Origin of the sequence: Halobaculum sp. EA56, from assembly GCF_051195075.1 — an archaeon.
Lineage (GTDB): Archaea > Halobacteriota > Halobacteria > Halobacteriales > Haloferacaceae > Halobaculum.
Genome location: NZ_JBNTJX010000003.1, coordinates 323,898 through 380,363 on the forward strand (window position 1 = coordinate 323,898; position 56,466 = coordinate 380,363).

Annotated in this window: 51 protein-coding genes (2 of these 51 running past the window's edge); 21 read left to right on the forward strand and 30 right to left on the reverse strand. The window is 68.3% G+C overall.

Translation table 11 applies throughout. The features are described 5' to 3' along the window. Positions 1-210: the 5' portion of a phosphatase PAP2 family protein gene (locus ACQUQ1_RS07420; RefSeq protein ID WP_435063633.1), read on the reverse strand. The gene continues 699 nt to the left of window position 1, outside the view; only the first 210 of its 909 coding nucleotides appear in the window; the start codon lies at positions 208-210; its stop codon lies beyond the left edge, outside the window. Further along, on the reverse strand, positions 207-2,168 hold the full coding sequence (locus tag ACQUQ1_RS07425) for an ABC transporter substrate-binding protein (protein WP_435063634.1): 1,962 nt from the start codon (positions 2,166-2,168) through the stop codon (positions 207-209). Before ACQUQ1_RS07425 ends, ACQUQ1_RS07420 begins: the two co-directional genes overlap by 4 nt. A gap of 141 nt (positions 2,169-2,309) precedes the next feature. Here ACQUQ1_RS07425 and ACQUQ1_RS07430 point away from each other — a divergent pair, with 141 nt between their 5' ends. After that, complete coding sequence (locus tag ACQUQ1_RS07430; protein ID WP_435063635.1) at positions 2,310-3,710, forward strand: aryl-sulfate sulfotransferase; 1,401 nt, start codon at positions 2,310-2,312, stop codon at positions 3,708-3,710. After that, a complete protein-coding gene (locus ACQUQ1_RS07435; protein ID WP_435063636.1) occupies positions 3,707-5,371 on the forward strand; it encodes a glycosyltransferase family 39 protein in 1,665 nt (554 codons plus the stop codon). Before ACQUQ1_RS07430 ends, ACQUQ1_RS07435 begins: the two co-directional genes overlap by 4 nt. Before the next feature lie 25 nt (positions 5,372-5,396). Here ACQUQ1_RS07435 and ACQUQ1_RS07440 read toward each other — a convergent pair whose 3' ends face one another. The 7 genes from ACQUQ1_RS07440 to ACQUQ1_RS07470 form a co-directional block, all read right to left on the reverse strand. Beyond that, positions 5,397-6,530, reverse strand: coding sequence for a hypothetical protein (locus ACQUQ1_RS07440; RefSeq protein WP_435063637.1), 1,134 nt, complete (start codon positions 6,528-6,530; stop codon positions 5,397-5,399). Positions 6,531-6,657: 127 nt separating this feature from the next. Further along, on the reverse strand, positions 6,658-7,059 hold the full coding sequence (locus tag ACQUQ1_RS07445) for a universal stress protein (RefSeq protein ID WP_435063638.1): 402 nt from the start codon (positions 7,057-7,059) through the stop codon (positions 6,658-6,660). 261 nt (positions 7,060-7,320) lie between these two features. Continuing rightward, positions 7,321-7,623 (reverse strand): DUF7520 family protein, encoded by a 303-nt coding sequence (locus tag ACQUQ1_RS07450; protein WP_435063639.1) that lies wholly within the window; start codon positions 7,621-7,623, stop codon positions 7,321-7,323. A gap of 361 nt (positions 7,624-7,984) precedes the next feature. Further along, positions 7,985-9,712 (reverse strand): cbb3-type cytochrome c oxidase subunit I, encoded by a 1,728-nt coding sequence (locus tag ACQUQ1_RS07455; RefSeq protein WP_435063722.1) that lies wholly within the window; start codon positions 9,710-9,712, stop codon positions 7,985-7,987. 127 nt (positions 9,713-9,839) lie between these two features. Continuing rightward, on the reverse strand, positions 9,840-10,244 hold the full coding sequence (locus ACQUQ1_RS07460; protein ID WP_435063640.1) for a DUF6684 family protein: 405 nt from the start codon (positions 10,242-10,244) through the stop codon (positions 9,840-9,842). A 128-nt stretch (positions 10,245-10,372) separates the two neighbouring features. After that, complete coding sequence (locus ACQUQ1_RS07465; RefSeq protein WP_435063641.1) at positions 10,373-10,750, reverse strand: DUF7541 family protein; 378 nt, start codon at positions 10,748-10,750, stop codon at positions 10,373-10,375. Between the two features lie 79 nt (positions 10,751-10,829). Next, on the reverse strand, positions 10,830-11,030 hold the full coding sequence (locus ACQUQ1_RS07470; protein ID WP_435063642.1) for a VNG_1110C family protein: 201 nt from the start codon (positions 11,028-11,030) through the stop codon (positions 10,830-10,832). Between the two features lie 203 nt (positions 11,031-11,233). Between ACQUQ1_RS07470 and ACQUQ1_RS07475 the strand changes: the two genes are divergently transcribed. The 3 genes from ACQUQ1_RS07475 to ACQUQ1_RS07485 all read left to right on the forward strand — a co-directional run bounded on the left by ACQUQ1_RS07475 (position 11,234) and on the right by ACQUQ1_RS07485 (position 13,825). Beyond that, the gene (locus ACQUQ1_RS07475; protein ID WP_435063643.1) at positions 11,234-12,343 is read left to right on the forward strand and encodes an OBG GTPase family GTP-binding protein; all 1,110 of its coding nucleotides are present in this window, start codon (positions 11,234-11,236) and stop codon (positions 12,341-12,343) included. Between the two features lie 148 nt (positions 12,344-12,491). After that, entirely contained in the window at positions 12,492-13,337 is an 846-nt protein-coding gene (locus ACQUQ1_RS07480; RefSeq protein WP_435063644.1) for a hypothetical protein, read from the forward strand. Positions 13,338-13,387: 50 nt separating this feature from the next. Further along, the gene (locus tag ACQUQ1_RS07485) at positions 13,388-13,825 is read left to right on the forward strand and encodes a TIGR04206 family protein (RefSeq protein ID WP_435063645.1); all 438 of its coding nucleotides are present in this window, start codon (positions 13,388-13,390) and stop codon (positions 13,823-13,825) included. 22 nt (positions 13,826-13,847) lie between these two features. On the opposite strand, the gene ACQUQ1_RS07490 is transcribed toward ACQUQ1_RS07485, so the two are convergent. Then, positions 13,848-14,762 (reverse strand): hypothetical protein, encoded by a 915-nt coding sequence (locus ACQUQ1_RS07490; protein ID WP_435063646.1) that lies wholly within the window; start codon positions 14,760-14,762, stop codon positions 13,848-13,850. 777 nt (positions 14,763-15,539) lie between these two features. Between ACQUQ1_RS07490 and ACQUQ1_RS07495 the strand changes: the two genes are divergently transcribed. From ACQUQ1_RS07495 to ACQUQ1_RS07505, 3 genes are all read left to right on the forward strand, one after another. Then, positions 15,540-16,634: a hypothetical protein gene (locus ACQUQ1_RS07495; protein WP_435063647.1), complete on the forward strand. Its 1,095-nt coding sequence runs from the start codon at positions 15,540-15,542 to the stop codon at positions 16,632-16,634. 69 nt (positions 16,635-16,703) lie between these two features. Then, on the forward strand, positions 16,704-18,083 hold the full coding sequence (locus tag ACQUQ1_RS07500) for an ATP-binding protein (protein WP_435063648.1): 1,380 nt from the start codon (positions 16,704-16,706) through the stop codon (positions 18,081-18,083). A 62-nt stretch (positions 18,084-18,145) separates the two neighbouring features. Further along, positions 18,146-18,898, forward strand: coding sequence for a VOC family protein (locus tag ACQUQ1_RS07505; protein ID WP_435063649.1), 753 nt, complete (start codon positions 18,146-18,148; stop codon positions 18,896-18,898). 146 nt (positions 18,899-19,044) lie between these two features. Here ACQUQ1_RS07505 and ACQUQ1_RS07510 read toward each other — a convergent pair whose 3' ends face one another. Further along, positions 19,045-20,541 (reverse strand): sulfatase family protein, encoded by a 1,497-nt coding sequence (locus ACQUQ1_RS07510; RefSeq protein ID WP_435063650.1) that lies wholly within the window; start codon positions 20,539-20,541, stop codon positions 19,045-19,047. A gap of 40 nt (positions 20,542-20,581) precedes the next feature. After that, positions 20,582-21,511 carry a glycosyltransferase family 2 protein gene (locus tag ACQUQ1_RS07515; protein ID WP_435063651.1) on the reverse strand — a complete coding sequence of 310 codons (930 nt, stop codon included), beginning with the start codon at positions 21,509-21,511 and terminating at the stop codon, positions 20,582-20,584. A 148-nt stretch (positions 21,512-21,659) separates the two neighbouring features. Here ACQUQ1_RS07515 and ACQUQ1_RS07520 point away from each other — a divergent pair, with 148 nt between their 5' ends. Beyond that, positions 21,660-22,721, forward strand: coding sequence for a glycosyltransferase family 4 protein (locus ACQUQ1_RS07520; protein WP_435063652.1), 1,062 nt, complete (start codon positions 21,660-21,662; stop codon positions 22,719-22,721). 94 nt (positions 22,722-22,815) lie between these two features. Here ACQUQ1_RS07520 and ACQUQ1_RS07525 read toward each other — a convergent pair whose 3' ends face one another. Continuing rightward, on the reverse strand, positions 22,816-24,237 hold the full coding sequence (locus tag ACQUQ1_RS07525; protein WP_435063653.1) for an oligosaccharide flippase family protein: 1,422 nt from the start codon (positions 24,235-24,237) through the stop codon (positions 22,816-22,818). 267 nt (positions 24,238-24,504) lie between these two features. Between ACQUQ1_RS07525 and ACQUQ1_RS07530 the strand changes: the two genes are divergently transcribed. Beyond that, complete coding sequence (locus ACQUQ1_RS07530; RefSeq protein ID WP_435063654.1) at positions 24,505-26,064, forward strand: alkaline phosphatase family protein; 1,560 nt, start codon at positions 24,505-24,507, stop codon at positions 26,062-26,064. On the opposite strand, the gene ACQUQ1_RS07535 is transcribed toward ACQUQ1_RS07530, so the two are convergent. From ACQUQ1_RS07535 to ACQUQ1_RS07545, 3 genes are all read right to left on the reverse strand, one after another. Beyond that, positions 26,052-26,900, reverse strand: coding sequence for a polysaccharide deacetylase family protein (locus ACQUQ1_RS07535; RefSeq protein WP_435063655.1), 849 nt, complete (start codon positions 26,898-26,900; stop codon positions 26,052-26,054). The genes ACQUQ1_RS07530 and ACQUQ1_RS07535 overlap by 13 nt on opposite strands. 30 nt (positions 26,901-26,930) lie before the next feature. Then, entirely contained in the window at positions 26,931-27,818 is an 888-nt protein-coding gene (locus ACQUQ1_RS07540) for an FkbM family methyltransferase (RefSeq protein ID WP_435063656.1), read from the reverse strand. A 73-nt stretch (positions 27,819-27,891) separates the two neighbouring features. Continuing rightward, positions 27,892-29,436 (reverse strand): sulfatase family protein, encoded by a 1,545-nt coding sequence (locus tag ACQUQ1_RS07545; RefSeq protein ID WP_435063657.1) that lies wholly within the window; start codon positions 29,434-29,436, stop codon positions 27,892-27,894. 120 nt (positions 29,437-29,556) lie between these two features. Here ACQUQ1_RS07545 and ACQUQ1_RS07550 point away from each other — a divergent pair, with 120 nt between their 5' ends. Next, a complete protein-coding gene (locus ACQUQ1_RS07550) occupies positions 29,557-30,669 on the forward strand; it encodes a glycosyltransferase family 4 protein (RefSeq protein ID WP_435063658.1) in 1,113 nt (370 codons plus the stop codon). A 114-nt stretch (positions 30,670-30,783) separates the two neighbouring features. On the opposite strand, the gene ACQUQ1_RS07555 is transcribed toward ACQUQ1_RS07550, so the two are convergent. The 3 genes from ACQUQ1_RS07555 to aglF form a co-directional block, all read right to left on the reverse strand. Beyond that, the gene (locus tag ACQUQ1_RS07555) at positions 30,784-31,770 is read right to left on the reverse strand and encodes a GDP-mannose 4,6-dehydratase (RefSeq protein ID WP_435063659.1); all 987 of its coding nucleotides are present in this window, start codon (positions 31,768-31,770) and stop codon (positions 30,784-30,786) included. 63 nt (positions 31,771-31,833) lie between these two features. Beyond that, complete coding sequence (locus tag ACQUQ1_RS07560) at positions 31,834-32,520, reverse strand: class I SAM-dependent methyltransferase (RefSeq protein ID WP_435063660.1); 687 nt, start codon at positions 32,518-32,520, stop codon at positions 31,834-31,836. A 150-nt stretch (positions 32,521-32,670) separates the two neighbouring features. Next, positions 32,671-33,420, reverse strand: coding sequence for a UTP--glucose-1-phosphate uridylyltransferase AglF (gene aglF, locus ACQUQ1_RS07565; protein ID WP_435063661.1), 750 nt, complete (start codon positions 33,418-33,420; stop codon positions 32,671-32,673). Between the two features lie 262 nt (positions 33,421-33,682). Here aglF and aglM point away from each other — a divergent pair, with 262 nt between their 5' ends. Then, positions 33,683-34,984 (forward strand): UDP-glucose 6-dehydrogenase AglM, encoded by a 1,302-nt coding sequence (gene aglM / locus ACQUQ1_RS07570; protein ID WP_435063662.1) that lies wholly within the window; start codon positions 33,683-33,685, stop codon positions 34,982-34,984. A gap of 91 nt (positions 34,985-35,075) precedes the next feature. On the opposite strand, the gene ACQUQ1_RS07575 is transcribed toward aglM, so the two are convergent. Next, the gene (locus ACQUQ1_RS07575; RefSeq protein WP_435063663.1) at positions 35,076-35,696 is read right to left on the reverse strand and encodes a DUF7509 family protein; all 621 of its coding nucleotides are present in this window, start codon (positions 35,694-35,696) and stop codon (positions 35,076-35,078) included. A 97-nt stretch (positions 35,697-35,793) separates the two neighbouring features. On the opposite strand from ACQUQ1_RS07575, the gene ACQUQ1_RS07580 reads away from it, so the two are divergent. From ACQUQ1_RS07580 to ACQUQ1_RS07590, 3 genes are all read left to right on the forward strand, one after another. Beyond that, positions 35,794-36,204 carry a helix-turn-helix domain-containing protein gene (locus ACQUQ1_RS07580; RefSeq protein ID WP_435063664.1) on the forward strand — a complete coding sequence of 137 codons (411 nt, stop codon included), beginning with the start codon at positions 35,794-35,796 and terminating at the stop codon, positions 36,202-36,204. Positions 36,205-36,305: 101 nt separating this feature from the next. Next, positions 36,306-37,118: an undecaprenyl-diphosphate phosphatase gene (locus tag ACQUQ1_RS07585; protein ID WP_435063665.1), complete on the forward strand. Its 813-nt coding sequence runs from the start codon at positions 36,306-36,308 to the stop codon at positions 37,116-37,118. A 141-nt stretch (positions 37,119-37,259) separates the two neighbouring features. Next, positions 37,260-37,853, forward strand: coding sequence for an archaellin/type IV pilin N-terminal domain-containing protein (locus ACQUQ1_RS07590; protein ID WP_435063666.1), 594 nt, complete (start codon positions 37,260-37,262; stop codon positions 37,851-37,853). A gap of 303 nt (positions 37,854-38,156) precedes the next feature. Here the strand turns inward: ACQUQ1_RS07590 and ACQUQ1_RS07595 are convergent, their stop codons facing one another. Further along, positions 38,157-38,576, reverse strand: a complete 420-nt coding sequence (locus ACQUQ1_RS07595; protein ID WP_435063667.1) for a VanZ family protein — start codon at positions 38,574-38,576, stop codon at positions 38,157-38,159. Continuing rightward, positions 38,573-40,909, reverse strand: coding sequence for an STT3 domain-containing protein (locus ACQUQ1_RS07600; RefSeq protein ID WP_435063668.1), 2,337 nt, complete (start codon positions 40,907-40,909; stop codon positions 38,573-38,575). The genes ACQUQ1_RS07595 and ACQUQ1_RS07600 overlap by 4 nt, the downstream gene beginning before the upstream one ends. 258 nt (positions 40,910-41,167) lie before the next feature. Here ACQUQ1_RS07600 and ACQUQ1_RS07605 point away from each other — a divergent pair, with 258 nt between their 5' ends. Continuing rightward, positions 41,168-41,578 carry a hypothetical protein gene (locus ACQUQ1_RS07605; RefSeq protein WP_435063669.1) on the forward strand — a complete coding sequence of 137 codons (411 nt, stop codon included), beginning with the start codon at positions 41,168-41,170 and terminating at the stop codon, positions 41,576-41,578. Between the two features lie 6 nt (positions 41,579-41,584). On the opposite strand, the gene ACQUQ1_RS07610 is transcribed toward ACQUQ1_RS07605, so the two are convergent. Together ACQUQ1_RS07610 and ACQUQ1_RS07615 are read right to left on the reverse strand one after the other, a co-directional pair. Beyond that, entirely contained in the window at positions 41,585-42,082 is a 498-nt protein-coding gene (locus tag ACQUQ1_RS07610) for a hypothetical protein (RefSeq protein WP_435063670.1), read from the reverse strand. A gap of 46 nt (positions 42,083-42,128) precedes the next feature. Next, positions 42,129-43,223, reverse strand: coding sequence for a DUF4330 family protein (locus tag ACQUQ1_RS07615; RefSeq protein ID WP_435063671.1), 1,095 nt, complete (start codon positions 43,221-43,223; stop codon positions 42,129-42,131). Positions 43,224-44,077: 854 nt separating this feature from the next. Between ACQUQ1_RS07615 and ACQUQ1_RS07620 the strand changes: the two genes are divergently transcribed. The 4 genes from ACQUQ1_RS07620 to ACQUQ1_RS07635 all read left to right on the forward strand — a co-directional run bounded on the left by ACQUQ1_RS07620 (position 44,078) and on the right by ACQUQ1_RS07635 (position 48,538). Continuing rightward, positions 44,078-45,007 carry a sulfide-dependent adenosine diphosphate thiazole synthase gene (locus ACQUQ1_RS07620; protein ID WP_435063672.1) on the forward strand — a complete coding sequence of 310 codons (930 nt, stop codon included), beginning with the start codon at positions 44,078-44,080 and terminating at the stop codon, positions 45,005-45,007. Positions 45,008-45,022: 15 nt separating this feature from the next. Then, on the forward strand, positions 45,023-45,781 hold the full coding sequence (locus ACQUQ1_RS07625; protein ID WP_435063673.1) for a DUF7001 family protein: 759 nt from the start codon (positions 45,023-45,025) through the stop codon (positions 45,779-45,781). 135 nt (positions 45,782-45,916) lie between these two features. Continuing rightward, complete coding sequence (locus ACQUQ1_RS07630; protein ID WP_435063674.1) at positions 45,917-46,858, forward strand: alpha/beta hydrolase; 942 nt, start codon at positions 45,917-45,919, stop codon at positions 46,856-46,858. A 222-nt stretch (positions 46,859-47,080) separates the two neighbouring features. Further along, on the forward strand, positions 47,081-48,538 hold the full coding sequence (locus tag ACQUQ1_RS07635) for an E3 binding domain-containing protein (RefSeq protein WP_435063675.1): 1,458 nt from the start codon (positions 47,081-47,083) through the stop codon (positions 48,536-48,538). A gap of 44 nt (positions 48,539-48,582) precedes the next feature. Here the strand turns inward: ACQUQ1_RS07635 and ACQUQ1_RS07640 are convergent, their stop codons facing one another. From ACQUQ1_RS07640 to ACQUQ1_RS07650, 3 genes are read right to left on the reverse strand one after another with little or no spacing between them, the layout of a single operon-like run. Beyond that, complete coding sequence (locus tag ACQUQ1_RS07640; protein ID WP_435063676.1) at positions 48,583-49,608, reverse strand: NAD(+)/NADH kinase; 1,026 nt, start codon at positions 49,606-49,608, stop codon at positions 48,583-48,585. Positions 49,609-49,611: 3 nt separating this feature from the next. Beyond that, positions 49,612-50,616: an alpha-ketoacid dehydrogenase subunit beta gene (locus ACQUQ1_RS07645; RefSeq protein ID WP_435063677.1), complete on the reverse strand. Its 1,005-nt coding sequence runs from the start codon at positions 50,614-50,616 to the stop codon at positions 49,612-49,614. Next, on the reverse strand, positions 50,613-51,659 hold the full coding sequence (locus ACQUQ1_RS07650; RefSeq protein WP_435063678.1) for a thiamine pyrophosphate-dependent dehydrogenase E1 component subunit alpha: 1,047 nt from the start codon (positions 51,657-51,659) through the stop codon (positions 50,613-50,615). The genes ACQUQ1_RS07645 and ACQUQ1_RS07650 overlap by 4 nt, the downstream gene beginning before the upstream one ends. A 171-nt stretch (positions 51,660-51,830) precedes the next feature. On the opposite strand from ACQUQ1_RS07650, the gene ACQUQ1_RS07655 reads away from it, so the two are divergent. Continuing rightward, positions 51,831-52,907 (forward strand): 2,3-butanediol dehydrogenase, encoded by a 1,077-nt coding sequence (locus ACQUQ1_RS07655; protein ID WP_435063679.1) that lies wholly within the window; start codon positions 51,831-51,833, stop codon positions 52,905-52,907. A gap of 104 nt (positions 52,908-53,011) precedes the next feature. Here ACQUQ1_RS07655 and ACQUQ1_RS07660 read toward each other — a convergent pair whose 3' ends face one another. The 3 genes from ACQUQ1_RS07660 to ACQUQ1_RS07670 all read right to left on the reverse strand — a co-directional run. Then, entirely contained in the window at positions 53,012-53,782 is a 771-nt protein-coding gene (locus tag ACQUQ1_RS07660; protein ID WP_435063680.1) for an IclR family transcriptional regulator, read from the reverse strand. 964 nt (positions 53,783-54,746) lie between these two features. Beyond that, on the reverse strand, positions 54,747-55,505 hold the full coding sequence (locus ACQUQ1_RS07665) for an IclR family transcriptional regulator (protein ID WP_435063681.1): 759 nt from the start codon (positions 55,503-55,505) through the stop codon (positions 54,747-54,749). 167 nt (positions 55,506-55,672) lie between these two features. Beyond that, on the reverse strand, positions 55,673-56,466 hold the 3' portion of the coding sequence (locus tag ACQUQ1_RS07670) for an alpha-ketoacid dehydrogenase subunit beta (RefSeq protein ID WP_435063682.1). 175 nt of this gene lie beyond the right edge of the window; only the last 794 of its 969 coding nucleotides appear in the window; its start codon lies off the right edge, out of view; its stop codon occupies positions 55,673-55,675.

Below are 56,466 nucleotides of genomic sequence, written 5' to 3' on the forward strand. Positions count from 1 at the left end.
CGATAGCTCGACGCCGATGTCGCGGACGACCCCGTTGAGCGCGAGCACCGCGAGCAGGGCCCCCAGCGGCGCTGCGACCGCCCGGACCGTCGGGCGGAGGCGGCGGGGGGCGGCGCGGAGGTCGTCGACCCCGAGGACCGCGACCGCCGAGAGGGCGTGCATCGCCCCGACGACGACGGCCACCTCGAGGACCAGTTCGAGGAGGCTCATCGCTCCCGGCGGACGAGCCGGTCCCCGTCGTAGCTGTACCCCGCCTCGCGGAACGCCTCCCGGGCGCGTTCGGCGTCGACCGAGCCGTCGGCCCCGAGGAACGGCGTCACGGGGTCCGAGCCGGCCCATCGGAGGTCCGCGGGGAGCCAGTCCGTGCCCGCGAGGGGGCTCACCGCCGGCCACGCGTAGCCGGAGAACACCTCCTCGACGAGGTACTTCCGGTCGAACAGTCGCGCGAGCGTGTGGCGGAACTGGGGGTTCGTCAGCGGCGGCGAGAAGGCGTCGTAGCCGACGACGTACGGCGCCGACCGCTCGTCGACGACCAGGTCGGTGTCGTCGGCGCGGCCGATCCGCGGGACGGTGTCCGCCCCGACGGCGGTGCCGGTGACGTCCGCGTCGCCGTCGGCGACGACGCCGACCGCGCTCACGTCCGACCCGACGACCCGCAGCGCGAGGCGGTCGAACGCGGGACCGCCCGCGAGGTCGGCGGGGAGGTCCTCGGACGGCCCGCCGACGAGGAAGTGCTCCTCGAACCGTTCGAGGACGAGCGACTCGCGGGGGTTGTTCCGGACGAACCGGAGCGGCCCGCTCCCCACGGGCGGGACGTTGTTCGTCACGAGCGCCTCCGTCGCCGGGCCGAACTCGATCCCGCCGAGCGACACCGGGCCCGTGCGGTCCGCCCAGACGTGCTTCGGCAGCACCGGGACGGTGAACGCCCGCACCGCGACGTCCGGGGCGCACTCGACGAACCGCACCTCGACCGTGTGCTCGTCGACCGGCCGGACCTCGTCGACGAGGCTGCTCCGGCCCTGGAACCGCGGGGCGGGGACTCTCCCGCCCCCGTCGGCCTCCGTCTCGGTGTTGCCGTCGTCCCCGCCGTCGGCTCCGTCCCCGTCGCGCTCGCCGAGCGCCGTGTCCGCGAGCAGGTCGTACGTGAACGCGACGTCCTCGGCCGTGAGCGGCTGGCCGTCGTGCCAGGTCGCGCCGGCCCGCAGCGTCACCTCGGCCCTGGGGGCGAGCCCCGCGTCGTCGACCGCCCACGACTCGGCCAGCCACGGCTCGACGGTCCCCCGGTCGGTCGCGTACCCGAGCGAGTCGTACAGCAGTCCGGTCAGCACGCCCGTCCCGCGGAACTCGACCGCCAGCGGGTTCAGGTTCGACGTGCCGCGGCGGTCGGTCACGGCGGTCCGGAGGGTCGCGGCGTCGCCGGCGTCGTCGTCCGACCCGCTCCCGTCGGCGCCGGACCCGTCCCCGCCGCCAGTTCCGTCGCCGCCCGTCCCGTCGTCGCCGGTCCCGTCGTCGTCCCCGCTCGTCCGGTCGAGGGGAGCGGCCGCCCGATCCAGCGAGAGGTAGCCGGTCGGCGACCGGAGGTCGGCGCCGCGCCACCCCTCGAAGCGGTCGGTGCGGGCGGCCCGGATGTCGTCGGGGAACGCGACGACGGTGAACGGCTGCGTCCGCGCGACCGTCCGCTGGAGCTGTGCGACCGCCTCCGCCCGTCGTTCGCCGGTCGCCCGCCGCTGCGTCTCCAGGAGCTCGTTCACCTCCAGGTTGGCGTACCCGAACGGGTTCTGCCACCCCGGCGTCTCGACGAACCGCGAGTGCAACAGCGAGTAGAGGCTGTCGGGCGTGCGGAACCGCCGCGGCAGCCGCGCGACGAACAGGTCGAACTCGCGGTCGAGCAGGACCCGCCTGAACAGTTCCTGCTCGGACATCGGCGTGACCTGCACGTCGATGCCGGCGGTCCGGAACCACTCGGCGGCCTGCCGGGCCACCCGGAGCGCGTACGGGTCCGCGTCGGCCGGCACGGTCTTGACCTCCAGGGAGACCTGCCGCTGTGACTCCCACCCGGACATCGTCCGGATCCGTCCGATACAGCCGCCGAGCGTACCGCTACCGACCGCGGCGGCTCCCGCGAGCGCGCGCCTTCGGCTGACGGCCGCCGTCGACGGTCGTCCCATCTCACGGACGTTCGGCCACCCGGCGCAATATCTCTTCGGACTTTCCCGGGGGCCTGCTGTAGGCGACCCGCGACCGCGGGCCGGCCCGCCGTGCCGGAACGGTCGCGGGGGTATTTGTGCGGGGGCGCCGGAGGGGTTCGCATGTCCCCGAGCCCGTCGACGCCGTCGGCGAGGGTCCTCCTCGCGGCCGTCGCGGTCGTCGCGGCCGCGGTGCTGGTCGTCGGCTACGTCGAGGCCGAGCGCGACAGCGAGGGCGTCGCCGGCGACCCCGCCGTCGAGCAGGCGCTGCGCACCGGCGACGACGCCGCGGTCGTCGGGCCCCGCGAGACCGTCACCGTGGTGGCGACCGACTCGAACGCGTTCGTCGCCGACGAGAACGACGGCCCGCGCGCCCGGGCGGAACTGGTCGCGTTCGCCCCCGACGGGAGCGTCTACTACCACCAGAACGGGCACACCCGATACTGGGACGTCGACCCCGTCAAGGGCACCGACGCGACCGTCGAGTTCGTGTACGCCGACCACCTCGCGGCCGACGAGTGCGGCGGGAGCGTCTGCACCCGCAACGGCGTCGAGCGGGTGAACCTGACGACCGGCGAGTCGACCGACGTGTACAGCCGGATCACTCCCGGCAAGCACTCCACCCGCTGGCACGACGTCGACCGGATCGACGACGAGCGCCTGCTCGTGGCCGACATCGCCCGCGACCGGGTGTTCGTCGTGAACACGACGACGGAGCTGATCACCTGGGAGTGGGACGCACAGGCGGCGTTCGACCCGACCGACAGCGGCGGGCCGTTCCCCGCGGACTGGACCCACCTCAACGACGTGGAGTACGTCGAGATCGACGGCCGCGAGGCGGTCATGGTGAGCCTCCGAAACCACGACCAGGTCGCCTTCGTCGACATGGAGCGCGGGCTCCGCGAGGACTGGACGCTCGGGAGCGACGGCGACCACGACACGCTGTACGAGCAGCACAACCCCGACTACATCCCGCCCGAGCGGGGCGGTCCCGCCCTCCTCGTCGCCGACTCCGAGAACGGTCGCGTCGTCGAGTACCAGCGCGAGGACGGCGAGTGGGTGCGCTCGTGGACGTGGAGCGACGACCGCGTGCAGTGGCCCCGCGACGCCGACCGCCTCCCGAACGGCCACACGCTGATCACCGACTCCAACGGCGACCGCGTCGTCGAGGTCGACCGCGAGGGGGAGGTCGTCTGGACGGCCTCGATCGGCTTCCCGTACGAGGCCGAGCGGCTCGGAACGGGCGAGGAGAGCGCCGGGGGCGAGTCGGCCGCGTCGCTGGGGCTCGACTCGCGGACGTTCGACCCCGAGCGGGAGGGCTCCGCGCTCGACCGCGTCGCGGCCGCGGCGCCGCCGACGCTCGTCAACGCCGTCGCGTACGTCCGCCCGCGGTGGGTCGGCCCCGTGGAGGCCGCCGCGGTCCTCGCGCTGCTCGTGTCGGTTCCCGCGCTGGCGCGGATCGAGTACCGGCGTCGCGGCGTCTCCGCGTCGCTGCGGTGGCCCGTCCGGTTCGAGCGCAAATGAGCGGGGGGGACGCCTCTGGCGGGGCGGCGACCGGCCCGTCCGGGACCCCCTCGCGCCTCGCCCGCGTCCGCGCCTCGCTTCCGGTCGACGCCCGCGACCGCCCCTGGCTCGCGCTGTCGCTGGTCCCCGCGGTCGTCGCCGTCGTCGTGTACCTCGCGACCAACCCCTACCCGGCGTACGGCGCCGGCCTGTACGCGCAGATCGCGGGCGAGCTCGCCGCGAACGGCTACCTGCCGCCGGCGCGGATCCCCGGCTACACCGCCGATGGCGTCCCGTTCGCGTATCCGCCGCTGCAGTTCTACCTGTTCGCCGTCCTGCTGGACCTGGGCGCCGACCCGGTCGCGGTCGCCCGACTCCTCCCGAGCGTCGCCGTCGTCGCCGTCGCGGTCCCCGTCTACCTCCTGGGTCGTGACCTCACCTCGTCGCGGCCGGGCGGCGCGGCGGCGGCGACGCTCGTCGCCGTGAACCCGCAGGTGCTGGAGTGGCACGTCTCCGCCGGGGGCGTCGTCCGGGCGTTCGCCTTCCTGTACGCCCTCTCGTCGATCTGCGCCGGCTACCGGGCGTACGCGACCGGGTCGCGCCGCGCGCTCGTCGCCGGGGCGGCCCTGTTCGGACTGACGGCGCTGTCGCACCCGACGTACGCGCTGTTCGTCGTCGCCAGCTACGTCGTCCTGTGGGCGGCGCTCGACCGGTCGCCGGCGGGGCTCCTCCGGGGGCTGGCCGTCGGCCTCGGCGGGACGGCGGTCGCCGCGCCGTGGCTGGTGTGGGCGGTCTCCACCCACGGCGTCTCGACCTTCGCGGCCGCCGCGGGCACCCACGGCGGCGTCGGCGGCGGCGCCGCCCTGCTCGCGGGGGAGATCTCCCCGTTCACGCTGGTGCCCCTCGCCGCGGCCGCCTACCTCCTGGTCCGCGGCGACCGGCTGCTGCCCGCCTGGGTCGTCGTCGCCGAGTTGCTGTTCAAACAGCCGCGGTTCGCCTACACGGTCGGCGCCCTCGCGCTCGCGGCCGTCGCGGTCGACCTCGCGGGCCGGGTCCCGGAGGACGCGCTCGCGCCCGCGACGGCGGCGCTCGCCCGGGTACGGCCGTTCGCCTCCGCTTCCGGGGCCGGATCCGGGTCCGCATCCGTCGCTCCCGAGGGCCGTGTCGTCCTCGCCGCGCTCGCGGTCCTCGTCGCCGCCGCGGGCGGTGGCGTCGCGCTCGGCTACGAGATGACGCGCCCGAGCGACCCGTCCACCCCCGAGTTCGTCGACGGCGACGACCGCGCGGCGATGGCGTGGATCGCGAGCGGGACGCCGCCGGACGCGACGTTCGTCGTCGTCGGCGACGCCGCCGAGTGGCTCCCCGCGCTGGCCGACCGGACGCTGCTCGTCGGGCCGTGGGGGGTGGAGTGGCGCGACCCCGCGGCCTACGAGCGCCACCTGGCGGCGTTCGAGACGCTGTCGCGGTGTCACAGCGCCGCCTGCGTCGAGCGGACGGCCGCCGCCGTCGGCGCCGACCCGGGGTACGTCTACCTCCCGAAGAGGCGGTACACGGTCCGCGGGGAGTCGACGGTCACCTTCGGCACGCTGAACCGCTCGTTCGCGCACGCCGACGGCTGGACGCGCGTGTACGAGAACGACGGCGTGGTGATCTACCGGGCGACGCGGAGCGACGACGGCTGAGCCGGCGGTCGGCGGGGCGCACACGTCACACGTAGCCCGCAAGCGGCGCCGCGAGCGCGAGCGCCCACGCGAGCAGGCCCGCCGCGGCCGTCCGCCGGTCGCCGCGGGCGACGCCGAGCGCGAACAGCCCGAGCGCACAGCAGAGGCCGAGCCGGTGGATCGCCATCCGGATCGGCACGACGCGCACGCCGACGCCCGCGAGGTCGAGCACGACGCCGGTCCCGAGCCCGCCGGCCGCGAGCAGCGCGACCCGTTCGGCCGGGCGCCCCCGCGCGAGCCACGCGACCAGCGCCGGCGGTCCGACCGCCAGCACCGGGTACAGCCCGGCCGCGAGGATCTGCGGGTTCGCCGCGGGGACGGCCTCCTCGACGGCCAGTCCGAGCGAACGCACGCCGAGGATCACCCCCGCGAGCGCGACCGGGAGAGCGACGTCGGCGAGGCTCCGTCGCGCCCGCGCCCGGCCGATCCCGACGCCGACCGCGCCGACGACCGCGAGCGGGCCGGCGAACTCGATGGTCGTCGTCCAGCCGTCGCTCCCGCCGCCCTGGTAGCCGTGATACTCGCGGGCGACCCGCTCGACGAACGGTTCCTCGCGGAGGTCGCGCTCGAGGAAGCGCGCCCCGGGTCGGATCCCGGTCACGGTGTGGCGCATCCGGAACCAGTCCCAGTACTCCGCGTGCGCCTGGATCGCGCTCCAGTCGCCCGAGGGCGCGGGGTACACCCGGATGTGGATCCGGCGGCCGAGGTACGTGCCGGTGCTCAGCTGGTAGTCGGCGCGCACCCACGTTCCCGTGGCGTTCCGGCTCGGCGCGACGTACGTGTACCGCGCGGCGCCGCGGGCGGGCCGCCACGGCGAGGAGTCGGCGGCGACGGACTGGTCTCCCTCGACCTCCGTCCAGTTGCCCTCGGAGCGGTCAACGAGCGCCGTCCTGAACTCCCCCGAGTCGGCCCGGACGACGACGTTGATCGCCAGGGTCCGCCCGTCGACCGACCGGGTCCGGCTGGTGTACGGCCAGAGGTGGTTGTCGGTCCCCTCCGGCGCGAAGAGCGTCTCCGGCGCCGGATCGCGACCCGTGTCGTCCGTCGAGGGGCCGACCGCGGCGCTCGCGAGCACCGCGACGGCCACCACGCCGATGACGACCGCGAGCCGCGTCCGCATGGACGGCAGTCGCTACCCGGTGCGCGCCAATACGTTTGGGGGTGGGGTGGGTGCTCCGTCCGGAGACGGGCGTCCCCCGTCTGGCCTCGGCGGCGCCGGCCGGAGGCCGACCCCGCCGCCCGCCGACCTACTCGTCGTCGACGACGCCGGTGACCATCACCGGGCGACCGCCGTTGAGGATGACCGTCTGCGTGACCGACCCGAACAGGGCCTTCCCCGCCGGCGAGCGCTTGCGCCCGCCGACGACGATGAGGTCCGCGTCCACCTCGTCGCCCACCTCGATGATGGCGTCGGCGGGGTCGCCGCTGGACTCGGTCACGTCGACCTCGACGCCGGCCTCCGTCAGCAGCTCCTCGGCCTCGCGGACCGACGCGACCTGCGTCGCGGAGGCGCCGCTGGGGTTGTCCTGGAAGACGTGAACGATCGTCACCTTCGTGTCGCTCCCGTCGCCCGGGAGCTTCGCGATCTCGCCGGCGGCCGCGCGCGCGTGTTCCTCGTCCTCGTCGACGCCGAGTACTACGTGGTACATAGACCGCACCACTCCCGCACGCGGATTAGTCCTTTCGCCGCCGGCGACTTCGCGGGTCGCGGCCGACGGTCGCTCCGCCGTTTCCCGAGGCCTCACTCACTCCGTTCGCTCGGCCTCGCCGGTTCCGTGGGCGGCTCGGCCCTCCGGACCTCGCCGCCGTCTCCCGAGGTCTCGTTCACTCACTCCGTTCGCTCACTCGACCTCGCCGTTTTGTGGGCGGAGCGGCACGAAGACCGCTCCGCCGTGTTCCCGAGGCCTCGCTCACTGCGTTCGCTCGCCCTCGCTTTCTACCCGCCGGGAGACGTAGATCACGAGCGCCAGCGGCACGCCCAACACCGCGGCGATGGTGACGCCGCCGTAGACGGCGAACCCGAGCGCCGTCGCCGGCAGCGGGATCACCGCGAACAGCGACGGGGCGCTCAGCCCGTCGACGAACGTCGCCACGAGCACGCCGGCGACGGCGCCGACGCCGACGAGGACGGCGTACAGCACGAGGACGATCCGGGGGCCGTCGCGGCGCGCCTGCCCGTCGGACTCCCCCTCGGCGTCGGTCGGGACGGTCACGGTCGTCGCTCCGGGCGGGGCGCGAATAGGGGTTGCGCTCGGCGCTCGCGGGTCGGACGGCGGGGCTTTTGTCCCCGCGTCCCGTGGCTCGGGTATGAGCGATAAGGACCTCCTCGGGATCGTGCTCGGCGGCATCGCCCTGCTCATGTTCGCCACCGGGCTGATCCTCGTGTTCCAGTAGCGACCGGGCGGCCGCCTGTCGGCCCGCTCCGCCGGTCGGGAGGGTCACCCTCGACCGGACACCCGACGCCGTTCTCGGTCCCGCGAGCCGCGGCCGTCGAAGGAGCGGCCGCTCGTCGGTCGAGCCACGACGCGAAACCACACCGGAGAAGCCGCCGCGAACAGCGAGTTCCGGAGCGCGTTACTCGTCGGCGCCGGCGTCGGACTCGGAGTCGACGGTCCCGCCGTCGGTCGCCGCCAGCGAGGTCTCCCGCTTCGCGTCGAACCAGTCCCACTCGGCGGTGTTGAGGTCAGTCGCCTCCAGCCGCCACGGGTCGCCCGACTCGACGCGCTTGCCCTCCATCCAGGAGACCGCGACGTTGTAGACCCAGATGATGCCGCCGACGAGCAGCAGGAACGCCCCGAGCGAGGCCACCTGGTGGAGCGTCGCGAACTGCGGGAGGTAGGTGGCGTACCGGCGCGGCATGCCGCCGTAGCCGAGCAGCACCATCGCGAAGAACGTGATGTTGGTGCCGACCATCCACAGCCAGAAGTGCGCCTTCGCGAGGCTGCGCTGGTACCAGCGCCCGGTGACGAGCGGGAACCAGTAGTAGATGCCCGCCATCCCGGCGAAGGTGATGGCGCCCATCACGATGTAGTGGAAGTGGCCGACGACGTAGTAGGTGTCGTGGAGCACGAGGTCGACGGGGATGGACGCGAGGAACACGCCCGTCACCCCGCCGATGATGAAGTTGCTCACGAAGCCGATGCAGAACAGCATCGGCGCCGTGAGGCGGAGCTTCCCGTTCCACATCGTGGTGATCCAGTTGAACGTCTTCACGGCGGACGGGATGGCGATGGCCAGCGAGACGGCCATGAACGAGGCGCGAAGCCGCGGGTCGATGCCCGTCGAGAACATGTGGTGGGCCCACACGCCGAACGAGAGCACGCCGATGGCCAGCGTGGAGTAGACGACGAACTTGAAGCCGAACAGCTTCCGGCCGGAGAACCGCGGGAGCACGTAGCTCACGATGCCCATCGGCGGGAGCACCAGGATGTAGACTTCGGGGTGGCCGAAGAACCAGAACAGGTGCTGCCAGAGGATGGGACCGCCGCCCTCCACCGCGAAGAACGTCGTCCCGAAGTTGCGGTCGAGCAGTAGCATGACGAGCGCAGAGCCCAGTAGCGGGAACGCGAACAGGATGAGCCCCGACTGGGTGAGGATCGTCCACGAGAAGATGTCGAGGTTGGCCCAGGTGACCTCCTCGGCGCGCTCGGTGAAGATGGTCGCGATGAAGTTGATCGCCCCCATCGTCGCCGAGACGCCGGTGAGGTGCAGGCCCAGCAGCATCAGGTCGACCCCGACGTTCGCCTGGTTGCCGTTGCCGACGCCCGCCGACAGCGGCGTGTACATCGTCCAGGCGGTCTGGGCCGGAATGACGTCCGGAAGCGGGAAGAAGCCCGCCCAGATGAGCAGCGCGCCCGGCGGCAGCAGCCAGAACGCGATGGCGTTGATCCGCGGGAACGCCATGTCGTCGGCGCCGATGACCAGCGGGATGAGGTAGTTCGAGAACGCCGCGATGATGGGCGTCCCGAACAGGAACAGCATGGTGATCCCGTGGCTCGTGAGCAGAGAGTTGTAGAACGTCGCCGAGCCGAGCACGTCAGTCTGCGGCGTGAGCAGTTCGGCGCGCATCAGCACCACCATCAGTCCGCCCACGACGAACGCCACCGTCGCGTACGCGCCGTACAACAGCCCGATGTCCTTGTGATCGACCGTGGTGAACCAGCGGATGAGTCCTGCGGGCTTCTCCGCGTGCCCGTAGCCGGACTCACCGACTGCGCCGCCGCCGGCACCCAGGGGCGTGTACGAGCGCCAGTCCTCGACCCGCGCGAGGAAGGCTGCCACGCCCAGGAGGAACGCCCCCATGAGCACCGTCAGCAGCAGTTGGCCGGTAGTCTCCATGGAAATGCCTCAGCGTCGGACGCACAAGAAAGATTCGGGTTCCCCGTCCGACGCCCCTCGGTTTTGCCGTCTCCGGAGGGGTCGACGCCGCCTACGATCCGTCCGTCGCCGACTCGTCGGCCGTCGCGTCCTCGTCGTCGCCGTCGTCGGCTTCGGCGTCCGCGTCGTCCCCCGCCGCGTCGTCCGCGAGTTCGGCCTCGATCTCCGCCTCGGCCTCGTGTTTCGTGGGGGCGTCGTCCATCGTCGCCTGGCCCTGGAAGTACACCTCCGCGCGCTTCTCGTCGCCGGCGATCGCCTTCCCGGAGACGTACGTCAGGATGGCGAGCGCCACGAACGGGAACGCGAGCAGGCCCATCTGGAGCACCCGCCCGTAGAAGTCGAGGCCCTCGAACGGGTCGATGAGGACGAACGCGACGACGAAGAACAGGATGATGCCCAGCGGGATGACGTTGACCGTCAGATCCAGCAGGGTCTCCCTGTCGAAGATCTCTGCCATGGACGGCCCTTGCACAGCGCGGCCTAATACCTTGTCCATTTCCGCGGGGTGTCGGCCCCGCTCGCTCCCCTCCGTGGGTGTACACGCGGGCAACGGCGCCTCCCGCTCCCCGCGATCCGGCCCCTACACTACAGCGCCGGGTCGGCGTCGCCGGCGAACAGTTCCCCGCCGATGCCCGCGGCGAGCATCAGCACGCCGGCGCCGACCATCGAGTACGCGCGGACGACCAGGTCCGACTCGGTCGTCGCGTCCCAGTACAACAGCGCGACCCCGCCGAGAACGACGAGCACGGCGAGCGCGGCCAGCGCCCGCCAGACGGAGGCGGCGTACTCGGCCTCCCGGAGCATCCCCGCGATGGAGCCGCAGAACAGCAGGAGGCCGCCGACCGCCAGCGGCACGAGGCCGAACAGGATGCCGATCTCCGCGATCGGAAGCCCCAGCGCGACGAACAGCGGCCACGGGCTGGCCCGCCGGTACTCCGCGCTCAGTCCCGGGTTCTCGTCCATACCGGCACGAGGGGCCTGCCCGTCCAAAGCCTGTCGGTCCCGTCGCCCGCCCGGCGCCGCCCCGGGCGGCTCGAACCGTTCAGGGCACGGAGACGCCGTGCCTGGTGAGGTACTCGGAGACGGCCTTGATCTCGACGGGGCTGCCGATGATCCGGCACCAGCCGTCGACGACGAACACCGAGACGGTGAACTCGGACTCGACCGCCGATCGGATCCCCTCCAGCTCGTCGCACGGGAGGACGATCTGCGTGCTGTCTCGGAGACGGGAGGGGTCCGGCATGCAGACTTGCTTGGGCTTCGGCGGTTCCGGAATATAGGCGTACCGAAGTCCGTATCGCCGGTGATACTCGCCGAGGCGAGCGATCTCGGGGGCCGTCCGGCGGATCGCGCCGTCGCCGTCGCCGCTGTCGCCGTCGCCGTCGAGGACAGCGGCCGTCGGTCGAAGGGAAGCGTTTAGGCGCGCGGACGGCGGACCGTCTAGCGATGGGACTGGAGGAGGAGATCGAGGAACTCCGCGAGGAGATCGCCGAAACCCCGTACAACAAGTCGACCGAGGCGCACATCGGTCGGCTGAAGGCGAAGCTCGCGGAGAAGAAGGAGAAGCTGGAGAACCAGTCCTCCGCCGGCGGCGGCCAGGGGTACGCCGTCGAGAAGACCGGCGACGCCACGGTCGCGCTCGTCGGCTTCCCCTCGGTCGGCAAGTCCACCCTGATCAACGCCCTCACGAACGCCGACAGCGAGACCGGCGAGTACGAGTTCACCACCCTCGACGTCAACCCCGGGATGCTCCAGTACCGCGGCGCGAACGTCCAGATCCTCGACGTGCCCGGGCTCATCGAGGGCGCCGCCGGCGGCCGCGGCGGCGGCAAGGAGGTCCTCTCGGTCGTCCGGACCGCCGACCTCGTGGTGTTCATGCTCTCGGTGTTCGAGATCGACCAGTACGAGCGCCTCCGTCACGAGCTGTACGAGAACAAGATCCGCCTCGACACCGACCCGCCGAACATCTCCGTGCGCAAGACGCACAAGGACGGCATCCAGGTGACGATGAGCGACGAGGTGTCGCTCGACGAGGAGACGGTCAAGGACGTCCTCCGGGCCCACGGCTTCGTCAACGCCGACGTGACCATCCCGCACGACCTCACGATCGACGAGCTCATCGACGGCGTGATGGACAACCGCGAGTACGTCCCCTCGCTCGTCACGGTCAACAAGGTCGACCTCATCGACGAGGACTACCTCCCCACCGTCCACGAGGACCTCCGCGAGCACGACATCGACCCCGAGGAGGCGGTGTTCATCTCCGCACAGGAGGAGAAGGGCCTCGACGCCCTGAAGGAGCGCATCTTCGACGAGCTCGGGCTCATCCGCATCTACATGGACAAGCCCGGCCGCGGCGTCGACTACGAGGAGCCGCTCGTGCTCCGCGAGGGCGACACCGTCGGCGACGCCTGCGAGAGACTCGGCGGGAGCTTCGACGAGCGCTTTAAGTTCGCCCGCGTCTCCGGCGACTCGGCCAAACACGACGACCAGCAGGTGGGGAAGGGCCACGAGCTCGCCGACGAGGACGTGCTCCGCATCGTCGCACGGAAGTAGCCGACGCGACGGATCGCGGCTCGCGCCGGCCGGTCCGCCATCGGGTCCGGTTCCCTCCTCGAACCCCCTCCGCTCTGTCCCGTTCCGCCCCCGTACCGTTCCGGTCCGACGACAGCCTCTTGTCGACGCCGGTCGATCGCCGGATTCGATGCCCTCCACACGGCTCGACCGCGGCCAGTGGCTGGTACTCGGACTCGTCTCCCTGATCGTCCTCGGCGCCGTCTGGGCCGGCCTGGGACCGACGGTCCGGTATCACCTTCGCCCCGACAGCGATCCGGCCGCGGTGGCGGCGGCCGACCGGGCGACCGCCGCCGTCGAGACCGTCGACGCCTACCGAGTCGTCGTCGATGGCGAGGCGACGGCGACGCGCGGCGACCGGACCGCGACCGCCACGCTCGACGGCACCGTGTCGGTGAATGCGACCGCCCGGCGGATGCGGATCCACACGACCGCCGACGACGACGACCCGTTCGGCGACGACGCCACGACGCTGACCCTCGACGGCTTCACCGCGTACCGACCCTGTCCGTACTCGCGGTACAGCAACGTCGCGAACGCCTCCTACGCCGTCGACCTCCCGCGGAACCGTTCGTGGCGTGCCTACACGTTCCTCGGCGGGCTCGGCGCGGCGTTCGACGCGGCCAAACTGTACGACGAGGGAGTCGAGTCCGTGGACGGTGAACCCGCCCGCGAGGTCCGGGTCGTGTTGCACCCCGGGCGGACCGACGACCTGGCCCAGCGGACGGCGTCGCTGCCGGGGGCCCACGACGGCTCGCGGATCTCGCCGCTGACGGCGCCCGGAAGCGCGGACGTTCGGGTATGGATCTCGACGGAGTCCGGGCTCCCGCTCCGGTTCGAGATCCGGATCGACCGCTCCCGGCTCGGCGGCGCGGACGTCACTGCGCGGTTCACCTACGACGTGACGTACGAGCCGGCGACGGTGTCGCTGCCGAACCGGACCGTCGCCGACGAGGACGACTGTCCCATGCCGTGAACCGGACCCGCAACCGGGGCGCTCTTTGTCACCGGTGCCCTCCCGAGACCATGCGCCCGCGCCGCGCCCTCGCCGCCGTCCTACTGTGCGGCGTGGTCCCGTGGTCGGTGCAGGTGTTCGCCGACAGCGGCGTCCCCTTCCTCCGGTTCGCGTGGGGCGGGCTCTCGCTCACGCCCGTGGTGTACGCCCGGACGCTCCCCGAGTACCTCGCGCTGTCGGGGTCGCCGCTCCTCGTCCCGTGGGTCCTCGCGGCCCTCTGCTGGCTCCTCGCGGTCGGCTCGGCCGGGCTCGGGTTCGCCGGCCGCGAGGACCCCCGCGTCACCGCCGGCCTGCTCGCGCTCGCGGGCGCGGTGAACCTCTCCGTCGCGCTCCGGTTCGGGGTGCAGCCCCTGCGCACGGGCTACCCGGTCGGGACGCTCGCGCTGTGGGCGGTCGCCGCGTGGCGCTACCGGGCGTGGTCCCGAGATGACCGAACCTCGCTTCCGTGACCGTGAGCGGGCTCTCGCCCGCTCACCCCGTCGTCAGATCGAACGCCGCGACGTGTGCGAGCACCCAGTCCGTCTCCGCCAGCGCTGCCCGAGCCGGGTCGTCGAGGTCGGCTACCGACGCCTCCGCGGGGTCCAGCTCCTCGGCCCACGACGCGAGCAGGTCGTCGACGACCCGCCGGGCCTCGTCGGGGAGCGGATCGAGCAGGAGGCGCGGGGCGTCCGTGGCCCCGTCGGTCGGCGTCGCGGTGCCGACGTACCACGCCTCCGTCGCGAAGAACGCGGCGTCGGTCTGCTCCAGTTCGCGTCCGCGGTACACCGTCCCCTCGTGGCGCACGTAGCCGCCGACGAACTCGGTCCTCGCCCACGTCCCCAGCGGCGTCTCCGGGTACGCGCGCGGCCGGCCGTCGTGGATCGCCTCCAGCGCGAGCGCTCGGCGGTCGGCCGGCAGGTCCGCCACCTCGACCACCTCGGCGTCGGCGGGGGGATCCTCCACCGACGTCGCGCCGAACAGCCACTCGTATCGCGGTCCGCCGTCGAAGTCGAGCGCGTACGCGCCGTCGTCGACAGCGTCGCCCGCGAGCCGGGCGGTCTCGACGTCCGGGAGGACGGGCGTCTTCCCCTCCAACGCCATCCCGTCGTGCGTTCGGACGGGACCGTCGCGTTCCGCGGCACGTTCGAGGAGGCGCGCGAGCGGCCCCGGGTGAACCCTGACGGGCCCGTCGATCGGCACCTCCTCCGCGACCGAGAGTCTGAGCGTCGGGGTGTCCGGTCGGTCTTCGCCGTCCGATCCGTCGTCCGTCGCGCCGTCGACGCTCGTCGCGTCCTCCGCGGTGCCGTCGTCGGTCTGCCCGTCGTCGCGGCCGCCGCCGGCGGAACACCCCGCGAGGGCGACGACGCCGAGGGAGGCCAGGAGGGATCTCCGGTCGTGGGGGACCATACGCGGGGGCTGTCGGCTCGGACGGGATGTGTCTTCTGCCGGTCGCGTCCCCGCTCGACCGCGTCTCCGGTCGGTCGGGCTCCCGCCGGTCAGGCCTCGGCGTCGCCGCCGCGGGGTCGGTCCGTTCGACGGGGTCGCCTCCGGCGTCCGGGTCGCCGTCGGCGGCGAGCCGGCGGACGTTCTCGAAGTAGCGGTCCTGGCGCCACACGTCCCACGCGAGGTCGGTCAGCACGTGGACGTACAGCACGACCGCCATGGAGAGTCCCGCGGCGGCGGCCGTGACGCCGAGGTCGGCGAGCATGCCGCCGGCCAGCCACGCCGCGAGGACCGCGACCGGCGCGAGGACGGCGTGACTCAGGAGGCGCTGGAGCGGCCACAGGTCGCCGGGATCGAACAGCTCCGACTGGTCGAGGACGGCCGCTCGGGGGCTCGCGAGCGCCCGTCGGGCGTTCCGCCAGTCGCCGCGGACGAGGCGGGCCACGAGGAAGTGGTCGAGGTCGATCAGGACGCCCGCGGCCGTCAGGAGGAGCCACGCGCCCGCCGCGACCGCGGGCGTCGCGCCGAGCGGCAGGGCGAGGACCAGGCCCGCGGCGACGACGGCCGAGACCGCCGCGTGGTGTCGGGAGTACACGGTCGACGGCGACGCGCCGGGGAACCAAAACCCTCCGGCTCGCTCCCCGGTCGGTCCCGTGACGCCGTCGCGACCGCCCGCCGAGAATCAATCGCGACATTCGGCGCCGAACCGTTTTGGTCGGGCGGCCGACTCCCCGGACACGAATGGACTCCGACGCGCTCGTGTGTTTCCAACAGGTCCGCCGCGGCTCCGGCGAGCGGTGGTTCAAGGTCTACCGCGTCGACGTGGACTCGCCAGACCCGTTCGTCGACCGCATGGGGACGTACGTCCGCCGGACGCACTTCGACGACGCGGTGACGCCGCCGCACTGGTTCGACACCGGCGGCGGTCCGGTGATGGAGGGACGCCTCGCCGAGCTCGGCGAGAAGCTCGTCCCGTTCTCGACGTTCGACCTGTTCGTCGTCACCCACAAGACCGTCCAGCCGTTCCTCGCGGTGCCGATGGCCGTCGACGTGGTGCCGGTGCTCTCCGACGCTGTCCGGATCCGGGAGTACGACGGCGCCGACTGCGACGTCGGCGGCGCGGACGCGACGCTCGCGCCCGCCGCCGGCGCCGAGCCGACGCGGACGGTCGACGGCGACGCCTTCGCGGCGCCGCTGTCGGGGGAGGCGGGCGAGGGCGGCCGGCTGGAGTGGTTCCACCTGCTCTCGCTGCGGGCGGCGTACCGCCTGCTCGTCGGACCCCGAACCGGCGTCGTCGACGCGGACGGCGACCACCCGACGATGCGCGTGCGGGACGGCGACGGCGTGCTCTGCGTCGACCTGCTCGACGCCGGCGCGCTGAAGCGGCTCAACCGCGACGTGCTGTTCCTCGATTACGCGCCCGACGAGGACGACGACGAGGGCGGCGCGGGAACGCTGGACGGCGCGCTCACCCGCGCGCTGCGAGACACCGCGCGCCTGCGCTGGCGCTTCGCGACCCACCTCTGGCACGTCCGCCACGACGAGACGGACGAGCGGTTCGCGTCGATCGCGCGCAACGAGACCGAGCCGACGTACGAGGACGAGCGCGCGACGACGCGCGCGACGTTCCTTGAGGCGCTGGCCGAGCGCTACGGCGCGGCGCTGGCGCCCTTCTCCGGCGGCTCCTACGGCGCGGCGCTGCGCTGGGAGACGGGCACCCGCGCGGACACCTTCTCGCTGAACGAGTCCCCGACGTTCGACCACGACGACCCGGCGGACGTGGTCGCGCGGGTCGGCCCCGACTTCGTCCCCGAGAAGCGACGGAAGCGGTTCTGAGGGGCCAGCCGGTGGGAGGAGATCGACCGGAACGCGTTTTATGCACGAGATAATATGATCGCGTGCATAATGATCGACCGGGACGACGAACGGGAGTGGCTGCGGTCACGGCTCGACGAGGAGACACGACAGCTCCTCGTGATCTACGGCCGGCGTCGCGTCGGAAAGACGACGCTCGTGACGACGGTCCTCGACGAGTTGTCCGTCCCGTCGGTGTATCACCTCTGCGACCAGCGCGGCCCCGAACGTAACGCGCGGGCGTTCGCACAGCGGTGTGCGGACGCGTTCGACGACGTCGCGCCCGCCGTCGACGGCTTCGTCGACGCGTTCCGGTACCTCGCCCGTCGCGCGGACGGACCGTTCGTCGTCGCGCTGGACGAGTTCTCGTATCTCGTCGAGGAGGACGACACGATCCCGTCGGTTTTCCAGACGATCGTCGACGAGACGCTCGACGGGACGGAGATCTCCATCGTGCTACTCGGCTCGTCTATCTCGATGATGGAGGAGGGCGTGTTGAGCTACGAGAGCCCGCTGTACGGACGGCGAACCGGTCAGTGGCGGCTGGAGCCGCTTACCCTCGGCGGCGTTCCGGGGTTCCTCCCCGAATACGGACCGACGGACCTCGTCCGCGCGTACAGCGTCGTCGGCGGGGTTCCGGCGTACCTCGAACAGTTCGACCCGTCGGCCGACCTCCTCGTGAACGTCGAGCGTCGGGTGCTCGCGAAGGGGTCGTTCCTGTACGAGGAGCCCGAGTTCCTCCTCAGACAGGAACTCCGCGAGCCGACGACGTACATGTCCGTGCTCGAGGCGATCGCCGCGGGGGCGACCAGAGTCACCGAGATCGCCAACGAGATAGACCGGGACGCGAGCACGCTCTCCCGGTATCTCAAGAACCTCGGAGAGTTGGCGCTCGTCGAGCGGGAGACGCCGGTCACCGACCCCGACGGACGCGGGGTGTACCGGATCCGGGACCAGTTCCTCCGCTTCTGGTTTCGATACGTCGCCCCGAACCGAAGCACGCTCGAACAGGGGCGCACCGAACCGGTCCGCGAGGCGATCGCCGAGACGCTCCCGACGCACGTCAGTTGGACGTTCGAGGACGTGTGCCGTCAGGCGATCGCCACGTCAGCGTTTCCCGTGACCTGCTCCCGTGTGGGGCGATGGTGGTACGGAGGCGACGAGATCGACGTCGTCGGGATCGACGAACGAAGCGAGACGCTGCTCCTCGGCGAGTGCAAGTGGACCGAAGATCCCGTCGGGACGGACGTCCTCGACGGACTGGAGGCGCTCGAACCCGAGGTTCGCTGGCACGGTTCGGACCGGACCGTCCAGTACGCCCTGTTCGCGAAGCGTGGGTTCACGCCGGATCTGAAGCGAACTGCGGCCGAACGTGGCGACCTCCACCTGTTCTCCACGGACGACGTCGTCGGGCTGTTTCGTGGACGGTGACTGTGACTCGGTCGCATCCCCCTCCGGTATCCTTTTCGACGGCGCGGGAGTTAGTGACGCGTATGGCGTACACGCTCGACCACGTGATGATGCGGGTGGAGGACGACGAGGAGGCGCTCGACTGGTACACGACCCACCTCGACTACGAGGTGAAAGGCGAGATGGACGGGGGCGACTTCACGAACTACTTCCTCGGCCCCGAGGACATGCACGAGGAGGGCGCGATCCTCGAACTCACCTACAATCACGGCGACCACACCTACGACATGGGCGACGCCTGGGGCCACATCGCCGTCCGCGTCGAGGACGTCGAGGAGGCCTACTACGAGCTGATGGACGAGGGCGTCGAGGACTACCGCCCGCCCGAGGAGAACCCCGGCTACGCGTTCGTGAAGGACCCCGACGGCCACGAGATCGAGATCGTCGAGCGCGACCACGGCGCCCGCTGGTCGATCGACCACACGATGATCCGCGTCGAGGACGCCACCGAGGCGCTCGGCTACTGGACCCGGACGTTCGAGTACGAACACACCGGCCGCTGGGAGGCCGACACGTTCGCGAACTACTTCATGAAGCCCGAGGACGCCGCCGAGGAGGCGATGGCGGTGGAGCTGACGTACAACTACGACGGGCGGACATACGATCTGGGGGACGCGTGGGGGCACCTCTGCGTTCGCGTGGACGACCTGGAGAACGACTGGGAGACGGTGCTGACGCGGGAGTCCGAAGACTATCGCGATCCGGAGTCGTGTGACTACAACTACGCGTTCACGAAGGACCAGGACGGGCACGAGATCGAGTTGATCGAGCGGTAGGGCTCCGTCCACTCCCGCCACCCTCTACCCTGAGCGACATCCTCCGTCCGGGACCGGACTCGACCGGACTGTCTACGCCGGGAACTGTGTCGGCGTGGACGCCGGGACGGAACACGGCTCATGAGGTGGTCGGGATCCCGCGGGGCTCACATGTACCCCAAGTCTTCCAGGTGCTGCTTCAGGTCGTCGTCCTCGATCTCCTCGTTCAGCGCCTCGTTCTCAAGCGGGGCCAAGTTCGAAGCGATCTGGTCCTCAAGCCGACTCACCACTGTCGGCTCCGACGCGGAGCGGTCGTTCTGCTCCGCCGGGTCCGTGCGCCACCGATACAGCTCACGCTCCCCGTCGGCACCGGCGATCAGTTTGTACTCGTCGGTTCGGACGACCTGAACGGGACGACCGCACCCGCTCGCGTCGAATTCAGGATGGTGGCGGGTGATGCCGGTCGGTGCCGTCTCGCCGAGCTCGGCGAATATCGGCCGTTCTTCTTCCGGGTCGTTCCCGTCGAACGGCGATAGCGAGCGCGCGTTCGGTCGATCGACCGACTCGCCGGCCAGATCGAGGAGGGTCGGGAACAGATCCACCAGGGACACCGGCCGGTCGACGGTGATCCCTTGACGCTCGGGTGTCCGTATGACGAGTGGGACGTGCAACACCGGTTCGTACAGCGAGTAGTAGTGTTTTTCCAACCCGTGCTCGCCGAAGTACTCCCCGTGGTCCGCGGTGATGATCACGTAGGTGTTCGACAGTTCGCCCCGCCTGTCGAGCGCGGACAGTAACTCGTCGATCCGGTCGTCCATGTATCGGATCGCTCCGTCGTACCAGGACCGTATCACCTCCCACTCCTCGTCGGTCGGATCCATCTCTCCGGAGATGACCGGGTACTGGTACGAGAGCCGTTGCAGCCGTTCGAAGTCCATCCCGGGCAGGGACTGCCGCTCGCCGAACTCGTCTCCGAACGCCTTCTCGACGAACTGGAACCTCGACCGACGGAGGTTCTCGCAGAACAGACGCTTGTACGGCCTCGGCGGGTTGTACGGGTGGTGAGCGGTCTTCGCGTTGATGAACCCGAAGAACGGGGCGTCCGTCTCACCGATCCACCGATCGAGGGAATCGAACTTGTACATGGTCTTGGTATCGCTCCCCCGCGTCACAGAGAACAGCGTCTGCCTGCGGAGAGATGGATCCCGAAGGAAGGCGGTCGCGAACTCCTTGTCCGGCGAGATTCGGTACGTCTCCTTGAACCGATCGAAGCCCCTGTCGTACCCCCGACTACCTCTGAGGTGTGCCCCGGCACTCACGCCGAACGTCGAGTATCCGGCCCTCTGGAGGGCCTCCGGGAGGGTCTCCACGTCTCTCGGGAGTGTCTGATTTCCCGCGTATACCCCCGATGTCGAGGGGAGTAACCCCGTGAAGAGTGCGGCGTGTGAGGTCCCTGTCCAGTTCGAGTTCGCGAACGCGTTCGTGAACCGGACTCCGTTGTTCGCCATCCGGTCGATGGCGGGCGTCGTTTCCCTTGAGTGCCCGTAACAGGAGAGGTGATCCGCTCTCGTCGCGTCCAGGACGAGAAGGAGAATGTTCGGACGATTCATTACACTACCTGTCGTTGTCGGTTTCTTCAACGTGGCGGTATTCTGGGCCGCCATCACGTTCGTCCTCGGGTTCGGCGATCGAAATCGTGCGGTACTATGGAGATAACTCGTCCAGTATCGACACCAGTTCCGGCTGAATATACGGGACGAACGTGACCACGAGCAACACCAACATCCGGGTGTCCGGACCGTGTTCTCGGAGGGAAGACAGGAACGTGCGTCTCGCACGGTTCGACTCCCGTCCGATGAGTAGCCGCTTTCCGAACCGATAATCTGCCTCCTGCAGCCGCGTATCACGATACCGTTCCAGTTCGGGAAATCGCTTCGCCAGATCGACGATCGCCTTTCGTTCGCTCCGCCAGACCAGTTCCTCGTCCGACGTGAGGGAGTTCCCTCGTTCGTGTTTCACCGCCAGCGGTTCCGATACCTTGACCGGGTCCGTTCTCCGGAGAATGCGGGTCCAGAGATGGGGGTCCTCTCTGGCTTCCAGTTCCTCGTCGAAGCGCTCGTCGAGGAGGAACTCCCGCCGAACGACCACCGTGCGTGACCCGATCCCCGTCCCCTTCTTGAAGTAGTACTCGTGAGGGGGCTCCCCCTTCGGGAACGAGATTCCGGACAACCTGACCTCGTTTCCGTCCTCGGTGATCACGTACTCCTCGGTGAACGAGAATCCGCTCCCCGTCTGTCGAAGTCGATCGACCTGCTTCGATATCTTCCCCTCCAACCACTCGTCGTCGGCATCGAGAAACGCGATAAACTCGCCGCTAGACGCCGAGATGCCCTCGTTTCTCGCCGCGCCCGGGCCTTCCGGTGGCGCGTGCACGTGTCGAACGTTCCGGTGATCCTCGGATAGCTGTGCGGCGACGTCGCTCTCGGCGCTATCGACGAGTACGATCTCTATCGGTGTGTAGTCTTGGAGTTCGACGACGCTCTCGACTGCCCTCGGGAGGTATTCGTCGTCGTCATAGGTCGGGATTATCACCGAAACCAAACCGGATTCGACGGCGGTTCGATCTGACCTCATGTCTCACTGACGGACTTCTCTGGCCGGTTCACATAAGTCCAGAGGGAGCAGCCCACGGCGCTACTGTGTCGGGGACGTCGTTTGTGTGATCTCGATCCGATGAGCAAACATACAAACGGGACCCCCGTGGATACCTCCGTCACGACGTATGGAGAAGCGTATCGCGATCCTGGTCAAGGAATTTCCCCCCGACGTGATCGGCGGGACAGAGACGCAGACCGAGCGGATGGCCCGCGAACTCGGGAAACGAGGGTACGACGTAACGGTGTACACGAAATCGTACGGCGGCTCTTCGAACAACGCGCCGGAGGAATACGACGTCGTTCGACTGTGGAATCTCCGATGGTCTCCTTTCGTAAGCACTCTCACGTTCGTGATCGCCGCGTTCCTCGTGCTTGTGCGTCACCGGAAGCGATACGACGTCCTCCAATGCATGATGATCTACCCGAATGGATACATCGGCTATCTGGTCTCCATCTTGACGAGCGTCCCGTATCTCGCCTGGGTCAGAGGTGGCGACTTCTACTTCATGAAGGAGAACCCGATCAAACGGTTCATGATATCCACCGTGTTGTCCGACACGCTCGTGCTCGTCCAGACCGAACAGGTGAAGCGGGATATTCGACGGGAGTTCGGATCGGGGGTGCTGGAAGTGGTGGGCAACGGCGTCTCGATACCGGACGCATGCGCCGATGGCGAGGCGATCACGTTCGTCGGACGTCTCAAAGAACAGAAAGGCGTCCACAACCTCATCAGGTCGTTGGACGGCCTCGACGAACGCCTCCGTGTCGTCGGTGACGGCCCGGAACGTGCCCGGCTCGAGGAGTTGGCCGCCAGTCTCGATGTCGACGTTCGATTCGTAGGGGAAGTTCCTCCCGACGAGGTCGAGCGGTATCTGCTCGACGCTGGCGTATTCGTCCTCCCCTCGGTCCGAGGGGAGGGGTTACCGAACGCGGTTCTGGAGGCGATGGCGGTCGGCCTGCCGGTGATCGCGACGGATACCGGTGGCGTCTCGGACGTCATCCGTGACGGCGAAAACGGATATCTGGTTCCACCCGACGATGTCGAGATACTCCGCGACCGGATCGAATCGTTCCAGTCTCCAGAGAAGAGGCGGTCGATGGGAGCAAGCGCCCGAACGTTCGTACAGCAGCACTACGCCTGGGATTCGATCGTCGACCAACTCGGCGATGTCTACGAGCGAGTGTAGCTGATCCGGTTCGTCCGTCGTCTCCTCCGACGTCCGGTCACGAGGTTCTCGTCAGGGTGGACCTTCTCCGGTCGGACCGACGATCAGCTGTTCGTCAGAGGTCTACTCCGATCACGGAGGCGGCCTTCTTGCGAACCGGGACCGAGATCGTGAGCAGGACCACGAAGTATACGACTCCCCCGAGGAACACCGTAAGCAAGAGTCCGTAGAATCCGCTGACGACGTTTGCCCGGTCCACCAGTTGGACACTCGCTCCCATTACGACCGCCGCTACTGCCTGGTGTCCGATCTCCCTGTACGGGAGTCTCGTATCGAGGATGCCGTTGAGCACCCACCATGAGTAAAGAAAGCTCACTGACATTGCGATCACGGAGGCTATCGCCGCCCCGATCGCTCCATACTGCCAGATCAACACTATGTTGGCGGCCGTGTTCGTCACGACGAAGACCGTGTTGATTCGAAACGTTCGCTCTGGATAATCCAGCGAGTCGATTACTGCCGTCACGTGCCGCTCGTAGGACCGCACGAACGCGAGCACTCCGAGAACGACCAGAACCGAATACCCCGCCGTGAACTCTTCTCCGTACACCTGCAGGACTTGCTGACCGACGAGCGCTGCGCCGACGATTCCAGGTATCGGGATCACACCAGCGTACACGAATCCCTCCGAAATCAGCGTCCGAATCCGAGCGAGGTCGTTCGCCGAGGACAGATCGGAGATCTCCGGAAATACGTTCGCCGAAATGGCCGTGGAGAGGAGTTCGAAGGTTCGGGTAACGGTCCATGCAACCTGGTATATTCCAACCTGGGAGGGCTGTACGAAGAATCCCAAAACGAAGATGTCCATCCACGAAATGGACTGAGATTTCACCCGACCGAGCCACGAGAACTTCGCGAAGTCGAAGAGGCGTCGAAAATGCTCCCAGGACGGTCGGACGGGCGAGAGGTTTGTTCTTAGGTACAAGTACACCGCCATCCCGATCGTCACTAGGATGATGCTGACGGTGTATCCGGTGTACAGCGCTGTCACGCCGAGCCCCAAGGCTACCAAGCCGGCCTGCGTACCCACTCGCATGACCCGCTCGACGACGTCGAACCAGTTCTTAACGTGAACGCGCTTCGTCCCGTTGAACCCGCTGGCGAGGTTGCTGTGTAACATCGCGAACGCGTAGATCGCCATCACGTATCCGACAGCCTCAACGCCGATGTACTCGTTGACCTCCCGACTAAAAACGGTGAACAGAACGAGAACGAGACCCCCCAGAAGGAAATGAATGACCGTCGAGGCACTCATGTACGCCGATTCCTCGTCGCTCTCGCTGATCCGCTTGATCGTCGCGATCCCGACTCCGAAGTCGGCGGTGATCGCCCACCTGACGAGGCTCACACCGAGTGCGAAGGTTCCTAGGGGACCTGGGCCCAGTTCCCTCGCGAAGTACCACGTACCGACGAACCCGACGACGGTGGTCGCCACGTACGCTAAGCCGGTCAGAAGGACGTTCTTCGTGACTCGCATTCTCAGACCTCCGAACGGAGAGTCCCGCTTCTGAGTACCGACAGTCCGATTCTCAGTAGCATACGTTGAGGGATACGACCGTGTGGAGGATATTACGGCGGTTCACCGGGCACATATTCATACTTGTGATAGACGCGGACGTGCTCATGCTCGCACCGGTGAACGATTAACCGAACATAGGGAAAGCCAACGTCGATTTGAGTTCAGCCGGGACGGATGGAGCATGACGACGGATATATTGGTGGGGAGTTGATTCTGTATGTTTAAATGAGGCCCCGCCCGACAGTTGTTATCGGTCTGGACGGAGCGACGTGGCGCCTGTTGGACTCGTGGATAGACGGCGGCGAGCTTCCGATGCTCGAAGAGATCAGGTCGGATAGTGTCTGGGCCGAACAGCGGTCCTGTCTACCACCGGTCACGTCTCCCAATTGGAAGTGCTATTCGACCGGAAAAAACCCCGGAAAGCTGGGCGTATATTGGTGGGAAATAGTCGACGTGGAGGCCCGAGAGATCACCATTCCGGACTCCAGCGCGTACGACTCAGCTGAGCTCTTCGACTACCTCGGTGACGAGGGTCAGACTTGGGCAGCCGTGAACATGCCGACGACGTTTCCCCCGCATGGGAAAGACAACAACGGGGTAATGATCTCCGGTGGGAGCGCGGCCGAGGGGCGGTCTTTCACCTCCCCTCCCGACCTCCAGAATGAACTCGAGTCGGAGTTCGAATATCGAGTCTCGCCGAGCAAGAGTATCGGAGAAGACGGCTCTATCGAAGAAATCTTGGAGCTGATCGATGCTCGATTCGAAGTAGCCAAGTGGCTCCTGCGCGATCGTGACCTCGATTTCCTCCACCTCACCGTGTTCCTCTGCAACAAACTCCATCACTACTTCTGGGACGGCGAGCCAACGCTCGAAGCGTGGAAACGGATCGACGATCATCTCCGATGGTTCGCCGACCGTGACCTCGATCTCGTTTTCATGTCCGACCACGGGTCGAACGAGATCGAGTCCGAGTTCCAGATCAACGTCTGGCTCGAGGAGGAGGGATACCTCGTTCGCGAAGACGACAAGAAGACCGCGAGTAAAGTCGGAACCGAACTCGGGATAACGCAACACCAACTCTCGGAATTCGCGGGGAAACTCGGGATCCGAGATTCGCTTAGCCGACTTCTTCCCGACCGACTCATCGATAAACTCCCGAAGCAAGGATATAAGAAAGAGTACAAACTGGACCCGATCGATTGGGAGAACACGGATGCGATCGCGAGCGGCCAGGGACTTGTCTATCTGACCGAGCCGAACGCTCCCGACGCTGACGACCTCCGAAACGAGATCGCGGAAGAACTATCCGAGCTCACCGACCCGATAACGGAACGACCGGTCGCCAGAGACGTATACCTCTCGGAAGACATCTACTCCGGCTCGTTAGAGTACGCACCCGACATCGTGTTTGATCAGGCTGAAGGGATCCACACGGAGGACAACGTTGGCGAGTACGACCTGTTCAGTAGACCCTCTGACTGGAGGGGCGAGAACGAGCCCGCCGGCATATTCATGGCCTACGGACCCTCGTTTCGCTCTACTGGCCAGATCGATGGCACGTCTATTCTGGACCTCGCCCCGACGATTCTTCATCTACGAGGGGTCGGAATTCCCCGGGATATCGATGGAGAGGTATTGGACGTATTCAACCCTGAAACCGAGCCTGCTATCGCTGACCCGACCTACCGCGACTCGCTTCCGAAACCGCGGCGCGACGGCAGGGTGGACGAGAACGACATGACCGACGTGAAAGATCAGCTACGGGAACTCGGCTACCTGAACTGAGACGCGAGTTCCCGAAACGTCGCAACGGAGATCTCTCCGGCGTCCCTACGCCGCGAAATCTCTTCGACGATCCGAGGGAACGTCCGTTTCAAATGCGGATCGTACAACAAATTGTGCGGGTGTGCCGTGAGGTGGACCACGCCGTCGCCTCCCCTGTCAATCGTGTTTCTGATACGCCTTGGATTCAGGAATCCCCATCGTTCATCGCTCAACTGACGAGACCGGGGAATCACGGTGAGGCCGTGCCTATCGTTGTCGGGAGTGACCGGAGGTGCGCCCCAGAATCGTGTGTTTCCGGTCAGGAACGGGAACAGTCCGCTTTTGATCGTCTCCGCGCTTTCTTCGACACCGAGGCTGTATGCAGTAAATCCATGCTCGGCGAGGATATCGCAGTGATCGATGCTGATGTACGGGTGGATGAAGGACGAGAGTTCCACCCCGTGGCTATCGAACACCTCACACATCTCGTCGATCTCGGCCGCCGCTGTGTTTCGATCCAATTCCCCAAACCGGGCGTGTGAAAACGAGTGACCTGCGATCTCGTGGCCTGTTTCCGATCCATCGATCATTTCGACAATCTCCGGCATATAATAATTGGGAGACTCCCGGGCGTTCGAGTGCGGGTCGACGAGGCGGGTACGTTCCGTCTCGTGATGGCTGTCGGGCGTACATTCGTCAAGAAGGAGGTGTCCAACGATACCCCACGTCGCGGGAACGTCGTATCGGTTGAGGGTTTCCAGTATAAACTCGATCGCCTCCCGCCCAGCGTGTTCGTCCTCGAACAGATGTCGACGCTTTCGTTCGGTGCCCGCTCCCCAGGCGAGTTCCGTATCCAAACTTAGAACGAATGTCAGCACTCTCGTCAACTACGGGTCAGACCGTAATAAGAACGGCTCTCTTCGACTCGGAGTCTCGCTCACCTCACTCAATTCACCTGTCCGACTTTCAACGACCCTACACTCCCGCTCTCTCGATAACAGTCGGATACATTCCCTCACGCCACCCTCCTCTATCTTGTTCGGATGGACCTCGCAAAACACGACGGCGTCGGAGTCCAGCACGTCCGACGCACCCCTGAGTGCGCTCAGCTCTCCCCCTTCGATGTCGATCTTGACCACGTCGGGCGTTCCGTACTCGTCGGCGATGCTGTCAAGCGAACGTGACGGAACGTCAACACACTTCGACCGACCGATACCCGCCCGCTCTAGGTGCTTCCATTCGCCTCTGTGTTCGAGTTTCATTTCTCCGTCACTTTCTCCCGCAGCGACAGTGAGCACCTCGCTCCTCGCGCCACTGTTGTTGTCCTCGACGAGTCGCCGGATGTGTTCCTCACGCTCTCTCGCCGGCTCGATCGACACGATCGTTCCGTCTCCATCTAGTTTCTTCGCGGCGAGCGCACCGAAATATCCCACGTGGGACCCGCAGTCGAACACAACGTCCCCCGGTCGGATCGCCCCGACGAAGTGTGAACTCAACGCGGGCTCGTGGGGTGTCCCGTCCGCGTATCGTGGATAGAACCAGTTGAGGGGATGGGCGGGCGGTAGGTCCTCGCCGTCCTCGTAGTCGAGGTCAACCGTTATCGTTAGCTCGTTCACGCGGATCTCCAACTCGCTTGGTCTGTTCGAGTCGACAACCGTGTTGTACAGCCTTCCCGAACCGGGGATCCTGCTGATCAGGTTCGCCGTCCACCGGCTGTCCCTGCTCGAAGCGAAGTCATATAGCCACCTCGACATTTGCCGCCCCAACGTCGTCATTAACGGAAAGGCAGCGTGTTCGATAATAGAAGCACCGAACAAATTATCAGACTTGATACGAACGCGCCTGTGACTATTTGTACCCCAAATGCTCGAGTCGCTCTATCACCTCCTCTTCGTCGTCGTACGTTACGTCCGAGACATCTATCTGAGTCGGTAACGAGTAGGCCTCAGCCATCGACTGGGCAGTCTCTCGTAGTTCCTGCGCCTCCTGCGGGTGTCGATCCGACAGATCGTTCCGCTCGTCCGGATCCGCATCCAGGTGGTACAGTTCCTCCAACGGCCAATGGGGCTCTCCGCAGTATCGACAAGTGACCTTGTCCGGGTGCTGGGAACCTTCTATCGCGAAAATATACTTGCGGTCCTTCGTGACGAGACCTCTCCGCCGTTGGCTGTTCGCCTCCTCCAGAAGGAGAGCTTCCCTGTCCTGCCATTCTTCATCGTGGCTGTCTCTCAACAGGGGTAGGAGACTCTGACCATGGAACCCCAACTCATCGGTCGACAATCCGAACACGTCGGCGACGGTGGGAGCGATGTCGATCGTCTGTACGAGTTTGGATAGTTCACGCCCCGCGGAGCCCGGAACCCGTATCAACAACGGAATGTTCACCACCGGCTCGTGGAGTCCGGTGTGAGCGAACAACAAGCCATGTTCCTCCAGAGACTCGCCGTGGTCGCTCATGACGACAACCAACGTCTCGTCTAGTGCGCCACGATCACGTAGCCCGTCTATCAGTCGGCCGATCTTTGTATCCGCCTCGGTGACACAGGCGTCGTATCGCGCGTACCATCGGGCGACGCCGACCTCGTAGTCACGCTCCGTATACCAGTCCTCGGCATACGGGACGTTCGCCACCGGTGAACACTCCGGCGGCTCGGGATCGGCGATCGCCTCCAACGGTCGGTTCGGGTAGTCGTGTTCAGCGAGGTACTTCTCGATCAGCTCGTCGTCCGCCTCGTACGGGCTGTGTGTCTCGATCAGGTGGGTGTATCCGTAAAACCGCTCGTCACTCGACCGGGCGACATCGAGTTGTGCGAGGAGCTGCTCGATCTCGTCGGTCTCAGTCTGGTCGTTCGCACGCACGGAATCGGTGAGATCCCCGACGGTCTGTTCGAACCGATAGTAGAGATCGCTCACCGTGTCTGCGAACCTCCCGCTGATCGCATTCAACGCCGCTCGGGCCCGTTCACGCTGCTCGTTGTGTTTGAATAGGATACGCTTCTCGTGCGACGGACGCTCCGAGGGGAAGTAGTCGAACCCGTTTCGATGCCAACGGCCCAGTACGTGGCCGGTCCAGGCCGAGTGGTATCCTGCACGATCGCTCAACAGTTCCGGAATCCGCGGGAGGGTCTCGGCACGCTGTTTCTCCTCCTTCGTGACCCTCCCACCCTGCCGGAGGACGCTGACCGTCGGATGAATCCCCGAATGGATCGCTGTGATGGATGGATCTGTGTTGTTTATGGGAACGTACGCGTTGTTGAACTGGAGACTTTCCCCGGCAAACTCGTCTATCCGAGGAGAAGTATCGTATTCGTAGCCGTAACACCCTAGATTCCCTGCACGTAACGCGTCCACAACCACAACAACGACATTCTCGATCTGTGGACTTCCACTCACGATCGCCTCTGGTCGGCACTCATAAAAGAAGGTATTGACACGGACTACACGTCGCTCACGACCCGGCGTACGGACCACTCTACCGTTCGATTTTTATCTGCCTCTGCCTCACATAACTGTGTGGAAATCCTCCTCGTCACCTCTCACTTCGGGGCGAGTCGGAACGTCGGATTCATGTCGATGGTCGGAACCGAACTCGCGAACCGTGGTCACGACGTTTCCGGGCTCCAGTACGAATCGGGCGAGGTGGTCGACTCGTTCCCGATCCGTCGAACCTCCGCCAGCGAGGTATACACGCCGTACTGGTTCGGGCAGTGGCTCTTCTATCGAGACTGGAAACCGACTATTCGGTCCTACCTGTCGAAGAACGCCCCCGACGTCGTCGTTACCGACCGTCGGTGTATGGTCCCAACGATAGCAGTCGCCGAGTCGCTGGACATCCCCGCAGTCGGGGTCGTGCCCGGTCTCGGGTTCACGCGCTTCGATCCGTACGACTTGGGCCCTGACAAGAGGCCTTCGTTCATCGGTGCGCCAAAGAGTGTGAAGCTCCAATATCCGTTCGTCAAAGCGCTGTTCAGGGAACACCGGACCGTACTACAGGAGGCGTCGCGTGTCGTTACGATCAGTGAGTTCCTCCGCGAAACTCTGACCAAAACGTTTCATTGCGAATCGGAACTCGTCCGAACTCCCGTGCGTTTGGACGAGGTACGGGCGAATTCCGTCGACCCCGAGTATCTCACCTTTGTCAACCCCCGAAGCGAATTGAAGGGTGCGGATATCGTTCTCGCGTTGGCCGCTGAACTCCCCGACGAGGAGTTCCTGATCGCCGGAAACTTCCCTGGTGAAACGTACGAACGGAGGGCCCAGTCGATGGATAACGTGACTCATCTGGGTTGGGTCGACGATATGCGGGACGTATATCGACGGACGAAACTCATCCTCGTTCCGTCTCTCGTCGAAGAGGGTGGTGGCCCTAGAGTTGTCCTCGAAGGATTCGCGAACGGCATCCCTTCAGTCGGTACTAACAGGGGTGCGATCCCGGAGCATATCGGGGAGGCGGGTGCCACTGTGTCCACGCCTCACGACATCGGCGAATGGAAAGGGCGGATCTCGACGGTACTTCAGGAGTACGACGAGTACGCCGATCGTGCATCGCAATCTGCCGGGGCGTACGCGGTAGAGGGCCGCATCACCGAATTCGAACAGGTCCTAGCTGAAGCCGTGGAGGGGTGAACATCCTCGAGATATCTGAGCAGATCGACCCCCTCGCCCGAAGCTGCTTCCGACCCTCGTACTCCTCGACGGCGCTGTTGGCGCTCGTGAACCTCTAACTTCCGTTCACTCCGACTAACTCGACCGCACAAGCGGCTCGTACCACTCCCGGTTCTCCTCGTACCACTCGATGAACGCGCCCACCCCCTCGCGGATGTCATACGTCGGCTCGTAGCCGATCAGCTCGCGTGCCTTCGACACGTCCGCATGCGTATGCTTCGCGTCCGCTTCCCTGGCCTCCTCGTACACCAGTTCCAACTCCGGGGCCAACTGGTCGCGGATCTCCTCCGCCAACCGGGTGATCGTGATGTTGTCGGTACTTCCGATGTTCATCACCTCTCCGTCGGCGGCATCCGACTCAAGCAGCGCACGGTTCGCCTCCACGACGTCCTCGATGTACGTGAAGTCGCGGGTCTGCTCGCCGTCGCCGTAGATCACGGGCGGCTCGCCGTTCAGACATCGCGACACGAAGTTGGAGATGGCCATGTTCGGGCGCATTCGCGGGCCGTATACCGTGAAGTACCGGAGACACACCGTCGGGAGCCCGTGGAGTTCGTTGTATACGCGGGCGAAGTGCTCCTTCGCGAGCTTCGTGACGCCGTACGGGCTCACCGGCTCGTTCGGGTGGTCCTCGTCGTACGGGAGGTACTCGGGCTTCCCGTACACCGAGGAGGAACTCGCGAGGATCACGCGCTCCACGTCGGCGTCGACGGCCGACTGGAGGACGTTCACGGTCCCGTCGACGTTGATCTCGGTCACCTTCCTGGGCTCGTCGACGCTCGTGCGGACGCCGGCCTGCGCGGCCTGGTGGACGATCGCGTCCGTCCCGTCGACGAGGTCGTCGACCAGGTCGGCGTCGCGGATGTCGTCCCGGACGAGCGCGTACGTCCCGTCGGTCTCGCCGGCGACCGCCTCGCATCGCTCGACGGTGTGCTCCTTGATGCCGAGGTCGTAGAACGGCTCGAAGTTGTCGACGACGGTCACGTCGTGGCCGTCACGGAGGAACGCCTCCGCGAGGTTCCCGCCGATGAACCCGGCGCCGCCAGTGACGAGTACTCTCATGAGAACCTCGTTTCGATCGTTTTCAAGTAAGCTTGGCGATCCAATGGATTCTCTTGCCTCACCTCAGGGTTCCTCTCGTCGTGGGTTCGTACATTTGTACGCTACGTGTCCCCAAACGGATTCGAATGCGCGCTCGATCGGGCCGAATCTCGTCGCCGCAGAGATCGCAGTTAGCGCGTTCCGAAACGCGCTGCTTGCCGGTCCTCCTGAGTATATCTCGGGGTGATCAGAAGAGATCGATATCGTCGCATATTCGACAGTCTCGAAGCACTTTTCCAGAATCTTTCTCGCCTCTCGTGGCGATACCGGATGTAGATGATTTTTGTAATACTCCAACCGCTCAGAGTCCAGTGTCCGTTTGAATACGTGTATGCCGACTCGTTTCGGTAGGATTGACGCGAATCGTGGGAGACCGTGTGGCTTGTTCAGTGTGAATCGGTTTGGAAACGCGACGAGCGCAGTTCCCTCGCGTGTGAGCACGCGGCTCATCTCACCGAGTAACGCGTCGTCGTCCTCGACGTGTTCGATCACCTGGTTACAGACGACGAAGTCGAACGTATTGGAATCGAACGGCAGCTGTCGTCCATCACACTGGACGTACTCGACCGGTTCGTTCGTCCGTTGGAACGCGATGTCGCTGGCCACCAATCGACCGGACGTGCCTCGGAGATGTTCACCCGTTTTGGTGCCAATATCTAAGATCGAGTCACCCGGTCCGGCGGCGGATCTGAGGTACTCATAGACGAGCATCTACGCTCTCCGCATGTTTGAGATCACGACCGTCGACTCGATATCTCTAGTCAGGCGTATGATATTAGGGGGTTCTCGACGTATATCTCTCACCGTTTCATAATCCGGTCGTTCGAACATCGACTGTGGGCCGGGAACTGTGCCGCCGGCTTATGTCTCTATCTCTTCGGCCCCGGCCTCCGACTCCACCTCGTCCTGCAGCCGCCGTTCGGCTTCGTCGCGGTCCTCGGGGTAGCCGATGTCCATCCGCCAGCCGTCCAGCGGGATCGCGTCGATGGTGCGGCCGCTCTCCAGCAGCAGCCCGATCGCGTCGCTGATCTCGTACTCGCCGCGGTCGCTCGGCTGCACCAGGTGGCAGGCGTGGAAGATCGCGGGCGTGAACGTGTAGAAGCCGGTCATCACGAGGTTCGACGGCGGGTCGTCGGGCTTCTCCACCACGTCGACGATCTCGCCGTACTTGTTGGTGTCACAGACGCCGTAGCGGGACGCCTCCTCCATCGGCACCTCCTCGACGAGGAACGCTGCGTCCGCGCGGTCCTCGGCCTGCCGGCGGACCACGTCCTGAAGGTTCGCCTCGAAGACGTTGTCGCCGAGGATGAGCATGAAGTCGTCGTCGATGTGGTCCTCGACGGTGAGGAGGGCGTGCGCGAGCCCCTTCTGCTCGCGCTGGTGGGCGTACGTGATGGGCACGCCCTCGTACTCGTCGCCGTAGTGCTGGATGATCTTCTCCTTCATGTACCCCACGACGACGATGAGTTCGCTCGCGCCGAGGTCGACGAGGTTGTCGAAACAGTGCGTGAGGATCGGCGCGCCGTCCACCTCGACCATCCCCTTGGGCTTGTCCTCGGTCAGCGGTCGGAGCCTGGTTCCCTCACCTGCGGCGAGGACGACTGCTTGCATGGGTAGCCGGTTCGGTCGCCACGGTATATAGTTCCGGTGTGCCTAGGTCGCGAACTCGCGCGGTCGTTCCCCGGTCGGCACGTTCGCGGGCGCGGGGCGACGGAATCGACGGGTCCGGATCCGGAGACGCGACGCCACCGCGGCGGTCCCGTAACCCCGGAGTACCTGCCGACGCCGCCCCCGCTCGGCTTCCGCTCCGCGTCCCGCCCGCCCCGTCGGAAACAAGGCAATACTGATATGAGCCCGTCCGCACCGACCCGACATGCGAATCAACGTCGTCGGCTCCGGCTACGTCGGCACGACGCTCGCGGCCTCGCTGGCCGACTTGGGCCACGAGGTGACCGCGATAGACATCGACGAGGCGGTCGTCGCGGCCCTCAACGACGGCCGCGCGCCGATCCACGAGCCCGGGCTCGACGAACTCGTCGCCGAGCACGCGGGCGGCCGGCTCCGGGCCACGACGTCCTACGACGACGTCCCGGCGGCCGACGTGACGTTCCTCGCGATCCAGACGCCCTCGCGCGAGGACGGGAGCATCGACACGGGCGCGCTCCGCGCGGCCGCCGAGACTACCGGCGAGGCGCTGGCCGGCGGCGACGACCGCCACCTCGTCGTAGTCAAGAGCACGGTCGCGCCCCCGTCGCTCCCCGGCGTCGCCGACGCGCTCGCGACGGGACTGGGCGAGCCGCTCGCCGGCGACGGGGCCGACCGCGTCGCCTTCGGCGCGAACCCGGAGTTCCTGCGCGAGGGGACGGCCGTGTCGGACTTCCGTGAGCCCGACAAGCTCGTCTTCGGGACCGACGTCGACTGGGCCGACGAACTCCTCGACGACGTGTTCGCGCCGCTGCTGGCCGAGCACGACGCGCCGGTCGTCCGCACCGACCCCGCGACCGCGATGACGATCAAGTACGCCAACAACGCGTTCCTTGCGGCGAAAGTGAGCCTGATCAACGACATCGGGAACGCCTGCAAGGCCTTCGGGGTCGACACCTACGAGGTCGCCGAGGCGATCGGCCTCGACGACCGGATCGGCGAGCGCTTCCTCCGGAGCGGGCTCGGATGGGGCGGTTCATGTTTCCCGAAAGACATATCAGCTCTCATATCATCCGCCGAGGGCGAGGGCTACTCCCCGCCGATGCTGCGTGCGGCCGTCGAGGTGAACGACGGCCAGCCCGCACGGCTCGTGGCCATGCTCGCCGACCACGTCGACCTCGACGGCGCCCGGATCGCGGTGCTGGGTCTGGCGTTCAAGCCGGGGACCGACGACGTCCGCAACTCCCGGGCGATCCCGGTGATCGAGGCGCTGCGCGAGCGCGGCGCGACGGTCGTCGCCTACGACCCCGTCGCGACCGAGAACATGCGCGAGCGCTTCCCCGACCTCGAGTACGCCGACTCGGCCGCGGACGCGCTCGACGGCGCCGACGGCGCCGCCGTCGTCACCGACTGGGACGAGTTCGCCGCGCTCGACTCCGAGTTCGACGCGATGGCGGACCCGGTCGTCGTCGACGGCCGCCGGGTGATCGAACGTCGGGAGGGGATCACCTACGAGGGGCTGACGTGGTGAATCGGCGACGCCACCGGTGGTCCCGATTCTGATCGGCCCTCGTTTCGATAGCGTATCGCGGCTGGTCGCTCCGCTTCCCTGACCCTCGCGACTACTCCGGCCGAGTGAGATCCCCGCGTCGTTCACGGTGCATGATCCCGGCCGCGAACCGCCGGAGTTTGGCGACGAGTTCTTCCTCGGTCTCGTAGGTCTCCACCCGCAGGTCCCACCTGACTGACGCCGAACGGATCATCGCACTCGTCACGCTGTCCTCGTGGACGAAGATCAGCCGCTCGCCGTGCGTGGCCGCGAGCCGTTCGAGGACGCTCCCTGCTTCCTCCCCCACGCCGAAGTTGTGCCCCAGGAACGGTACCACGAACGCCGTCGCGTTGCTCCGCCGTGCGTATTCGATACTTTGAGTTACTGCGTCCACCTCGTCGACAGCTACGTCGACATCGATCGCGAGAAACGCGTTCACTCCGGGGTCCGCTCTGAGTTCCCCTTGCACCCGACGTAGGAGGGCCTGTGCCGCGTCGATATCCGCTTTGTTCCGAAAAAGGCGCCGTAGCGGCCCGGGGAGGTCATCGATCTCGATTCGCCGACGCTCCTCCTCGTCGAGGACGTAGTTGAGGTTGAACGACTTGTACGGGCCCATCAAGTAGAACAGGAACCGGTCGTGTTTCACCTGCCCCAGCCGGCTGCGGATCAGATCCCGCGTGATCCCCTCGGACATGTACTCTCGTGCCCCGGTGTATATTTAAAACAGCTAGTTTTTAACGACTCTCGGCTCGACAACGACTAAGCGACTTCGGCTCGTAGCCGGACACACGATGGCTACCGATCGGACGCGGTCAGCCGTGGACGACGCTCCGGAGGATCCGGCGGACCTCCTTCCGGACGAGAGCGTCCTCGATCTCGACGACTACCTCTCGATGCACGCCGCCGTCGGGCATCGAACCCGATACGAGATCCTCTACCGACTCGTCCACAGCGGCGAGATGAGCCCGAAGGAACTCGAGGACGCGATCGAGATCGACGACAGCACGCTCTACTACCACCTCAACAGGCTCGTCGACGTCGGCCTCGTCGAGAAGCGACAGCGGACGGAGCGAGGACAGGACGGGCTATACACGTACTACCGAGCGACGGTGTTCGGCGAGGTCACGCTCTCGGAGGGAGTCGACGAACTGATCCGCGGTGAGCGGGCGTTCGAGGGGATGTACGACAGTTCGACCGCGTAGGTCGTGGCCACGCAGTGTCGGGACCTTCCTCGTTTCGATAGACGCCGGTGCCCTCCGCCCGGATCCGAACCGATTTAGCGTCCCCGACATCTCCCGGGACTGTGGACCGCGCTCTCGTCGTCGCGCTCGTCGTCGGCATCCTCCAGGGGATCTTCGAGTGGCTCCCGATCTCCAGCGAGGGGAACATCACGATCGCGCTGTCGGCGCTGGGCCGCTCGCCCGAGGAGGCAGTCGCGTTCGCGCTGTTCCTCCACCTCGGGACCGCCCTCTCGGCGACCGTCTACTACCGCGGGCAGATCCGCGAGGTGCTCGCCCTGCTCCCGCGCTGGCGACCCGGCACGGCCTTCGAGGGCGAACAGGCGCTCGTGTCGTTTCTCGCGATCGGGACGCTCGTCTCGGGCGTCGTCGGCGTCGCGGCGTACGCGACGCTGGAGGAGGTCGTCTCGGCGCTGACCGGCGGCGCGGTGGTCGTGCTCGTGGGCGTCCTGCTCGTCGTGACGGGGGCGTTCCAGCGGGTCTCGACGGGCCGCGTCGACTCCCCCGGCGCCGACCCGAACGCGGTCGACGCCGTCCTCGTCGGCGTCGCGCAGGGCGTCGCGATCCTCCCGGGCGTCTCCCGCTCGGGCATGACGACCGGGACGCTCCTCCTGCGCGGGCACGACGCGCCCGCCTCGTTCCGCTACTCGTTCCTCCTGTCGATCCCGGCGGCCGTCGGCGGGGGCCTGCTCGCGTCCCTCGACACGGGCCTCGGCGACGTGACGCCGACCGCGGCGGCCGTCTCGCTCGCGGCGGCGTTCCTCGTCGGCTACGCGACTATCGACGCGCTGATCCGGGTCGTCGAACGCGTCTCCTTCTGGGCGGTGTGCGTCGGACTCGGAGGAATCGCCGTCCTCGGCGGCCTGCTCGTCATCTGACTGAGGCTGCCGGTCGACGAACCGGACGCGCCGTCGGGGTTCGCTCCTAAATTATCCGTTCTGATGCTCGCGGGGGTATAATCAAATAGCGGGTCGCGATAGGGACGGGTAGCTCCGGAGAGGGAGCGATCCACCCAACCAATGTTCGAATTCATCACGGACGAGGAGGAGCGCGGGCAGGTGGGCATCGGGACGCTCATCGTGTTCATCGCGATGGTGCTGGTGGCGGCGATCGCCGCCGGCGTCCTGATCAACACCGCCGGCTTCCTCCAGAGCAAGTCACAGGAGACCGGCCAACAGAGCAGTAAACAGGTCAGCAACCGCCTGCAGGAGGTCGTCACCGTCGGGGAGGTCAACTCCAACAACAGGATCGAGAAGGTGAACGTGACGGTGACGCAGGCGCCGGGCGCCGGCGAGATCGACCTCGCGAACGCGACGATCAACTGGATCGGCCCGGACGGGACCGAGACGCTGACGCACACTAGTGCCGGCGAGGGCGGCTGGACCTTCCAGACGGAAGCAGTCAAGAACACGGACAACTCCGACACCGTGTTGAACGACCCGGACGACCGGTTCAACGTCGTCTTCAATACGACGACGGCGTACGGCGGCCCCGGCACGCTCAGCGAGGGTGAGGAGGTCACCATCAAGGTCAACACGATGTCGGGCGCGACAACGACCATCCGGTTCACCGTGCCCGAGTCGCTCGGGCAGAAGAGCGCCGTCGAACTGTAACCGGACACCGCTCTCGGTTCCGTTTTTTGGCGTCGGTCGCGTCGATAGCGGCGCCGCCGCTCGCGCGCGAGCGTCAGAAATCCGCACAAAAGCGGCCCGCGAGGGCCGCTCCCAATGTTCGAATTCGCTGAGACCGGTGACGGGCTCAGCTACGACGCCGTTCGGGACGCGACAATCTAAATCTGGCGGCGGAGTCGTTCGCCGACACGTTCGCGACCGCGTCGAACCGATCCCGAATCGGTATCGAGTGCCGCCCGTTCGTCGTCACAGTCCGTTCCAGTTCGTCGTTCCCGTCCCCGCGAGCTACGTCGCGGCGTCGAGCAGCCGCCGGGCGCGGACGTACCTGACTCGCCGTTCGACGACGAACCAGACCCCGACGAGCGCGCTCCCGAGCGCGTTCGCGAGGAGGTCGCCCCGGCCGAAGTACCGGTTCGGGAGGGTCCCCTGCAGGAGTTCGATAGCCACGCCGACGGCCAGCGCCCCGCCGAACACGAGCGCGGTCCGGAGGCCGGGGCGGTCCCGGTAGCGCACCGTCGCGTACGCCAGCGCGAGCGCGAGTCCCGCGTACGCGACGAAGTGGAGGTGTTTGTCCCAGAACGGCGTGTCGCCGGGGCTGCTCGGTGGGGCGGACAGCAGCGAATAGTACACGATCACGGCCAGCGCCGCGGCGACGCCGGCGTAGCGGACCCGCCGCGGCAACAGGGGTACTGCGAGTCGGCTCACGCGTCCCCCGCGTTCACCGTCGTCCCGTTCGTCACCGCCGACTCGGGGACGGTAACGGTCCCGTTCGGGAGCCGGTACGTGCCGGGATGGGCGACGCGGACCGCGTACGTCCCGTTCGCGTCGGTCCGCGCCTGCCGCGTGTAGGTGAACGACGCGCCCGCGACCTCGACGGTCGTCTCCACGGTCACGGTCGCGTTCGGCGCGGCGGTCCCCCGGACCGTCGCGCCGGGCACCAGCGTGAACACCTTGTACTCCCCGCTGCCGCTGACGTACTGCAGACGGTAGTGGGCCAGCCCGGCGGTCCCGTTGGCGCGGGAGCCGTGCTCGCGGTAGAGCCGCGTCCCGAGCTGCGACTCGTTGCCGACGACGTCCGGCGTGACGACGACGAACCCGGCGCGGTCGCGAAGGCGCTCGTACCAGCGTCCCCCGTCCGTATCGGAGACGAAGGCCGCGTAGTTCGCCTGGGCATAGCCGTACGAACGCGAGTGCCCGTTCACGAAGTAGTTGTAGTGGCGGTTGTCCGGCCAGAAGCTGAACACGTAGTTCTCGGGGTACTCCCACCCCTCCTCGTCGGCGTGGTCGGCCATCCACGACGTCGTCCGGTACTGCTCTTCGGTGTGGACGAGCTGGACGCTCTTGAGCGGCACCTGCGCGGCGCCGAACGCGCCGACGAGCAGGAACAGCGCGACGACCGCGAAGACGGTCTCCCTGTCGGGGGCGTCGATATCGGTGACGGGGTCGCCGCCGAACGGCGTCGGCGGGCGGGCGACGTCCACGCGCTCGGCGAGGTGGACGAACGCGAGCCCGCCGAAGATCCCCAGGAACGGTCCCAGTTGCCCGACGAACCGAACCTGGATGACCGCGAGGAGGAGGAAGTACCAGGTGTACACGACGGGGACGAGCCACCGGCCGTCGTCGCGCGCACGGTACGTCGCCCACGCGAGGTACGGCACCCCGAAGAACAGGAGGAGGCCGACCAGCAGGAGCCACCCGCCGGACTCGCCGAACAGGCCGATGGTCTCGACGATCTCCCCGCTGCGGAGCAGCCGCGCCGACACGTCCCTCCCGACGCGCGACCAGAGGTCGGGCGCGAGCGTGCGGAACGCCAGCGTGCCGACGACCGCGCCGACGAGGACCGTCGCCGCGACGCCGCCCGTCGGCACGTCGAGGCGGTGTGCGAGCGCCCCCGCGAGGACGACGCCGACGGCGCCGACGGCGAGCAGCGCCGGCGACACCGCCACGAGGGTCGTGTGCCACCCGAAACTCGTGTGGGCGACCCAGACGGCGCCGGCGGCGACGACGGTCGCGAGCGCGAGCGGGCCGCCGCTTCGGAGCGGGTCGCGACCGGCGCGTACCGCGGCGACGGCGTCGACCGCGAGGAGGAGCCCGAGCGGAACGATCAGCAGCGGGCCGGCGTCCCACGCGAGCGTCTGCGCGGCGACGCCGACGGCGACCGCGGCCGTCCCGACCGCGGTCCGCGCCGACGCGAGCGGCCGCGCCTCGACGGCGTCGCGGACGACGACCGCCGCCCCCAGCGCCGTGAGGAGGAGCCAGACGTAGTCGAAGGCGTGGTGGTCGGCGAAGCCGACGCTCGTGCGGATCGCGTGGCCCGCGACCGTCCCCATGAGGAGGACCGCGGCGACCCCGATCCGCCGGTCGTCGGTCGCCTCGACCGTCAGCGCGTACACGAACAGTCCGGTGACGACCGCGGAGGCGACGGGGTACCACGCCATCACCTGCCCGGCCACGGCGTCGGTGCCGCCGAGCGCGAGCGTGACGAGCCAGAGCGTGACGACCAGCAGCGGCTCCCCCTTCGCGATCCCGCCCGGGATGCTCGTCGGGGTCGTCTCGGGGTCCGAGAGGAGCTGTTCGACCCAGTAGCGGTAGAAGTACGGGTCGTTCGACGTGAGGACGACCTCCCCCTGGAACACCGAGGGGAACGGGAACAGCCTGAGCAACACGACCGCCAGCAGCGCCCCGGCGAGGGCGGCGAGCACGCCCCGGTTCGGGAGCGACGGGAGGGCGTCGGCGACGTCGTCGGTGAGGGCGGCTCCGGAGGTGAGGCCGGCGCCGGCGACACTGCCGCCGGCGCCGTCCCCGTGGGGGTCGACCTCGCCGGCGAGCGCCCGCTCGACGGCCTCCCGGTCGGCGACGACGTAGCCGTCGTCGGTCCGCTCGACCACGCCGCGGGAGACGAGTTCGCCGAACGAGCCCGAGTCGGCGTCGACGTCCTCGAACGTCCACGGCTCCGTCGGTTCGAGGACGGCCTCGACGGCGGGTTCGAGGTCCGGCCGCTCGTCGAGCAGCGTCGCCACCTCGCGGGCGGTGACCATACCGCTCCTCTGTGTGAGTCGGGTAAAGAAGCCGTCGTCTCCGTGTCGCCGCGGCGTCGCCGCGTCGCCGACCGAGCCTCGACGCGATGACGCACGTGACCGCCCTCGGGACGTCGCGCGCGGACACGCGGACACGAAATCGGCCCACAGAGAACGGCGAAACCACGAACCTTGAAGAATCGATACGGGAACGAAACTCGCCGACCTATCGATTTAGTCGAACAATAGCTATAAGATATTCCCATACAGAATTCGGCTATGGGATTCGAAAAGTTCGACGAGTCCGGCGCGGGGCGGGGACGGCCGGCGGGGACGGAGCCGATGATCTCGATCCGCAAGTCGGGGAGCATCGGCGTGAACCGGGCGGCCCTGGAGGAGTTCTTCGGCGACGACACGGGCGCCGTGATGTACTTCGACGAGGAGGAGAACCGGGTCGGGATCGAACCGGTCGCCGACAAGGAGGCCGACGACGCCGCCTACACGGTGTCGGTCACGGACTCCGGCGGGACCATCGCGCCGAAGGCGTTCCTCGAACGGTACGACCTCGTCCCCGAGGTGACGACGCAGTACGACCCCGAGTGGGACGACGAGGACGACCAGTCGCTGATCGTACTGGACCTGGACGACCCGTCGGGGACGTACGGGTCGCCCGACGACGAGGAGGAGTGAGCCGACTCAGCGGGACTCGTCGTCCCGCTCGGCAGTCGCGTCGGCGTTCGACGGGTCTCCGCTTTCGGTCGTCCGGTTCTCGCCGGTCCGCTCGTCGGGCGGCTCCGGCGGTTCGAGCACGCGCACGAGCAGCCGTCCGGCCCGCGTGTCGGCCGCCCGTTCGCCGAGCGCGGCGGTACGGTCGAGGCCACGTTTGAGCCTCGACCCCCGCCAGTACGGGACGACCCACTCGACGAGCCGGTCGAGCAGCGCGATGACCGGCCCGACGGTCCACGTCTCCCGGAGGTCGATCACGATCACCTCCGGCTCGGGCTCCTTCGTGAGCCACCGGTAGACGAACGAGTTCCGGGCCCCGCTCGCGAGGCGTCGGCCGAGGGTGGCGAGCGTCGAGTCGGCAGCTCGGTCACGGAGCGTCCGGCCGGCCCGGACGAGCGTCGATCCGTCGAGGACGCGACGGAGTCGGGCGCCGAGTTCGGAGTCGTGGTCGGTTGATCGCGTGGGCATGGTGATCCGTTCTCTCGTGAGTGTGCTGGTAGTGTGGCGGGTCGAGTCAGAGGTCGACGACCGTCGCGCGGACGGTGACGCTCCCCAGGTCGAGCACGACCGTCGACCCCTGCTGGATCGTCCGGCTCTTGAACGTGGTCCCGGTCGCGGTCTCGCGCACCCGGAGCTCGACCTCCATCGTGAGGTCCTGATTCACCGGGTGCTCGCGCTCGTAGATGTTCCCGTCGTCGCTGGTGAGCACGACCGTCGCGTTCGTCCGGTCGACGGAGGCGATCCGCGCGAGGGTGTCGCCCCCGCTCGTCTCGCGCATGCCCGCCCGGATGCTGCTCGCGAGTTCCGGCGGGACGTCACGGAGCTGGAGGGTGACCGTCTCCGTCGTCGCCGTGCCGCGGGGCTCGGTCGCACCGACGCGTCGTATCTCCCCGCGGAAGCCGTACTCGTCGACCCGGAACGGGACGGCGTTCCCCTCCCGGAGCGACGTGCCGGCGAACCGGAGTTCGTCGCCGGCGTCCCTGGCCGAGAGGCTGAGCCCGACCAGCACCCGCTTGCGGTCGGGGTTGCCCGTCCCGTAGACAGTCACCGACTCGACCGTCGCGAGGGTGCGCTGTCGCAGGGAGAAGGCGTCGCCCTCGTCGATGTCCGCGGCGGTGGCGGCGTCGACGGTCGCCTCGACCAGCACGGACTCCTCGGCCGTGGCCAGCGCGTCCCCGCCGCCGACGTCGACGACCGTCCCCTGCACCTGGTACGCGTCGGTCTGGATGCCGAGCGTCCGGCCGAGCCTCGGGGGCGCGCCGTCGTAGCGGAGGCCGTCCCCCGAGACGGGGCCCCGGAGCCGAACACGAAGGAGGACGGCCGTCCGGCCGTCCCGCGGGGTGAGGTGCACGTCGGTGACCGTGATCTCGTTGTCCCCGCCGGGCGAGTAGGTGTCGCCCTCGTTCAGCCGGTCCACGATGTAGTCCGGCTGCGTGCCGAGGTCGAGGGTCGCGTTGGTCGTCGTCAGCTCCGGCGGCTCAGGCTCCGGCTCCGGCTGGAGGACGAACGCCGCGCCGGCGGCGACGACCGCGAGGACGAGGAGGACGGCGAGCGCGTCGACGACGTTGACGAGGCCGAAGAGGTTCCCCTCGTCGTCGATGACGTTCACCGCGCATCACCTGGGGATCGCATTGGGGGATGATGATGTAACCGGGGCAAAACGGTTGCGGAACGCGGCTTCGTCGGGGGGTGAGCCGGTGTCGACTCGGCGCCGAGGGTGTCGTGGTCGAACTGACCGCTCGCCGGTCCCGTCTCCCGCCGACCCCGTCCCCCTCGACGTTCTCGGAGCAGATCCCGTCCCGACTTCCCCCGGCCGCTCCTGCGTGGGTCCGCAGAAATTACTAGAATAATTACTTATTGTGGGTAAATAAGATATATATTTCGACTGGAACGCGGCGACGACCCGACTCCGAGGTCGTGGGACGCTCCACGGCCCCGGAATTCGAGGGACGGCGCCGACGGCGACGGAACGACGTCGAGAGAGCGACTCCCGGAGGCCGGCGCCGGCGAGAGGGATCGGTCTCTGGACGCGACACGTGCGTACCCGGTGGTACTCCGGACGGGATTCGGACCGTTTACGGCACGAACTGGGGGGACCCGCGTTCGCACTCGCGACGCCGTTCGCCCGCCGATCGGGGACCCGGACGCGACGGGTCCGGATCCCCCCCAGCGGCGGCGGGCCGACGACGATGCACAGTCCCGCCGCCGCTCCGATCGTTCACCGACGAGTCGACGGCAGCGGACGGAATCCGTCGTTCGTGGCCGGGCCGTCGACCCGGCCGGTCGTCGGACGGACGGGCCGCGGCGTCCGAACTCGTCCCTGTCGGGTTCCGCTATCGAAGGACGATCGGAGGGACCCGAGCGCGGATCTGTTTCCAAACGAAATATACCTATGGTATCTGATACAGAAACGTTCGGGCCGCCCGAAGGATTATTGCATACCAGGTGGTATTACGGGGTGGTATGAATTCGGATACCGAGCAGTTCAGCGACGTCGGCGAGGCGGACGTCACACGGGCCATCGGTCAGGAGTGGACCGAGGAGTTCATGGACTTCTCGGACAGCGACGTCATCGTCGTCGGCGGGGGGCCCTCGGGGCTGATGGCTGCGAAGGAGCTCTCCGAGCGCGGCGTGAAGACGATGGTCGTCGAGAAGAACAACTACCTCGGCGGGGGGTTCTGGCTGGGCGGCTTCCTCATGAACAAGGTGACCGTCCGGAGCCCGGCCGAGCGCGTCCTCGAGGAACTCGACGTGGACTACAAGCGGGCGCAGGACACCGAGGGGCTGTACGTCGCGAACGGGCCGGAGGCCTGTTCCGGGCTGATCAAGGCCGCCTGCGACGCCGGCGCGAAGATCCAGAACATGACCGAGTTCACCGACATCGTGATCCGCGAGGACCACCGCGTCGGCGGCATCGTCATGAACTGGACGCCCGTCCACGCGCTCCCGCGGGAGATCACCTGCGTCGACCCCATCGCCGTCGAGGGCGACCTCGTCATCGACGCGACCGGCCACGACGCCGTCGCGGTCTCGAAGCTCCACGAGCGGGGCGTCCTCGACGCGCCCGGCATCGACCACGCGGACGAGCACTCCACCGGGATGGACCGGACGAGCGACGACCAGTACGGGGCGCCCGGCCACGACTCGCCCGGCCACGACTCGATGTGGGTCGGCGAGAGCGAGGACGCCGTCGTCGAGCACACCGGCCTCGCGCACCCGGGGCTCGTGGTGACCGGGATGGCCACCGCGACGACCTACGGTCTCCCCCGCATGGGGCCGACGTTCGGCGCGATGCTCGTCTCCGGCAAGCGCGCCGCGCAGGCCGCCATCGACGAACTCGGCGTCGACGCGGAGCCCGTCGACCTGACCTCCCGCGCCGCCGGGGCGGACTGACCGCCCACTCGGGGAATGGTCGAGCGCGTCTCCCTGTATCGCGCCCCCACCACCGCGGCGGACGCGGGGGCGGTCGCCGAGTGGCTCCGCGGCCGGGTCGGCGCGGCCGTCGAGGCGCGCGACCGGTTCCTCGCCGCGGTCCGCGACGACGACCTCGCCCGCGACCTCGCCGGGGCACGCGTGCAGTCGCCGTACGAGCGCGAGACGGGCAACACCATGCTCGGGGTCGTCCGCTACGAGGAGCGCGCCCTCGACGACCCGACCCGCGCCGGGGGCGTCATCTACGACGGCCACGCGGTCCAGCGCGCGCTCAACGCGCGCCTCCCGGAGGAGGAGCGCTCGCTCGACCACCTCCACGTCGTCCTCCTCGACCGCGTCCTCGGGACGTGGGGCGGGGACGGCCGCTGGCACAAGCGGGTGAACGTGCTCGGTCAGCCGGCCCTCGTGTCCGTCCCCGGGCTCTACGAGGCGCCCGCCAAGCCGGAGGCGTACTACCGGGAGAAGCAGTCGCACGCGCTCCTGTCGGGGGACACGCCGCCGCGCGAGGTGCTCGAAACCGAGGTCGAGGGGGAGTTCCTCGTCGAGGACGACCCGCGGACGACCGAGGCGCTCCGGGGGTACGTCCTCCAGGCGGTCCACTACCTGGAGACGAGCGAGGCGTTCTGTGACGAGGAGGGGTGTCGGCTGTACAACGCGCACTATCAGGAGGACCTGATCGAGGCGCAACTCCGCGACCCGGAGTTCTGCCCGGCGCACGCGGAGCGGTACGGGTAGGGGTTCGGGCGGGCGGCACGAACTCCTCCCGTCCGTTCGCTCTCCCCCCTCATCCTTCCCATCCTTCTTTCTGCTCTCGCGCTCCCCCGGCCACAGGTACAATTATGTCCGTCTGTCCAGTGAGCGTACACGCACATGTCGTCCGCGCTCGATCCGCAGGTAGAGGCGTATCTCCACGAGCTATCGGAGCGGGGGCTGCCGCCGTTGTACCGACTGCCGCTGCGGGAGGCCCGCGAGACGTACCGCGACCTCTGCGTGCCCGACGAGCCGCCGGACGACGTCGCGGCCGTGACCGACCGGACCGTCCCGGGCCCGGCGGGCGAGGTCCCGGTCCGGGTGTACACGCCGCGCGGCGACGGGCCGCACCCGCCGCTCGTGTTCTTCCACGGCGGCGGGTGGATGCTCGGCGGCCTCGACACCCACGACGCGCTCTGCCGGGCGCTGGCGAACGCGGCCGGGTGCGTCGTGGTCGCTGTCGGGTACCGGCTCGCACCGGAGCACCGGTTTCCCGCCCCGCTGGAGGACTGCTACGCCGCGACCCGGTGGGTCGCGAACAACGCCGAGGCCGTCGGCGCGACGCCGGACGCGCTCGCGGTCGCGGGCGACAGCGCGGGCGCGAACCTGGCCGTCGGCGTCGGCCTGCTGGCCCGCGACCGCGACGGCCCGACGATCGACCACCAGGCGCTCGCGTACCCGCCCACGAACTACGCGTTCGACACGGACTCCTACGAGGAGAACGCGCAGGGCTACTTCCTGACGCGCGCGGACATGGAGCGCTTCTGGAACGGCTACCTCCGGAGCGATCTGGACGGGGGGCACCCGTACGCCTCGCCGCTCCGTGCGCGCGACCCCGGCGGCCTCCCCTCGACGTTCGTGCTGACCTGCGGGTTCGACCCGCTCCGCGACGACGGCCGCGGCCTGGCCGACCGCCTCTCCGACGCCGGCGTCCCGACCACCCACACGCAGTACGGCGACGTGATCCACGGCTTCCTGACGATGCTCGCCGACCCGGAACTGGACCGCGCCCGCGAGGCAGTCGACGAGATCGGGACGGCGGTACGGGCGGAACTCGGGTGAGCGGCCGGCCCCCGACGAGCGCGGATCCCTTTATCCCTCCACGACCGCGGACACCTCCCCGGACTGTGTGGGCCGGCTCCGCCCGACGGTCGAACGACGCGCGGAGCCGCCGCTCACGACGGACCGATAGCCGATTTCGGCGCTATACGGGCCTGCAAGCGACGGATAACGACGATCTCGGGAGATACGTTTTAGTGATCCGGTGTACGTGAACACCACACAATGGCGTACGTTATCAAGATGCCGAAGCTGGGCCTCGAGATGGAACAGGGGACCGTGCTGGAGTGGCACGTCGACCCCGGGGACGAGGTCGCGGAGGGGGACCTGCTGGCCGAGGTCGAGTCCGAGAAGAGCATCGGCGAGGTCGACGCCCGCGAGGACGGCGTGCTCCGGCACGTGTACATCGAGGAGGAGGGGTCGGTCCCGCCCGGGACGCCCATCGGCATCCTCGCGGCGCCCGACGCCGACATCGCCGACCTGCGAGCCGAGGCGGAGGCCGAACTCGAGGGCGAGGCGCCCGAGGCCGTCTCCGCCGCCGCCGGCGGATCGGGTGGGTCCGGCGGGGCCGCGGCCGACTCCCCGGCGGCCGGCGGGGACGGCGCGGCGGCGACTGACGGGGCGACCGCGTCGACGGCCGGCGACGCGGGAACGGCCTCGGGAGCCGCCGCGGGAGCCGACGAGGTCAAGGCCTCGCCCAGGGCGCGTGAGCGGGCCGAGGAACTCGGGGTCGACCTGACGACCGTCGAGGGAACCGGCTTCGACGGCGCGATCACCGAGGAGGACGTCGAGAACGCCCCCGAGGCCGCGGAGACTGGCGAGCCGGACACGAGCGCGGCGGCGGACGTGAAGGCGTCCCCACGAGCACGAGAGCGGGCCGAGGAGCTCGGCGTCGACCTCGCGAGCGTCGAGGGGACCGGCTTCGACGGCGCGATCACCGAGGAGGACGTCGAGGACGCCGCCGAGGCCGCCGAGGCGACAGCGGGTTCGGCGGGCACCGGGTCGCCGCCGACGGGGGCGACCGAAGCCGGCCTGGATGTCGCCGGCGGGGAGGCCGCGGGCCGGTACCGCCGGGAGACCGCCGTGGTCGACCCGGCCGCCGCCGAGGCGCTCCTCGGGACGGTGGAGGCGGTGCGGACGGCCTTCGAGGGGGCGGTCACGACGACCGACGTGCTGGTCGTCGTCGCCTCGGCGGCGCTGTCGGACGTCCCCGTGGTGAACGGGACCTACGAGGAGGCGACCCACCACGTCCGGGAGCGCCAGGACGTCGCGCTCGTCGTCGACGGCGACGACGGCGACCCGATCACGGGCACGGTCGAGGACGCCGCGGGACGCTCGCTCGGCGAGGTCGTCGAGGCCCGGCAGGCGATCGAGGCCGACGGAACGGACGCGGAGAGCGCGGACGCCGCGCCGACGTTCACGCTCGCGAACGCCGCCGACGCGAGCGCGGACAGCCGGCTGACGAACCCGCCGGCCGTCGCGGCCCTGGCGGTCGACGCGACGGGACGGCGGGCGCTGCCGAGCGACGAGGGCGTGGACCTCCGCCCGCTCGTGACGCTCGCGCTCACGTACGACGCCCGCGCGGTCGGCGGCGACGAGGCGCGGGCCTTCCTCGACGCGGTCCGCGACCGCGCGGCGGCGGCCGACGAGCTCGTGCTGGCGTCGTATCGGGGAACCGAATAGGTCGCCGAACCCGGTGCGCACCGGGGCGGACGCCCCGGACCGGACTACCGATCCGGATCCGGGACGACCGGCCCGTCGCGAACCAGCGCGCCCGCGTCGGCGGCGGCGCCGAGCGCCTCCTCGACGTCCACGAGCCGCGGCCCGCCGGCCGTCGGCGTCATCTCGACGGTCGCGTCGACGAGTTCGATCTCCCGCTCGCCGTCGGCGCCGACGACCGCGTCCGACACCGCGAACGTCGCGGGCTCGTCCCACGCGAGCGCGTCGTGGCGCTCGACGCCGACGGCCGTCGTCATGCCCGGCGCGACGATCGCGCGGACGGTCCGCGGCGCCGTCTCCGCGTCGCCGAGCCTGACGGCGGCGCCGCCGGGCTCGTCCGGCGCCACCGGCTCGATGCACCCCGCGACGCTCCCCAGCCCGATGTCCGACGGGTGTGCCCGCGAGACCACGCCCCCGAGCAGCTCCGTCGGGTCGATGACCGCCCGGGTCCCGACGAACGGCCGGTCGACGATCCCGACGGCGGCCAGCCCCGTGAGCCGCTTCTCGCCGGTCGCGTCGTCGGCCACCACGTCGATCCGGCCGTGCCGGGCGGTGACGGCCCCGGCGTCGACGAGGCCGGTCGCGACCGCGGCGGCGGCCGCCCCCGCGACCGTCCCGTCCACGGGGGTCGGGACGACGTTGTTGGTGCCCGTCGAGACGGACACGAGCGGCACGTCGCCCAGCTCCAGGGACGCGTCCCGGGTGGTGCCGTCCCCGCCGAGGACGACCGCCACGTCGGCGTGCTCGCGGACGTACGCGGCGGCGCGGCGGGTGTCCGCGGCCGTCTCCTCGACCGGCATGTCGATCGTCTCGACGGCGACGCCGTCGGGCGCCTCCTGTGCGACGTGCTCGGCGATCCCCGTCTTGTCCGGCATCACCGACACGCGCGGGGGGTCGTCAGCGATCGTCAGCCCGCTCGCGACGCACTGGGCGACGCGGCGCTTCGCGTAGTTGTCCACGACGCTCGCGCCGCCGGTGAGGCGGCGGACGTCCCGGCCCGCCGCCGGGTTGACGATCAGTCCGACGTGCGCCACGCGTCAGGCGATCCGCTCGATCGCGTCCCGGACGCCCTCCCCGTCGGGAAGGACTTCCCCTTCGAGCGGCGGGCTGAACGGGATGTGCGTGTCGGGCGTGCCGACGCGCTGGATCGGCGCGTCCAGGCTGAAGAACGCGTTCTCCATCGCCCGCGTGGCGACCTCGGCGTGGATCCCGTACGAGAGCGGGCTCTCGTCGGCGACGACCAGCCGGCCGGTCTTCTCGACGCTCTCGACGATCGTGTCGGTGTCGAGCGGGTACAGCGACCGGGGGTCGATCACCTCGACGCTCACGTCGCCGTCGAGGTCCTCCGCGACGTCGAGCGACTCGCTCACCAGCCGCTGTGTCGCGACCACGGTCACGTCGTCGCCCTCGCGCTCGACGCTCGCCTCGCCGATCGGGACCGTGAAGTCCTCGTCGGTCGGCACCTCGCCCTGCTGCTCGTAGATCATCTTGTTCTCGAAGACGAACACCGGGTCGTCCGAGCGGATGGCGGCCTTGGTCAGCCCCTTCGCGCTCGCGGCGGTGCCCGGGGCGACGGCCTTCAGCCCGGGGAAGTGCGCGATCCACGCGTGGACGGTCCCGGAGTGCTGGCTGGCCGCGCCCATGCCGCCGCCCTCGGTGGTCCGGACGGTGACGGGCATCTCCGTCTTCCCGCCGAACATGTAGCGCATCTTCGCCATCTGGTTCATCGTCTGCTCCATCGAGACGCCCATGAAGTCCGAGAACATGATCTCCACGACCGGGCGGGTCCCGGTGGCGGCCGCGCCGGTGGCGGCGCCGACGAAGCCGGCCTCCGCGATGGGGGTGTCGCGGACGCGCTCCTCGCCGAACTCCTCGTAGAGGTCGCCCGTCACCTCGAGGACGCCACCGAACAGGCCGACGTCCTCGCCCATGACGTACACGTCCTCGTCGCGGCGCATCTCCTCGCGGAGCGCCTGTCGGATCGCCTCGCGGACGGTCATCGTCTCGGTCTGCTCGCGGTCGAGTTCTGCCTGTGCGGTCATCGGGAATCACCTCGGGTGTCGCCGCCGTCGGCACGCGGTCGCTGCGCGAACTGTTCGATCTCGGGGACGGAGTCGGCGAACATGTCGTCGTACGCCTCCTCCGGGGCCGGCAGGTCGGCCTCCTGGGCGTACGCCACCGCGTCCTGGATGGTCTCCTCGACCTCCGCCCGCATCTCCTCGAACTCCTCCTCGGTGAGTTCGCCGCGGTCGATCAGCCGCTGCTTGAACGTCTCGATGCTGTCCCGCTGCTTCCAGCGCTCGATCTCCTCCTCGTCGCGGTAGGGCTGTTCGTCGCCCTCGTAGTGGCCGCGGTAGCGGTACGTCTCCGCCTCGATGAGCGTCGGGCCGTCGCCGTCGCGGGCGCGCTTGCGCGCCTCCTCGACGGCCTCCGCGACCGCCGTGACGTCCATCCCGTCGACGGTCACGCCCGGGATGTCGTACGCCTGTGCGGTGTCGCTGAGGTGGTCGACGTTGTGCTGCTTCTCGACGGGCGTGGCCTCGCCGTACTGGTTGTTCTCGACGAGGAAGATCGCCGGGAGGTCCCACGTCGACGCCATGTTGATCGCCTCGTGGACCTGCCCCTGCGCGACGGCGCCGTCGCCGAGGAAGCCCAGCGCCACCTGGTCGCGGTCCTGGTAGTCGATCGTGAGCGCCGCGCCGGCCGCCATCGGCGGCCCGGCGCCGACGATCCCGTTCGCGCCGAGCATCCCCGAGTCGACGTCCGCGATGTGCATCGACCCGCCCTTGCCGTTGCAGTAGCCGTCGGACTTCCCGAACAGCTCGGCCATCATCAGCTTCGGGTCGAGCCCCTTGGCGATGCAGTGGCCGTGCCCGCGGTGGGTGCTGGCGATGTAGTCGTCCGGGTCGAGCGCGGCGCAGGCGCCGACGCCGACCGCCTCCTCTCCGATGTAGAGGTGGACGAACCCCGGGATCTCCCCGTCGGCGAAGTAGTCCCCGGCGGTCTCGTCGAACTCCCGGATGGTCATCATTCGGCGCAACGCCTCCGATCTCCCGTTCTCCGTGTCGAGTGTGTAGTCCGCCATGCTGCGCTAGTGATTGACACTCACTTCCGGCATAACCTTACTGGTTGATTATGTGGTATTACTGGGTGGTCGACCCGTCCGTCGGTTCGTCGGCGCCGGTCGGGACGCGATCGCCGCGACGCCGTAATCCGACGCGGATTTATCATCGTTCACGTCGAACGACACGACGCCATGCGAGCCGCTGTCTACCACGACCGACGGGACATCCGCGTCGAGGACACGGACCCGGGAACGGTCGGGCCCGATCAGGTCCGGATCGACGTCGACGCCTGCGGGATCTGCGGGTCGGACCTCCACGAGTACACCACCGGCCCGATCTTCGCCCCCGGGGACGAGCCGCACCCGGTGTCGGGGGAGACGACGCCGATCAGGATGGGCCACGAGTTCGCCGGGACCGTCTCGGAGATCGGCGAGGGCGTCGGCGGACTCGACGTCGGCGACGCGGTCGCGATCAACCCGATACTCTACTGCGGGGAGTGTCGACAGTGCCGGGAGGGGAACTACCACATCTGCGACTCCGTCGGCTTCGTCGGCCTCTCCGGCGGCGGCGGGGGGTTCGCCGAGAGCGTCGTGCTGGACGCGGAACACGCCGTCCCGCTCGGCGACGACGTGCCGCTCGAACACGGCGCGCTGGTGGAGCCGCTGAGCGTCGGGCTGCACGCGGTCCGCCGCTCCGGCCTCCGCGCCGGCGACGCGGTGGCGGTGTTCGGCAGCGGACCGATCGGGCTCGCGGTGATCCAGTGCGCCCGGGCGGCCGGCGCCGGAACGATATTCGTCTCCGAGCCGCGGGCGGCCCGCCGCGAGCGCGCGGCCGACTGCGGCGCCGACGAGCTCGTCGACCCGACGAGTACCGACGCCGTCGAGTACGTCGCCGAGCACACCGACGGCGGCGTCGACGTCGCCTTCGAGGTCGCGGGCGTCGAGGCGTCGTTCAACGACGCGGTCGGGTGTACGGCGCCGAGGGGCCGAGTGACCGTCGTGAGCATCTGGGAGGAGGAGGTCCGCACCCACCCGAACGACCTCGTGCTCGGCGAGCGGACGGTGACGGGGACGCTCGCGTACCTCGGCGGCCCGCGCTCCGGCGAGGAGTACGGGATGGTCATCGACATGCTCGCGGACGGGCGGCTCGACCCCGAGCCGTTCGTCACCGGGCGGATCGGCCTCGACGGGATCGTCGAGGAGGGGTTCGAGCGGCTCGTCGATCCGGAGAGCGAGCACGTGAAGATCCTCGTCAGGCCGAACGGGTAGCGGGGCTGACGACCGCGGGACGCTCGGGCGGCGACGCGCGGGACCGGGGTCCGATCGGAGCGTTCCATCGAACCCGGTCTCGGGCCGTCCACCGCCGGTCCGGGTCAGGCGTACTCGAGGGTCCCCCGGATGACGTCCGCGTACTCCTGGACGAGCGACGGGTACTCCTCGAAGAACGTCTCGTCGTCGAGGCGGTTCGGCGGCCCGTACAGCGCGATGCCGGCGAGCACGTCGTCCGCCCGGCTCGCGACGGGCACGCCGATGCCGCGCATCCCGTCGAAGCACTCCTCGTCGTCGAACGCGTAGCCGCGCTCGCGGACGCGGTCCATCTCCTCCAGCAGCGGGTCGACCTCCGTGATCGTGTTCTCCGTGCGCGGGTGGAGCCCGTACTGGTCGACCACGTCCCGGATCTCCTCGTCGGACAGCTGGGCGAGGATCGCCTTCCCGAAGGCCGTCGTGTTGAGCCGGGACCTGACGCCCGGGTACGTCCGGTTGACCTTCAGTCGCTTCACCTTGTCACCCTTCTTCATCGAGAGCAACACCCCGAGGCCGTCCTCCTCGATCGCCAGCCCGGCGAACTCCCCCGTCTCCTCGGCCAGCCGCCGGATCTCCGGCTCCCCCACGTTGTATATCTCGTAGTTCCGCCGCACCTGGTTCCCCAGCTCCAGGAACGTCGAGCTCACGCGGTACCGCCCGTCGGGCCCCTTCCGGAGGTAGTCGATCCGCTCGAGGGTGTTCACGTACTCGTACATCGTGCTGAGGGGCATGTCGAACTCCTCGGCCAGCTCGCTCGCCGTGGCCCCCCGCATGTCGATGAGCCGCCGGACGATCCGGTTGGCCCGACACAGCGACTTGAGCGGTTGTGTGGAACCCATTGACACACCCTGAACGTGGAACCTAAATAATAGTTCCGGGTATTTCGGAACGGCTGCGACAGACGACTCCGTCGTGCCGCGGGGGCACGGACGCGACCGGACCGTTCCGAGCGGGGCCGAGCGTCCTGTTCCCGAGTATTCCGAGATACTCGGAACGATTTCGATACGCGGGCACGTACCGGGGCCAATGCCGGGATCGAGCCGCACGGTTCCGACTATTTCGAAGTCCTCTACTGCGGCGGTCCGGGACGGGCGATCCGGGTCGGGACGAGCGGCCGACGCCCGAACGTCGACGGTTCCGACGCGATCGCCCGCCGCGTACGACCGTCGAACGACCGGCCACGCGCGTCGCACCCGCTCATATCGATCAGGTCATGAGTCGACCCCGCCCGCGGCTGTCATCCACATAACCATTACAGTGATAGCAATGTAACGAAATCTTGGAGCCATCTTATCGTCGTAAACGGAACGAACGCTGCCGGGTACCGCACCCGACCTGGGGAGTGGGACGAACCAACCGAGGCCGGCGGGCGGGTGCGAGGGATTCGGCGCCGATCGACGGGGCGGGAACGACGGTTCTCATTACGCCACTACAACTGTAATGGGATCTCCCGTCCCCCGGGAACGCCGGAAACCGGACCGAGGGTTCGCTCGGAGGAGATCCCGTTCGACCCGGTACGGCCGGCGGGGACTCTCGGGTGACGCACGTGGCGAGGCGGAGAGCGCGGGGTCCGTTCGTCGCCCCGGACTCGCCCCGGTCTCCGTCCCGAGTCCGCTCCGGTAGCGCCGGTCGCGACCGACTTCCGCCGCGACTCCCGGACGGACGGGGGTCCCCGACTGCTTTCATCGATAGTGAACGGAACGCCCGTCCGGCGGCCGAACGGCGCTCCGGCTTCTATCCCGTTCAACGATAGTGAACGGCTGGTCCGACGGGGATCCGGGGCCGGGCCGGCGTCTCCGAGGGTCAACCGAACAGGAACTCGAGCTGTATGACGTTCGCGGACTCCCGTACCGCCTCCTCGAGTTCCTCCTTCCGGCGGGGGTTCGTGAACCGCCGGGAGGGGCCCGAGACGCTGATCGAGCCGATCGGCTCGTCGTCGATGACGACGGGGGCCGCGATACATCGCAGCCCGGTGATCGCCTCCTCCCTGTCGTACGAGACGCCGTTCTCGCGGATGTCGGCCAACTCCTCGTCCAGTTCCCCGCGCGAGGTGATCGTCCGCTCGGTGAACTCCGGGAGCCCGTGCGTCTCGACGATCTCGTCGACCCGCTCCTCGGGGAGGTACGCCAGGATCGCCTTGCCGGTCGCGGTCGAGTGCATGCAGCGGCGCTCGCCCAGCGACATGACGTTGTCCATCGTCCCCTCCCCGTCGGATGCGTGGATACAGGTCCCCTTCCCGCGCTCCTCGATCACCAGGTTGGCCCGTTCGCCGGTGTCGGCGGCGAGCTCGTCGACCTCCTTCTTCCCGCGCCGGTACAGCGGGTTCCCCTCCTGAACGCTCGATCCCAGATGCAGGAACTGACAGCTCAGCCGGTACCTGTCCCCGTCCTTGACGAGGTACCCCCTCGAGTGGAGCGTGTTGAGGTGCGTGTAGGCCGTGCTCTTCGGCAACGACAGTTCGTTCGCGACCTCCGAGGCGCCCGCCTCGCCCAGCTCCTCCAGCGCTTCGACGATCTCGAACGCCCGTTCCACTGCGCCGACCGTCTTGGTTGTCTTTCCCATGCTATACGTTCGTCTGTGACGTCTTCCCATATATCTTCACCGATAGTGAACACCCGGCCCCCACAGTTGAACCAGGTCGTGGGTACCCGAATACTTCCGACTGATCGCCCTCGGGACGGGCGGGAACCGTCGGGAGACCGGGGAGGAACGGGAGGAGGCGGGCAGGCTCAGTACCCGACCGTCTCCTCGATCGCGTGCTCGATGCGGGCCGGATGCGGAACGTAGAAGTCCTCCATCGAGAGCAGCGGGACGGGGGTGTCGAAGCCGGTGACGCGTTCGACGGGGGCTTCGAGGTACAGCAGCGCGTCGTCGTTGATGGTCGCGACGACCTCGGCCCCGAAGCCGCCGGTCTTGGCCGCCTCGTGGACGACCACGCAGCGGCCGGTCTTCCGCACCGACTCGAGGACGGTGTCGCGGTCGAACGGCGAGATCGAACGGACGTCGACGACCTCGCAGTCGATCCCGTCGAGGTTGGCCACCGCCTCCCTCGTCTCGTGCATCATCGCCCCCCACGAGACCACCGTCACGTCCTCGCCCTCCTCGCGGACGACCGCCTCGCCGAGTTCCTCGGTGTACGTGCCCTCGGGGATCTCCTCGCGGAACGAGCGGTAGACGTGTTTCGGCTCCATGAAGAGCACCGGGTCGGGGTCGCGGATCGCCGAGATGAGCAGCCCCTTCGCGTCGTGGGGCGTGCTCGGGATGACGACCTTCAGCCCCGGGATGTGGCCGTAGACCGCCTCGAGGCTCTCCGAGTGGTGCTCCAGGGCACGGACGCCGGCGCCGTAGGGCGTGCGGACGACCATCGGCGCCGTGAGCTCACCCCGGGTCCGCCAGCGGATCCGGCTGGCGTTGGTCACCAACTGGTCGAACGCCGGCGGCAGGAAGCCGGAGAACTGGATCTCCGCGATCGGCCGGTAGCCGTAGGTCGCGAGCCCGACCGCGGCGCCGACGATGCCGATCT

Excerpts from the sequence above, each read along its gene's own strand:
- ACQUQ1_RS07540 (WP_435063656.1), bottom strand. The coding sequence starts at position 27,818 with ATGACGACGTTGGGGCGGCAAATGTCGAGGTGGCTATATGACTTCGCT.
- ACQUQ1_RS07480 (WP_435063644.1), top strand. The coding sequence starts at position 12,492 with ATGCCCTCCACACGGCTCGACCGCGGCCAGTGGCTGGTACTCGGACTC.
- ACQUQ1_RS07650 (WP_435063678.1), bottom strand. The coding sequence starts at position 51,659 with ATGGCGGACTACACACTCGACACGGAGAACGGGAGATCGGAGGCGTTG.
- aglM (WP_435063662.1), top strand. The coding sequence starts at position 33,683 with ATGCGAATCAACGTCGTCGGCTCCGGCTACGTCGGCACGACGCTCGCG.
- ACQUQ1_RS07510 (WP_435063650.1), bottom strand. The coding sequence starts at position 20,541 with ATGGCGGCCCAGAATACCGCCACGTTGAAGAAACCGACAACGACAGGT.
- ACQUQ1_RS07460 (WP_435063640.1), bottom strand. The coding sequence starts at position 10,244 with ATGGCAGAGATCTTCGACAGGGAGACCCTGCTGGATCTGACGGTCAAC.
- ACQUQ1_RS07575 (WP_435063663.1), bottom strand. The coding sequence starts at position 35,696 with ATGTCCGAGGGGATCACGCGGGATCTGATCCGCAGCCGGCTGGGGCAG.
- ACQUQ1_RS07515 (WP_435063651.1), bottom strand. The coding sequence starts at position 21,511 with ATGAGGTCAGATCGAACCGCCGTCGAATCCGGTTTGGTTTCGGTGATA.
- ACQUQ1_RS07625 (WP_435063673.1), top strand. The coding sequence starts at position 45,023 with ATGGTCGAGCGCGTCTCCCTGTATCGCGCCCCCACCACCGCGGCGGAC.
- ACQUQ1_RS07660 (WP_435063680.1), bottom strand. The coding sequence starts at position 53,782 with ATGGGTTCCACACAACCGCTCAAGTCGCTGTGTCGGGCCAACCGGATC.
- ACQUQ1_RS07455 (WP_435063722.1), bottom strand. The coding sequence starts at position 9,712 with ATGGGGGCGTTCCTCCTGGGCGTGGCAGCCTTCCTCGCGCGGGTCGAG.
- ACQUQ1_RS07605 (WP_435063669.1), top strand. The coding sequence starts at position 41,168 with ATGGGATTCGAAAAGTTCGACGAGTCCGGCGCGGGGCGGGGACGGCCG.
- ACQUQ1_RS07500 (WP_435063648.1), top strand. The coding sequence starts at position 16,704 with ATGATCGACCGGGACGACGAACGGGAGTGGCTGCGGTCACGGCTCGAC.
- ACQUQ1_RS07560 (WP_435063660.1), bottom strand. The coding sequence starts at position 32,520 with ATGCTCGTCTATGAGTACCTCAGATCCGCCGCCGGACCGGGTGACTCG.
- ACQUQ1_RS07520 (WP_435063652.1), top strand. The coding sequence starts at position 21,660 with ATGGAGAAGCGTATCGCGATCCTGGTCAAGGAATTTCCCCCCGACGTG.
- ACQUQ1_RS07530 (WP_435063654.1), top strand. The coding sequence starts at position 24,505 with ATGAGGCCCCGCCCGACAGTTGTTATCGGTCTGGACGGAGCGACGTGG.
- ACQUQ1_RS07440 (WP_435063637.1), bottom strand. The coding sequence starts at position 6,530 with ATGCGGACGCGGCTCGCGGTCGTCATCGGCGTGGTGGCCGTCGCGGTG.
- ACQUQ1_RS07465 (WP_435063641.1), bottom strand. The coding sequence starts at position 10,750 with ATGGACGAGAACCCGGGACTGAGCGCGGAGTACCGGCGGGCCAGCCCG.
- ACQUQ1_RS07485 (WP_435063645.1), top strand. The coding sequence starts at position 13,388 with ATGCGCCCGCGCCGCGCCCTCGCCGCCGTCCTACTGTGCGGCGTGGTC.
- ACQUQ1_RS07525 (WP_435063653.1), bottom strand. The coding sequence starts at position 24,237 with ATGCGAGTCACGAAGAACGTCCTTCTGACCGGCTTAGCGTACGTGGCG.
- ACQUQ1_RS07665 (WP_435063681.1), bottom strand. The coding sequence starts at position 55,505 with ATGGGAAAGACAACCAAGACGGTCGGCGCAGTGGAACGGGCGTTCGAG.
- ACQUQ1_RS07435 (WP_435063636.1), top strand. The coding sequence starts at position 3,707 with ATGAGCGGGGGGGACGCCTCTGGCGGGGCGGCGACCGGCCCGTCCGGG.
- ACQUQ1_RS07580 (WP_435063664.1), top strand. The coding sequence starts at position 35,794 with ATGGCTACCGATCGGACGCGGTCAGCCGTGGACGACGCTCCGGAGGAT.
- ACQUQ1_RS07470 (WP_435063642.1), bottom strand. The coding sequence starts at position 11,030 with ATGCCGGACCCCTCCCGTCTCCGAGACAGCACGCAGATCGTCCTCCCG.
- ACQUQ1_RS07630 (WP_435063674.1), top strand. The coding sequence starts at position 45,917 with ATGTCGTCCGCGCTCGATCCGCAGGTAGAGGCGTATCTCCACGAGCTA.
- ACQUQ1_RS07655 (WP_435063679.1), top strand. The coding sequence starts at position 51,831 with ATGCGAGCCGCTGTCTACCACGACCGACGGGACATCCGCGTCGAGGAC.
- ACQUQ1_RS07505 (WP_435063649.1), top strand. The coding sequence starts at position 18,146 with ATGGCGTACACGCTCGACCACGTGATGATGCGGGTGGAGGACGACGAG.
- aglF (WP_435063661.1), bottom strand. The coding sequence starts at position 33,420 with ATGCAAGCAGTCGTCCTCGCCGCAGGTGAGGGAACCAGGCTCCGACCG.
- ACQUQ1_RS07495 (WP_435063647.1), top strand. The coding sequence starts at position 15,540 with ATGGACTCCGACGCGCTCGTGTGTTTCCAACAGGTCCGCCGCGGCTCC.
- ACQUQ1_RS07425 (WP_435063634.1), bottom strand. The coding sequence starts at position 2,168 with ATGGGACGACCGTCGACGGCGGCCGTCAGCCGAAGGCGCGCGCTCGCG.
- ACQUQ1_RS07620 (WP_435063672.1), top strand. The coding sequence starts at position 44,078 with ATGAATTCGGATACCGAGCAGTTCAGCGACGTCGGCGAGGCGGACGTC.
- ACQUQ1_RS07475 (WP_435063643.1), top strand. The coding sequence starts at position 11,234 with ATGGGACTGGAGGAGGAGATCGAGGAACTCCGCGAGGAGATCGCCGAA.
- ACQUQ1_RS07430 (WP_435063635.1), top strand. The coding sequence starts at position 2,310 with ATGTCCCCGAGCCCGTCGACGCCGTCGGCGAGGGTCCTCCTCGCGGCC.
- ACQUQ1_RS07590 (WP_435063666.1), top strand. The coding sequence starts at position 37,260 with ATGTTCGAATTCATCACGGACGAGGAGGAGCGCGGGCAGGTGGGCATC.
- ACQUQ1_RS07645 (WP_435063677.1), bottom strand. The coding sequence starts at position 50,616 with ATGACCGCACAGGCAGAACTCGACCGCGAGCAGACCGAGACGATGACC.
- ACQUQ1_RS07555 (WP_435063659.1), bottom strand. The coding sequence starts at position 31,770 with ATGAGAGTACTCGTCACTGGCGGCGCCGGGTTCATCGGCGGGAACCTC.
- ACQUQ1_RS07610 (WP_435063670.1), bottom strand. The coding sequence starts at position 42,082 with ATGCCCACGCGATCAACCGACCACGACTCCGAACTCGGCGCCCGACTC.
- ACQUQ1_RS07635 (WP_435063675.1), top strand. The coding sequence starts at position 47,081 with ATGGCGTACGTTATCAAGATGCCGAAGCTGGGCCTCGAGATGGAACAG.
- ACQUQ1_RS07445 (WP_435063638.1), bottom strand. The coding sequence starts at position 7,059 with ATGTACCACGTAGTACTCGGCGTCGACGAGGACGAGGAACACGCGCGC.
- ACQUQ1_RS07490 (WP_435063646.1), bottom strand. The coding sequence starts at position 14,762 with ATGGTCCCCCACGACCGGAGATCCCTCCTGGCCTCCCTCGGCGTCGTC.
- ACQUQ1_RS07600 (WP_435063668.1), bottom strand. The coding sequence starts at position 40,909 with ATGGTCACCGCCCGCGAGGTGGCGACGCTGCTCGACGAGCGGCCGGAC.